The organism is Cedecea davisae (assembly GCF_044095835.1).
GTDB classification, from domain to species: domain Bacteria; phylum Pseudomonadota; class Gammaproteobacteria; order Enterobacterales; family Enterobacteriaceae; genus Cedecea; species Cedecea davisae.
Window position 1 is genome coordinate 793,740 of the sequence record NZ_CP172054.1, and the last position, 57,671, is coordinate 851,410.

Annotated in this window: 49 protein-coding genes and 1 other RNA gene (2 of these 50 cut by a window edge); 33 read left to right on the forward strand and 17 right to left on the reverse strand. The window is 51.3% G+C overall.

Annotated elements, in window-relative coordinates:
• Positions 1-923, reverse strand: partial view of a LysR substrate-binding domain-containing protein gene (locus ACG1VR_RS04270; RefSeq protein ID WP_395490278.1) — the 5' portion only. It extends 10 nt beyond the left edge of the window; 923 of the gene's 933 nt are visible here — the first part of the coding sequence; it begins with the start codon at positions 921-923; its stop codon lies off the left edge, out of view.
• 122 nt (positions 924-1,045) lie between these two features.
• On the opposite strand from ACG1VR_RS04270, the gene ACG1VR_RS04275 reads away from it, so the two are divergent.
• A complete protein-coding gene (locus ACG1VR_RS04275) occupies positions 1,046-1,726 on the forward strand; it encodes a nitroreductase (RefSeq protein WP_395490279.1) in 681 nt (226 codons plus the stop codon).
• Between the two features lie 68 nt (positions 1,727-1,794).
• Here the strand turns inward: ACG1VR_RS04275 and ACG1VR_RS04280 are convergent, their stop codons facing one another.
• From ACG1VR_RS04280 to cbpA, 3 genes are all read right to left on the reverse strand, one after another.
• Positions 1,795-2,154: a hypothetical protein gene (locus tag ACG1VR_RS04280; protein WP_016537936.1), complete on the reverse strand. Its 360-nt coding sequence runs from the start codon at positions 2,152-2,154 to the stop codon at positions 1,795-1,797.
• Between the two features lie 149 nt (positions 2,155-2,303).
• Positions 2,304-2,609 (reverse strand): chaperone modulator CbpM, encoded by a 306-nt coding sequence (gene cbpM / locus ACG1VR_RS04285; RefSeq protein ID WP_016537935.1) that lies wholly within the window; start codon positions 2,607-2,609, stop codon positions 2,304-2,306.
• Positions 2,609-3,529, reverse strand: a complete 921-nt coding sequence (cbpA, locus tag ACG1VR_RS04290) for a curved DNA-binding protein (RefSeq protein ID WP_172569124.1) — start codon at positions 3,527-3,529, stop codon at positions 2,609-2,611. Before cbpA ends, cbpM begins: the two co-directional genes overlap by 1 nt.
• 314 nt (positions 3,530-3,843) lie before the next feature.
• Here cbpA and ACG1VR_RS04295 point away from each other — a divergent pair, with 314 nt between their 5' ends.
• The 29 genes from ACG1VR_RS04295 (at position 3,844) to ACG1VR_RS04435 (ending at position 32,447) form a co-directional block, all read left to right on the forward strand.
• Complete coding sequence (locus tag ACG1VR_RS04295; RefSeq protein ID WP_395490280.1) at positions 3,844-4,332, forward strand: transglycosylase SLT domain-containing protein; 489 nt, start codon at positions 3,844-3,846, stop codon at positions 4,330-4,332.
• A gap of 127 nt (positions 4,333-4,459) precedes the next feature.
• Positions 4,460-5,218, forward strand: coding sequence for a helix-turn-helix domain-containing protein (locus tag ACG1VR_RS04300; protein WP_395490281.1), 759 nt, complete (start codon positions 4,460-4,462; stop codon positions 5,216-5,218).
• A 6-nt stretch (positions 5,219-5,224) separates the two neighbouring features.
• Positions 5,225-6,898: a type III secretion system outer membrane ring subunit SctC gene (gene sctC, locus ACG1VR_RS04305; protein ID WP_395490282.1), complete on the forward strand. Its 1,674-nt coding sequence runs from the start codon at positions 5,225-5,227 to the stop codon at positions 6,896-6,898.
• Positions 6,889-8,028 carry a type III secretion system gatekeeper subunit SctW gene (gene sctW / locus ACG1VR_RS04310; protein WP_395490283.1) on the forward strand — a complete coding sequence of 380 codons (1,140 nt, stop codon included), beginning with the start codon at positions 6,889-6,891 and terminating at the stop codon, positions 8,026-8,028. The genes sctC and sctW overlap by 10 nt, the downstream gene beginning before the upstream one ends.
• A gap of 26 nt (positions 8,029-8,054) precedes the next feature.
• Positions 8,055-10,103: an EscV/YscV/HrcV family type III secretion system export apparatus protein gene (locus ACG1VR_RS04315; RefSeq protein ID WP_395490284.1), complete on the forward strand. Its 2,049-nt coding sequence runs from the start codon at positions 8,055-8,057 to the stop codon at positions 10,101-10,103.
• Positions 10,104-10,120: 17 nt separating this feature from the next.
• Entirely contained in the window at positions 10,121-10,522 is a 402-nt protein-coding gene (spaK, locus tag ACG1VR_RS04320) for a putative type III secretion chaperone InvB (protein ID WP_016537928.1), read from the forward strand.
• A gap of 5 nt (positions 10,523-10,527) precedes the next feature.
• On the forward strand, positions 10,528-11,814 hold the full coding sequence (gene sctN / locus ACG1VR_RS04325; protein ID WP_016537927.1) for a type III secretion system ATPase SctN: 1,287 nt from the start codon (positions 10,528-10,530) through the stop codon (positions 11,812-11,814).
• Positions 11,804-12,250 (forward strand): surface presentation of antigen type M protein, encoded by a 447-nt coding sequence (locus ACG1VR_RS04330; protein ID WP_016537926.1) that lies wholly within the window; start codon positions 11,804-11,806, stop codon positions 12,248-12,250. The genes sctN and ACG1VR_RS04330 overlap by 11 nt, the downstream gene beginning before the upstream one ends.
• Entirely contained in the window at positions 12,238-13,185 is a 948-nt protein-coding gene (locus ACG1VR_RS04335) for a type III secretion system needle length determinant, SpaN/EivJ family (RefSeq protein ID WP_395490285.1), read from the forward strand. Before ACG1VR_RS04330 ends, ACG1VR_RS04335 begins: the two co-directional genes overlap by 13 nt.
• Positions 13,182-14,117, forward strand: a complete 936-nt coding sequence (locus ACG1VR_RS04340; protein WP_395490286.1) for a FliM/FliN family flagellar motor switch protein — start codon at positions 13,182-13,184, stop codon at positions 14,115-14,117. Before ACG1VR_RS04335 ends, ACG1VR_RS04340 begins: the two co-directional genes overlap by 4 nt.
• Positions 14,104-14,769, forward strand: a complete 666-nt coding sequence (locus ACG1VR_RS04345; protein WP_016537923.1) for an EscR/YscR/HrcR family type III secretion system export apparatus protein — start codon at positions 14,104-14,106, stop codon at positions 14,767-14,769. Before ACG1VR_RS04340 ends, ACG1VR_RS04345 begins: the two co-directional genes overlap by 14 nt.
• 15 nt (positions 14,770-14,784) lie before the next feature.
• Entirely contained in the window at positions 14,785-15,042 is a 258-nt protein-coding gene (locus tag ACG1VR_RS04350) for an EscS/YscS/HrcS family type III secretion system export apparatus protein (RefSeq protein ID WP_016537922.1), read from the forward strand.
• A gap of 1 nt (position 15,043) precedes the next feature.
• Positions 15,044-15,817: a type III secretion system export apparatus subunit SctT gene (gene sctT / locus ACG1VR_RS04355; RefSeq protein ID WP_016537921.1), complete on the forward strand. Its 774-nt coding sequence runs from the start codon at positions 15,044-15,046 to the stop codon at positions 15,815-15,817.
• Between the two features lie 20 nt (positions 15,818-15,837).
• The gene (locus tag ACG1VR_RS04360) at positions 15,838-16,902 is read left to right on the forward strand and encodes an EscU/YscU/HrcU family type III secretion system export apparatus switch protein (RefSeq protein ID WP_395490287.1); all 1,065 of its coding nucleotides are present in this window, start codon (positions 15,838-15,840) and stop codon (positions 16,900-16,902) included.
• An 88-nt stretch (positions 16,903-16,990) separates the two neighbouring features.
• Complete coding sequence (sicA, locus tag ACG1VR_RS04365) at positions 16,991-17,509, forward strand: type III secretion system translocator chaperone SicA (RefSeq protein WP_395490288.1); 519 nt, start codon at positions 16,991-16,993, stop codon at positions 17,507-17,509.
• A gap of 45 nt (positions 17,510-17,554) precedes the next feature.
• Positions 17,555-19,438 (forward strand): type III secretion system translocon subunit SctE, encoded by a 1,884-nt coding sequence (sctE, locus tag ACG1VR_RS04370; protein WP_395490289.1) that lies wholly within the window; start codon positions 17,555-17,557, stop codon positions 19,436-19,438.
• A gap of 26 nt (positions 19,439-19,464) precedes the next feature.
• Positions 19,465-20,571, forward strand: a complete 1,107-nt coding sequence (locus tag ACG1VR_RS04375) for a hypothetical protein (protein WP_395490290.1) — start codon at positions 19,465-19,467, stop codon at positions 20,569-20,571.
• Positions 20,572-20,627: 56 nt separating this feature from the next.
• Positions 20,628-21,815 (forward strand): IpaD/SipD/SspD family type III secretion system needle tip protein, encoded by a 1,188-nt coding sequence (locus ACG1VR_RS04380; protein ID WP_395490291.1) that lies wholly within the window; start codon positions 20,628-20,630, stop codon positions 21,813-21,815.
• A 12-nt stretch (positions 21,816-21,827) separates the two neighbouring features.
• Positions 21,828-25,253 carry a hypothetical protein gene (locus ACG1VR_RS04385; RefSeq protein WP_395490292.1) on the forward strand — a complete coding sequence of 1,142 codons (3,426 nt, stop codon included), beginning with the start codon at positions 21,828-21,830 and terminating at the stop codon, positions 25,251-25,253.
• Positions 25,254-25,292: 39 nt separating this feature from the next.
• Positions 25,293-25,556 (forward strand): phosphopantetheine-binding protein, encoded by a 264-nt coding sequence (locus tag ACG1VR_RS04390; RefSeq protein ID WP_016537914.1) that lies wholly within the window; start codon positions 25,293-25,295, stop codon positions 25,554-25,556.
• Positions 25,557-26,149: 593 nt separating this feature from the next.
• A complete protein-coding gene (locus tag ACG1VR_RS04395; RefSeq protein WP_395490293.1) occupies positions 26,150-27,364 on the forward strand; it encodes a PrgH/EprH family type III secretion apparatus protein in 1,215 nt (404 codons plus the stop codon).
• 1 nt (position 27,365) lies between these two features.
• Positions 27,366-27,638: a type III secretion system needle complex protein gene (locus tag ACG1VR_RS04400; protein ID WP_395490294.1), complete on the forward strand. Its 273-nt coding sequence runs from the start codon at positions 27,366-27,368 to the stop codon at positions 27,636-27,638.
• 21 nt (positions 27,639-27,659) lie between these two features.
• Positions 27,660-27,962, forward strand: a complete 303-nt coding sequence (gene sctI, locus ACG1VR_RS04405; protein ID WP_016537909.1) for a type III secretion system inner rod subunit SctI — start codon at positions 27,660-27,662, stop codon at positions 27,960-27,962.
• Positions 27,962-28,840, forward strand: coding sequence for an EscJ/YscJ/HrcJ family type III secretion inner membrane ring protein (locus tag ACG1VR_RS04410; protein ID WP_395490295.1), 879 nt, complete (start codon positions 27,962-27,964; stop codon positions 28,838-28,840). Before sctI ends, ACG1VR_RS04410 begins: the two co-directional genes overlap by 1 nt.
• On the forward strand, positions 28,827-29,378 hold the full coding sequence (locus ACG1VR_RS04415) for a hypothetical protein (RefSeq protein WP_395490296.1): 552 nt from the start codon (positions 28,827-28,829) through the stop codon (positions 29,376-29,378). The genes ACG1VR_RS04410 and ACG1VR_RS04415 overlap by 14 nt, the downstream gene beginning before the upstream one ends.
• Entirely contained in the window at positions 29,359-30,069 is a 711-nt protein-coding gene (locus tag ACG1VR_RS04420; protein WP_395490297.1) for a hypothetical protein, read from the forward strand. The genes ACG1VR_RS04415 and ACG1VR_RS04420 overlap by 20 nt, the downstream gene beginning before the upstream one ends.
• Positions 30,070-30,073: 4 nt before the next feature.
• Positions 30,074-30,271 carry a hypothetical protein gene (locus ACG1VR_RS04425; protein ID WP_039898704.1) on the forward strand — a complete coding sequence of 66 codons (198 nt, stop codon included), beginning with the start codon at positions 30,074-30,076 and terminating at the stop codon, positions 30,269-30,271.
• Positions 30,249-30,800, forward strand: a complete 552-nt coding sequence (locus ACG1VR_RS04430; protein WP_395490298.1) for a hypothetical protein — start codon at positions 30,249-30,251, stop codon at positions 30,798-30,800. Before ACG1VR_RS04425 ends, ACG1VR_RS04430 begins: the two co-directional genes overlap by 23 nt.
• A 681-nt stretch (positions 30,801-31,481) precedes the next feature.
• On the forward strand, positions 31,482-32,447 hold the full coding sequence (locus ACG1VR_RS04435) for a winged helix-turn-helix domain-containing protein (protein WP_395490299.1): 966 nt from the start codon (positions 31,482-31,484) through the stop codon (positions 32,445-32,447).
• A 650-nt stretch (positions 32,448-33,097) separates the two neighbouring features.
• Here the strand turns inward: ACG1VR_RS04435 and ACG1VR_RS04440 are convergent.
• From ACG1VR_RS04440 to ACG1VR_RS04460, 5 genes are read right to left on the reverse strand one after another with little or no spacing between them, the layout of a single operon-like run.
• Positions 33,098-35,431, reverse strand: a complete 2,334-nt coding sequence (locus tag ACG1VR_RS04440; protein ID WP_395490300.1) for a primase-helicase zinc-binding domain-containing protein — start codon at positions 35,429-35,431, stop codon at positions 33,098-33,100.
• A gap of 14 nt (positions 35,432-35,445) precedes the next feature.
• The gene (locus tag ACG1VR_RS04445) at positions 35,446-35,766 is read right to left on the reverse strand and encodes a DUF5375 domain-containing protein (protein WP_085540300.1); all 321 of its coding nucleotides are present in this window, start codon (positions 35,764-35,766) and stop codon (positions 35,446-35,448) included.
• Positions 35,763-35,990 (reverse strand): hypothetical protein, encoded by a 228-nt coding sequence (locus ACG1VR_RS04450; protein WP_395490301.1) that lies wholly within the window; start codon positions 35,988-35,990, stop codon positions 35,763-35,765. The genes ACG1VR_RS04445 and ACG1VR_RS04450 overlap by 4 nt, the downstream gene beginning before the upstream one ends.
• Positions 35,987-36,544, reverse strand: coding sequence for a host cell division inhibitor Icd-like protein (locus ACG1VR_RS04455; RefSeq protein WP_395490302.1), 558 nt, complete (start codon positions 36,542-36,544; stop codon positions 35,987-35,989). Before ACG1VR_RS04455 ends, ACG1VR_RS04450 begins: the two co-directional genes overlap by 4 nt.
• On the reverse strand, positions 36,541-36,807 hold the full coding sequence (locus ACG1VR_RS04460; protein WP_395490303.1) for a helix-turn-helix transcriptional regulator: 267 nt from the start codon (positions 36,805-36,807) through the stop codon (positions 36,541-36,543). Before ACG1VR_RS04460 ends, ACG1VR_RS04455 begins: the two co-directional genes overlap by 4 nt.
• Before the next feature lie 539 nt (positions 36,808-37,346).
• Here ACG1VR_RS04460 and ACG1VR_RS04465 point away from each other — a divergent pair.
• From ACG1VR_RS04465 to ACG1VR_RS04475, 3 genes are read left to right on the forward strand one after another with little or no spacing between them, the layout of a single operon-like run.
• Entirely contained in the window at positions 37,347-38,189 is an 843-nt protein-coding gene (locus tag ACG1VR_RS04465) for a capsid protein (protein ID WP_395490304.1), read from the forward strand.
• Entirely contained in the window at positions 38,186-38,431 is a 246-nt protein-coding gene (locus ACG1VR_RS04470) for an ogr/Delta-like zinc finger family protein (RefSeq protein ID WP_395490305.1), read from the forward strand. Before ACG1VR_RS04465 ends, ACG1VR_RS04470 begins: the two co-directional genes overlap by 4 nt.
• Before the next feature lie 15 nt (positions 38,432-38,446).
• Complete coding sequence (locus ACG1VR_RS04475; RefSeq protein ID WP_395490306.1) at positions 38,447-38,959, forward strand: phage polarity suppression protein; 513 nt, start codon at positions 38,447-38,449, stop codon at positions 38,957-38,959.
• Between the two features lie 255 nt (positions 38,960-39,214).
• Here the strand turns inward: ACG1VR_RS04475 and ACG1VR_RS04480 are convergent, their stop codons facing one another.
• The 8 genes from ACG1VR_RS04480 to ACG1VR_RS04515 form a co-directional block, all read right to left on the reverse strand.
• Positions 39,215-40,315 (reverse strand): protein kinase, encoded by a 1,101-nt coding sequence (locus ACG1VR_RS04480; protein WP_395490307.1) that lies wholly within the window; start codon positions 40,313-40,315, stop codon positions 39,215-39,217.
• Between the two features lie 11 nt (positions 40,316-40,326).
• A complete protein-coding gene (locus tag ACG1VR_RS04485) occupies positions 40,327-41,574 on the reverse strand; it encodes a DUF3644 domain-containing protein (protein WP_395490308.1) in 1,248 nt (415 codons plus the stop codon).
• Positions 41,571-42,785: an integrase domain-containing protein gene (locus tag ACG1VR_RS04490; protein ID WP_395490309.1), complete on the reverse strand. Its 1,215-nt coding sequence runs from the start codon at positions 42,783-42,785 to the stop codon at positions 41,571-41,573. The genes ACG1VR_RS04485 and ACG1VR_RS04490 overlap by 4 nt, the downstream gene beginning before the upstream one ends.
• A gap of 184 nt (positions 42,786-42,969) precedes the next feature.
• Positions 42,970-43,333, reverse strand: a transfer-messenger RNA (tmRNA) gene (gene ssrA / locus ACG1VR_RS04495).
• Positions 43,334-43,451: 118 nt separating this feature from the next.
• Positions 43,452-44,615: an HlyD family efflux transporter periplasmic adaptor subunit gene (locus tag ACG1VR_RS04500; protein WP_115586380.1), complete on the reverse strand. Its 1,164-nt coding sequence runs from the start codon at positions 44,613-44,615 to the stop codon at positions 43,452-43,454.
• A 7-nt stretch (positions 44,616-44,622) separates the two neighbouring features.
• Positions 44,623-46,830 carry a type I secretion system permease/ATPase gene (locus tag ACG1VR_RS04505; RefSeq protein WP_395490310.1) on the reverse strand — a complete coding sequence of 736 codons (2,208 nt, stop codon included), beginning with the start codon at positions 46,828-46,830 and terminating at the stop codon, positions 44,623-44,625.
• Positions 46,827-48,233, reverse strand: a complete 1,407-nt coding sequence (locus ACG1VR_RS04510) for a TolC family outer membrane protein (RefSeq protein ID WP_395490311.1) — start codon at positions 48,231-48,233, stop codon at positions 46,827-46,829. The genes ACG1VR_RS04505 and ACG1VR_RS04510 overlap by 4 nt, the downstream gene beginning before the upstream one ends.
• 81 nt (positions 48,234-48,314) lie before the next feature.
• Positions 48,315-57,671: the 3' portion of a BapA/Bap/LapF family large adhesin gene (locus ACG1VR_RS04515; protein WP_395490312.1), read on the reverse strand. Its footprint extends 3,213 nt past the window's final position; the window shows 9,357 of its 12,570 coding nt (coding positions 3,214-12,570); its start codon lies off the right edge, out of view; its stop codon occupies positions 48,315-48,317.

Consider the following 57,671-nt stretch of genomic DNA (forward strand, 5'->3'; position numbering starts at 1 on the left):
TGCCAGTAAGGCGGCGTGCCGAACTTTTCCATAAAGAAATCAATCACGCTGCGGGTATTAAGCGACGGAAAGTGGCCGCCGGGGTAAAGCATGTAGATTGAATGGGCGGTCACGCTGTAAGAAGCAGTGTAGTCGGTCATCAGCGGAATCAGGCGCTTTGCCTTCAGCGAGTCGCTTATCTGCCAGTCGGGAAAGAGCACGATACCTGCCCCGTCCTGCGCCGCTTTAACCAACATCTCTGCATTGTCGGAGACAATTCTCGGCTCCGGCATCAACTGGAGCTTTTCTTCTCCTTTCGTAAAGTACCAGCGCTGAAGGCCCATTAACCCTCGATAGGCAAGAAGCCGGTGATTATGTAAATCATCCGGGGTTTGCGGGTGACCGTGGCGTTCAATATAGGTCGGGCTGGCAACCAGATAAGAGCTTTGGCGGGTAATAAAGCGGCCATGCAGCGAGCTGTCCTGCATCGGCGAAATGCGCAGCAGCAGATCCGTACCGTCCGCCAGCGGTTCAATATAGTTGTCGGTAAGATTGAGCTCCAGCTTGAGCGCCGGGTAGCGTTCACTTAGCTCGGCAACCCACGGGGCGATGTGTCGCAGGCCAAATGATACCGGAGCATTAAAGCGCAGCAGCCCGCCCGGCTCCTGACGGCGCTCGCTAATCAGGTTCAGCGCATTATCCAGCTGGTTCAACATTCCTCTGAAAGCTTCGGCGTAAATATTCCCGGCATCCGTTGCGACTACGGCGCGGGTATTGCGGTAAAGCAACTGGGTTTCGAGTGACTGTTCTAGCTGGAAAACAGTCCGCGAAACTGAAGACGGGGCGATGTTCTCCTGGCGGGCAACTTCCGAAAAGCTGCCTTCACCGATTACGGCGAGGAAGATTCGCATCGAGCGGGCGTTTATTTGGCTCAGATCTTTCATTTGTGCGATATCCGCAAAGGTCTTTGCCAGATTATACGGTTTTTCGGTATGACAGGCAGCGCTAACATCCGGCTCAGTAAATTTTTCCCGCATTCTGGCGGGCAATAAACAGAGAGGATGGTATGAGCAATAAGGTTCTGGCTTTTGATGAGGCGGTTCGCCAGCGTTTTTCATCGCGTTCGTTTCTGCCGACGCCGCTGACCGATGAGCAAATTCGCGCCGTTTTGCAGGATGCGCAATATTCGCCCTCTAACTGCAACACACAGCCATGGCATGTTCACATTGCCTCCGGCGAGACTAAAGATGCGTTGCAAAAAATGATGATAGAGAACGATAGCGCGGGTAAAGCGACACCGGACTTTTCATTCAGCTACGATGATTTTCACGGCGACTATTATGAGCGTAGCCAGCGGCAGGCAAAGATTTATTATGACGCGCTGGGCATTGCTCGCGAGGATAAAGAGAAGCGCCGGGAGGCCTTCCTGCGTAATTACAAATTCTTCGGCGCGCCGCACGTTGCCTTCCTGTTTATGCCTTCATTTGGTGACAACGTTCGAGTCGCTTCTGATATCGGCATGTACGGCCAAAGCTTCTTGTTATCCCTGGCTGCCCGTGGTTTTGCCGGTATTCCACAAACGCTTCTTGGTTTCCATGCCGACGAGACGCGCAGGCTACTTGGGGTGTCAGACGATTATCGACTGCTGTTTGGTATCTCGTTTGGCTACGCTGACCCTGATGCACCTTCGGGAAAGGTGCGCATGTGGCGCCAGAGCGTTGATGAGAGCGTGACCCTGCACAACTAGCTGCCCTGGCTATATATTATGGGTATGAAAAAAGCCGCTAATGCGGCTTTTTGCTGGCAGCAAGAGTATTACTCGCTGACTTTTTTCTTCAGGTCGGAAGCGCCTTCTTTGGTCTTGTTCCAGCCTTTTTCAGCCCCTTCTTTGGTTGCGTTCCAACCTTTCTCGGTGCCTTCTTTGGTTTTATGCCAGGCCTTCTGGGAACCTTCGCTCACCTTGCTGCCCGTGCTATCGGTTTTGCCTTCAGCGGCGTGTTTAGACTTGAGCTTCAGCTCTTCGCCTTTGTTCTGCGCCTCGTGCAGTTTTTCTTTCGCTGTGTTCGCGCCTTCATGCGCGGCTGCGACGGTTTCGTCGGTTGCGTGTGTGGTGGTCGCGGCAAAAACAGGAGCAGCCAGCAGAATTGCAGATAAAGCGATGATCGTTTTTTTCATAATATCCTCTACAAACGTTATCAGTCCTTATGACCGTAGATTAGCCTGGCACAGCGAAGCGGAAGTTGCCTTAGGTAATAATCCTAAATGAATCAGAGCGTTCACGGCGCATGGATATATCATGCTGGATTTTTCGCCACTTTATGAGCCTAAGGGTGGCGAATAAAACGCCCAATTCGCTGTTTCAGCAGGCGATTCTCCTGGCGTAGCCGTTCGTTCTCCTCCAGCAGGCTCAGCGCTACGGCAATGCCCGGCCAGTCCAGCTCCAGCTCGCGCCTTAGCCGTAAAGCACGCTGTGCCACGTTTAGCGCGTGGTCATCGAACTGCCAGGGCCTGGCTTCAAAATCATAGGGTTCGATTACGCCCAGGCCGACTATTTCGTTGATCTCGTCTTCCCCAATGCCGGTATGCAGGCAGAACTCGGTGACGGTAAAAGTGACGGTGACGGTAGACATTATTTTTTCCCCCAATCTTTACGCGGATTGAACGACGACTGGGCGTCTGCCAGCTGCTGCCATAGCGCGGCGGTTGTTTCATCTGGCTTAGGCGGCATGACGATTTTTATTACCGCGAACAGGTCGCCCGTATGCTGTTTGCTGACCAGGCCTTTACCCTTGATGCGTAGCTTCTGCCCGGCCTGACTGCCCGGCGGAATGGTCATCAAAATGCTGTCTTTGAGCGTTGGTACCTCGACTTTTGCTCCCAGTGCGGCTTCCCACGGTGAGAGTGGCACCACGACTTCCAGATTGTGACCAACGATGTCGAATAGCGGGTGGGGCGCAATGTGAATCACCAGCCACAGGTCGCCGTTTGGTCCGCCGTTTTCCCCCGGTGTACCCTGGCCTTTCAGGCGGATGCGTTGCCCGTCACCAACGCCTGCCGGAATTTTTACATTCAGGGTTTTGGGGATTTCCTGCTCGACGATGCCAAAAACGTTATAAATCGGGAGTTTGTAGCTGATGGTGCGGCTGTGTTCGGCCAGGGTTTCTTCGAGGAAAACGGCGACTTCGATTTCTATATCGTGGCCGCGTGCTGCATTGGGCTGGCGCGATTGCCTGGACTGTTGGCCAAATATCGAGGAGAAGATGTCATCGAAGTCGTGAGCGTTATAGCTCTGGCCGTCGGCCTGGTGGGACTGTTGGTTGAATTGCGGATCGTTCCGGTGCTGCCACATCTGGTCGTACTCAGCACGGCGCTGCTCGTCGCTTAACACCTCCCATGCCTCCGCGACCTCTTTAAAACGCGCTTCGGCGTCCGGCTCTTTGCTGACATCAGGGTGATATTTGCGGGCCAGTCGGCGGTAGGCTGTTTTGATAGTCTTCAGTTCATCCGTCGGTTTGACGCCCATGATGGCGTAATAATCCTTTAATTCCATATCGTTATCTCGCATAAATCAGTGCATGCAGAACAGAACGTGCGGAAATGTGTCGTCGGTAAGTATAGGAGTGTTGAAGGCGTTCGTGGGAAATTTAATCCATCAACAAGGTCGATTATATCAATGCAGCCGGCGGTATAGGCATGACGAATATTAGCCTATGAGCGTAATCTGGTAGTTATGCCTGAGGGGGGCAATTAGTATGCGCCCCACTATTAATAAAAAGAAAATAATTCTTTTAAATACTCCATCACTATTAATTTATTAAGTAACTGAATGCGTTAATAAGCTGTCGCTATATGGCTCCGTGTATTATGAAATGTATTGTTTTTTTAGTGTTATTATTTCTCACAACAAGTATAGCTAACGCTGATTGCTGGAAGTTTGCAGCTCAAAAATCGGGTGTGGAAGTCAGGCTGTTAAAATCTATTGCTCAGGTTGAATCCGGCATGGATCCTTCTGTAGTGGGTAAAAACAACAACGGCTCTCGTGACTTTGGCCTGATGCAGATTAATAGCACTCATTTGGGCTGGCTTGGTAAGCATGGAATTAACGAGTCCATGCTGGTCAAAGACCCCTGTGTTTCAGTATTAGTTGGCGCGGCAATCCTGAAAAATATGGTCAATATTTACGGCTATGGTTGGGAGGCGGTAGGCGCTTACAACGCGGGGGCAGGAAAGAATAAACACCGCTTAAGGATGAAATATGCCCGAAAAGTCTGGGGGATTTACCGTCAATCTTCCAGGGAAAATATCCTGATTCCGCTTAAGGATTCACACCGTAATATTGCTTTGCTGCGCTAGTGCTGCCCGCTGCCGAAGAATCTGATGAAAATCTTCCCTGAGGCGTTAGCCGTCATTGTTATCCCGTCATGTTTGTTCAGTTTCTGCACGTTAAACTCGTCAACCTAATATTCTCTATGAAGCGTCGATGATGAACACTACAGCCCAAAATGACTATTTAGCTGCCGGAGGTGTGCTCGAGATCCCACGGCATTCATTATTTTATACCGCAACAGAGCAGGAGCCTTGCCGCATTGCCATGGCGATGAAAGATCGGGTGGAATCCACATCAGTTAATGCGAATGAACGTGGCATGTTGGTATTGTCTCCCTGCACATTAACGGTTGAGTCCGGCTCATTCCATTATTGCGATATTGATTTTCCATTTTTAGTCAAATTGCAGGTTTTTGTCGATAAATCACAGCATAAGAAAAAAAATTTTAACCCCGAGCGATTTTGGGGATACCTGCCGGCGGCCTTAGGTCCTGAAGCTTCGACGCGAAGTATTGAATATTGGTTTTTAAATCAGACTTTATTGCATGCCGATGATATTGCCGCTTTCTCAGACGTTCTGAAAAATAACGAATGGTATGACCTTGTTGATTTTCTACTGGATGAGTCCTGCGACAATTCAAACCAGCGTCTGCAGGTGCTTTGCTCGCGCTATGGCCTATCCGTTTCGCACTTCAGGCGGCTAACTCGCTATGCGCTGGGCAAAACGGCCAAAGTAGAGCTCAGAGACTGGCGCCTGGTCCGGGCATTATTTGAGTTAATTGACGGTGATAATAATCTGACAACTATTGCGATGAACCATGGTTATGCCTCGTTATCGCATTTTTCTAATGAAGTGAAAGATGCATTTGGCGTTTCGCCTCGAAATTTGAAAAAAATATTACACGTGAGTTGATTAATAATGACAGTTCAATGGCACAACAAGGTTGGGGTTTTACTTGCTGCCTTACTCGTTTTTTCTTCGCCGCAGGTTGCACTGGCCGACCAGCAAAACGATCAGGGTTATATTGCCCGAGACGAAGGTGTGAAAGGTTTTTTCGATGCTATTTCATCGGTAATGAAAAAACCTGTTGTGATCAGCAAAATTGCAGCCCGGAAAAAAATTAGCGGAGAGTTCGATCTCTCCCGCCCACCGAAAGTTTTGGGTGCGGTTGCTGAACAATTAAGTCTGATCTGGTATGACGACGGGCAGGCCATTTACATTTACGACGCATCGGAAATTCGTAACACGGTTATCGTTCTGCGTAATACGTCGTTTAATGTTATTAAAAGTTTTTTGAAAGATTCAGGCCTCTATGACGAGCGTTATCCGCTGCGCTCAGATAATAGAAACTCAACGTTCTATGTCTCAGGGCCTCCGATTTATATCGACCTTATTTCAAATGCGGCAAAATTTCTCGACCAAAAAAGTGACGGTTATGACGGGCGTGAAAACCTGGCCGTTATCCCGCTCTTTAACACCTTCGTTGAAGACCGGGAATATCGCTATCGTGACCAGAAAATCATTATTCCAGGTATCTCCAGCGTGGTGAATCGGATCATGTCTAACGGCGCGAGCCCTGGCGGTAGCGTTCAGGTTACGCCGAGGAAGGTGGTTCCGACAGCGAGCGCAGAAGACGAAATGCTGCTGGGGTCTTTTCCTGAAGGGGGAGCAAATGAGCAGGCCATTCAGCAGCTCGATAGTCAGGTCAGGACGCCGCCAACCGGGAACGGCATGAGCATTATCTCCGACCCCGGCTCAAATAGCTTGTTGGTCAGGGGCAGCGCCGAGCAGGTTGCCTATATTCGTAATTTGGTCCACTCCCTGGACATTGCCAAGCGCCATATTGAGCTTTCCGTCTGGATCGTCGATTTGCAAAAAGACGCCTTTGAAAACTTAGGCGTCCAGTGGACCGGCAATCTGAACGTCGGTTCTAACCTGGGGATTTCGCTAAATGGCGGAACCAGCACCATCGATGGTGCCAGCTTTATGGTCACTGCTCTGGCGCTGAGCGAGAAGAAAAAAGCCAATATTGTTTCGCGCCCTATGCTGCTGACTCAGGAAAATATCCCGGCCATTTTCGACAATAGCCGCACTTTTTATTCCAAGCTGGTGGGCGAAAGGACCGCGCAGCTTGAAAGCGTTACTTACGGCACCCTGGTTAGCGTTCTTCCGCGTTTTACAGAAAGCGGCGAGATTGAAATGATGCTGAATGTTGAAGACGGCAATCAATATGATGACACCCGAATGACGGCAGATGATCTCCCGGAAGTCGGCAGAACAAATATCAGTACCGTTGCCCGCGTTCCGCGAGGGAAAAGCCTGCTGATCGGCGGTTATACCCGAGATGAGGAAACAAAAGTTGAGGGGAAAATTCCCTTTCTTGGCGACCTGCCGTGGGTTGGCAGCCTGTTTCGCTATAAGCGAGACAGAACCTCAAACATGGTGCGAGTATTCCTGATCCAGCCGCGTGAGATTGAAGCGCCGTTAAGCCCGGATGCACATACGCTGATTGGCGAAATGAAAGATGACTTTTCCAGCAATCGCTTGCAGAACTGGATGGTTAACTATCTGGATAGCCAAAAATGGCGCTAGGCATTGGCAACGGCGATGCCAGCATGCATCTCTATATGCAGCGGCGGGAAGCCCTGTCTAACAATAAAGAATTGAGTGCCAGCCAGACGGATCGCCAGGATGTGCTCGCCGAGGGTGAGGCTCAGGTGGTGGAGGATGAATCACCTGCCGCGTTACTTCAGCGGTTCTCGGACGCAACGGATGAGATGTCTGCCGCGATGGCGCAGTTTCGTAGCCGCAGAGACTATGAAAAAAAGAGTGGAGTCGCCGGTGAAACCAGTTTTGACCAGGTGTTAGATGAGGAGGTTCAGCCTAAGTTCGACAAGCTGGTCAAAATATTGAAGGGGAGCGAGGGTTCAAATATTGAGAATCTGCTGCGTCATGCACGCTCTCTTTTTCCGGATGAAAGCGACCTGGTTCTGGTTCTGCGCGAGACTCTGCGTCAGCGAGATCTTGATGAGGTCGTTCGCAAGCGCCTCAAAAAGCTACTTTCACAGGTTGAAAAAGAAGCCGATCCTAAGCGGCTAAAAGCCGGTATTAACGTTGCGCTAAAAGCGCGTTTGTTCGGGAAGACGTTAATGATGAGCCCGGCGCTGATGCGTGAAAGTTACCGGGGATTTCTGGCAAGCGACGAGCATGAGATTGAGCTGTATCAGGATTGGATATCCACATACGGGGTTGAGAAGCGCGGCATTGTTATTAACTTTATGGAAGATGCGGTGCTCGCCGATATCGACTCTGCCGACCCCAGCTGCAGCCACGTTGAATTTGGGTATTTATTGGGGCGGATTGGTCAAATTAAGCTTATTCGCTCCTGCGACATTTTATTTATGCAGGGGATACTTAACGATAATTTTGTTCGTGAAATAAATCACGATGAAGGTGCATGGCTATTATTTATGTTTAGCGCTTTGCAAAGTCCTTATGCGTTGAGCGATCACTTGACTCAGGTGGTGGGAGATTATTTGCGTTTCGTTAAACAGACCGAACGCGCGAAGCTGTTACAAATAATCTATTTTAACTGTAAAAAAATGCCCCACGAAGCATTTACCTCGCTTGATGAGCGCGAAGCCCTGTTAGCTCAGTTTGAATCGCTAGCGGATAAAGCTCTGCTTAATGAAAATAGAGAACGTCGTCAGGAAGGCGGTTAACAAATCGCATATGGATATTTGAGAATATGAACGATTTTTTAAACAGGATAAGAAACCATCCGGAATTATTTATCCTGATATTGATTGTTGTCATCATTTCGATGTTGGTGATTCCGCTGCCAACCTATCTGGTCGATTTTTTAATTGGCCTGAATATGGTTTTATCTATTCTGGTCTTTCTGTCGTCGTTCTATATTGACAGAATTTTAAACTTTTCTACATTTCCGTCGGTGCTGTTGATAACGACTCTGTTTCGTTTAGCACTGTCGGTAAGTACCAGCCGTTTGATTCTGAACGATGCTGATGCCGGCGAAATTATTGCCACCTTTGGAGAGTTTGTTATCGGCGATAACCTCGTCGTGGGCTTCGTTATCTTTGCCATCGTGACTATTGTGCAGTTTATGGTTATCACCAAAGGGGCGGAGCGCGTGGCCGAAGTTGCCGCACGATTCTCGCTTGATGGGATGCCGGGCAAGCAGATGAGTATCGATGCCGACCTGCGTGCGGGGTCGATTGATGCCGACGGAGCCAGAGAACGTCGCAGCATAGTGGAGCGTGAAAGCCAGCTTTATGGCTCTTTTGATGGGGCAATGAAGTTCATCAAGGGTGATGCGATTGCCGGCATTATCGTGATTTTTATTAACTTTATTGGCGGCATCAGCGTTGGTGTGGCACAGCACGGAATGGATATGTCTTCCGCGCTGTCAATCTACACGCTGCTGACCATTGGCGATGGCCTGGTTGCACAGATCCCGGCGCTATTGATTGCGATAGGTGCTGGTTTTATCGTCACTCGTGTTAACGGCGACGGCGATAATATGGGGAAAACCATTGTCGGCCAGCTGTTTGATAACCCGATGGTGCTGGTGATTGGCGCCATTATTGCGCTGGGTATCGGCAGCCTTCCGGGTTTTCCTTTGGCCGTGTTTGTCATACTCGCGTTAGCGCTGGGTGGCCTGTTTTACTACCAGCATCGCAAGTTAAGAAAATCTGCAACAGCCGCAGATGCTGAACCCGCCAGCAGTTTTGACCCTGACAGTTCGAGCGATGAAACGGAAAGCAAGCTTGGCCTGCTAACGAATATTGATGGCGTAACGTCGGAGACGGTGCCGCTGATCATTTTGGTCAGCGACGAAGATGCCAAATTATTCGAGAAAGAGAAGCTGGCCCAGCGCTACCGCAGTCAGTTCTTTGTTGATTATGGTATTAGCCTGCCGGACATCACGCTAAAGCCTTCGGCTAACCTGGAATCCGACACCGTCACCATTTTAATCAATGAGATCAAAGCCGAGCAGTTCCGCACTAAGTTCAACTTTTTCCGCGTGATAAATAGCTCGCCGGAGCTGGAGCAGATGGGGATCCCCTGCACCTATGTAGATGACATGGTTTGGGTCGATGATAGCCAGCGTAAAGCACTAACCGGTTTAGGCTACCAGCTGAGAAACAGTATTGATGAGGTTTATCACACCTTTGCCGCAATTATGATTCGCCATATTAATGAATACTTCGGCGTTCAGGAAACCAAAAATATGCTGGACAAGCTGGAGGCGAAATATCCTGACTTAATGAAGGAGGTGATGCGCCATGCTACGGTTCAGCGAATTTCAGAAGTATTACAGCGTCTTTTAAGCGAACGTATCTCTGTGCGTAATATGAAAATGATTATGGAAGCCATAGCGCTCTGGGCACCACGCGAAAAGGATGTCATTACTTTGGTTGAACATATTCGTGGCGCTATGGCGAGATATATTTGCCATAAGTTTTCAACGGCTAATTCATTACGGGTCATTATGCTGTCTGGCGAATTTGAGGAAAAAATCAGGCAGGGCATAAGAAGCACTTCCTCAGGTACATTCCTGAATCTTGATCCTGCTATTGCCGATGAGCTAATGGACCGGTTTGTATTGGCAATGGACGGCGTCACCATATCATGTCGTGATTTGGTGGTGCTGACTTCTGTTGATATTCGAAGGTTCTTAAAACGATTTATCGAAACAAGGTTTAAAGACCTCGAAGTTATGTCGTTTGGTGAGATAACAGACAGCGTTTCTATTAACGTGATTAAAACAATCTGATAGGGGACATCATAATAATGTATATCGATATTGTTTCTTTGGTTCGTAATGCACTTCTGGAAAGTGGCTGTGATGAGTCTCTTTTAGGAGATTTTGACGCTCATTCAACGATATCTCTGGATTTTGATAATTATCCGAGCATGTTGATCAGTATTACCGATGACAATGTCTGGATCTGGTCAAAGCTGTGTGAAGCAAATGACGCCGTTTTGCAGCATAAAGCCTCGGTGCTGCTGGAAAAAATGATGAGCGGCTGCCTGTTTTGTATGACGGGGCAGCTGCAAATGCAGGTTAACGAAGGTTACATCGAACTGCGTGGCCTGGTTCATCCTGATTATCTGGAAAGCAGCAAAGGGCTTGCGGATGCGATGGATGAATTTTTTGCACAGCAGGAAGAATTCCTGAGCCTGATTCGGTAACAAGTATGAAGCAGCTACTACGCCAGCAGGCACACCCACAGCGTCTTTCTGGTCCCCTTATTGAAGCGATTCTGCCCGGCGTGAAGGTTGGCGAGTTGTGCGAAATCCGCGCCAGCTGGGACAAGCCGGCCGTTGTCGCGCGTGCTCAGGTGTTGGGATTTAACGGTGATAACACGGTTTTGAGCCTGATTGGCACCGCAAAAGGATTATCCCGGGAGGCTGTAATCAGCCCCACAGGGGCAAGTTTATCCGTGGTTGTCAGTCATGACCTGCTGGGATGTGTGCTCGATCCTGCCGGTAATGTTGTTGAGCGGTTCGTAGAAAATCATGATGGTTACGCCAGGGAAGTTCGTCAGGTTGATAGTCCGCCCCCTTCCTATCAGGAGCGAGTCGGTATCCGCCAGCCGTTTTTCACCGGCGTACGCGCAATTGACGGCGTGATGACCTGCGGTATTGGTCAACGACTGGGCATATTTGCTTCGGCGGGCTGCGGTAAGACCACGCTAATGCACATGCTGATTGAGCAGGCTGACGCCGACGTTTTTGTTATTGCGCTGATTGGAGAGCGCGGGCGTGAAGTCACGGAATTTACTGAAGCCCTGCGGCAGTCAGAGCGCCAGCAAAAATGCATCCTGGTGTATGCCACGTCTGATTATTCCTCCCTCGATCGCTGTAATGCAGCGCTGGTTGCGACAACGGTTGCGGAATATTTCCGCGATGCGGGGATGAATGTGGTGTTGTTTCTTGACTCCATCACTCGTTATGCCAGAGCGCTGCGTGACGTCGCGCTGGCCGCAGGTGAATCACCGGCTCGCCGGGGCTACCCGGCCTCGGTATTTGACTCATTACCGAAGCTGCTTGAAAGACCTGGTTCTACCCATTCAGGAAGTATTACGGCGTGGTACACCATTTTGCTGGAGAGTGACGATGAGCCGGATCCTATAGCCGATGAAATTCGGTCGATCCTCGATGGGCACCTTTATTTAAGCCGGAAACTTGCCGCCAAAAATCATTATCCGGCAATCGACGTTTTAAACAGCGTTAGCCGCGTCTCGAGCCAGGTTTGTGAACCTGAACATCTTCAACTGGCTGGAGAGATCCGGCGTATTTTAGCGAAGATCGAAGAGCTACAAATTTTTGTTGATTTGGGGGAATACCAGCCTGGCGAAAATGCAGAGAACGATTATGCGATGAATAAGCGGGATGATCTACTTGCATGGCTGCGGCAGGGCGTAGATGAGCATGCCAGCTTCCGTGAAGTGTTTCAGGAGATGAGAGAACTTGCGTCATAAAATAAAGGCTCTGATCGTGCGCTCTGAATTCAATATTCAACGTAATGATTTACTGATCGCTAAAAATGAAAGTGTTCATCGCTCTCTTTCTGCGCAAATAAATAAAGCCTACGAGGAGATGTCGGCAATAGTGGCGTTGATGAAGAATCTTTATCCCAACGGCATACTTAATAAAGAAAAATTATTGGCGATTCAGCGTCGCCAGGGGGCGCTGAAAAGAAAGTTGGCAGAGATGAAAATGCAGTCATCCCAGCTTGAGCACCAGCAAGAAGATTGCGAGAGGCAAAAGAGTTCTCTTGTCGAAAAGAGAAAAATTCTGCTCAGAAAAATGGATAAATATCAGTATCTGTGTACGGCCGAGCGTAAACAAAAAAGGCTCAGAGAGGCACGTATTGAGGAATCAGAAACGGAAGAGAGGATCTCATGGCAGCGGTAAATAATATCAATGCAGGCAACGATGCCGCATTCGTAACGGCGGGAGAATCGGTCACCAGCCGCCTCGATGATATAGCAAAGAAAGTGCTCAAAGGTCGTTCTAAAACCCAGGATACGGCAGCGGCTTTGCCCCCGGGCTATTTGCCGGCTGAACGCTCAATGCAGCGGCTGGCTATGAGCCTTCAGGGGGGAAGCGCAAAGCATAGCCAGAATCAGGTGAGGTCAGTATTACCAGCTCTCACGGCTGAGGGCGTCGGTCCTGCAGGTGTTTTAGAAGGCGGGGAAAACCGTAAACCAGCCGGGACGGCAGCAGTTGGTCCATCGGCAATGACTCTAGCTCGTTACGAGCATAACCCGGTATTACCGACGGTATTGGCGTCTAAAGATAGCTCGGGAGTTATTATTTCATCGCCAGAGCGGCATGTTAAAAGTAACAAAGAGGCGGGGACCCAGCAGCCCGCAAAGGATAATGAGATGAAGCCTCACGGCATCCCCTCATCTGAATCAGACCGGCCGCATGAGCAATTATCCGCCAGGGAAAATATTCGTCCACATCTGGTAAATACTCATCTGCCTAACGCTGAACATACAGCTAAAGACATCAATCCAGGCAAAACGCTTAGCCATGCGCGAATGTCCAGCGATGTACTTGCAAGCGCAGCTTCTGAGAACCCTGCCAATAAAACTCAGGCCAGTGGTCGGCTGACTTACACTTTTTCAGACTGGGGAAGAGGCCATCAGGTTAATGTGCAAATGGCGGCCCACAATGGCACACCAGTGGTGCTGCACCCTTCCGATTCATTAGTTCAACAGCGCCTCGCCGACCATAGTGAGCATCACCATCAGGGGAATCCTGAATGGGTTTTCCAGGATGAGCAAGAGAAGCAGCATCCAGGGCAGCACCGGCAGTCTGACGCCGATGAGGAGCAAGCGTGATACGCGGAAATTTGCGCCATTACTCGTCCCAGGAGCTGGCGTGGCGGCAGCATATTTTACGCTGGAAAAGCCAGGGATTTGTGTTTCAGCAGGGTATTAAACCGGGTGAGACGTTGCTCAATTTTACCAGTGACACGGGCTGGGAAGGGGTCATCGATCTACAAGCCTGGTTTGCAGGCATCATGCCGGAAAGCGCAAAGATGTCCGGCTCTTGCTGGTCGGCACAGCAGCTGGAAGAGTTGTTTATTAACAGTTCTAATCCGCTGGAAGGGCTACCTGAAGAGCTTGAATATCATCAGCTGGCAAGCAAGGGTCTGACGAGTCGATCCAATATTACTGACTCAATGTACTCCTGCCAGTTTCAGCATGCTCGGGTATGGTTTTACGGCATACCAGAAAACCTCGCTGCGCCGGGATACTCCACCGGTGGGATGGCTGTCGGACATTTGCCGGTGGAGATTCAGTTTGAGGTAGGGCACAGCATTATTAGCATCAGCCTGCTAAAACGCGTTTCGGTTGGAGATGTATTGCTGGTTAATAAGACTCAAAACTTTATTTTTTCTGGCGGCAATATTATTGGAAAGTTTTCCCGTAATGAGGATGGTTTTATGTTTGACACTGAAGATGATTATACGGAAATAGATTTTGATGATTATGAAAATGATGCGGAAGCTGAGCCACAAAAATTAATGCCGCGAGATAAAATTTCCGTCAAGCTCGGTTTTGTATTGCAGCAAAATCGTATTGCTATCGATGAGCTGGAATCTTTGTATCAAGGAATGGTTTTACCATGCGATCCCGATGCCGAGAAAAATATTACAATTACCGCCAACGGTGTTGCTATTGCCCGCGGAGAAGTTGTGTGGATTGAAGACCGCCTGGGCGTAGAGGTAAAAGAGCTTTATCAGGAGCCGGGCGATGATTCAAGGTAATGATATTTCGCTTATTGCAATACTGGCTTTTTCGACTTTACTCCCGTTTCTTATCGCCTGTGGAACCTGCTATATAAAATTCTCTATTGTCTTTGTCATGGTACGCAACGCCTTAGGCTTACAGCAGATACCGTCAAATATGACGTTAAACGGCATTGCCCTCGTGCTCTCCTTTTTTGTGATGATGCCGGTGGTGAAAAACGGCTATGAGGAATACCAACGTTCGGATATGGATTCCAGCAATCCACAATCAGTTGTTTATTTCGTTGAGCATGGGTTAGACAGCTATCGAAGCTATCTGGAGAAGTATTCAGACCCCGAGTTAACTCGCTTTTTTGAGCGGGTGCAGATAGAGCGGGATAAAGAAGACGACAGCCTTGCTCAGGAAGATGAAAGACCATCGATTCTCTCCCTGCTTCCTGCATATGCATTAAGCGAAATAAAGAGCGCGTTTAAAATCGGTTTTTATCTCTACCTGCCTTTTGTGGTCATTGACCTGCTGGTTTCCAGTATTTTACTGGCGCTGGGGATGATGATGATGAGCCCGGTTACGATATCCGTGCCGATAAAACTGGTGCTATTTGTGGTGCTCGATGGCTGGACGTTATTGTCAAAAGGCCTCGTGCTGCAATACATCGATCTCGCTTCTTAACAGGCCGGGTGGACTATGAATGAAATCACCTTCGCGGGTAATAAGGCGCTCTACCTTATTTTGATGCTCTCAGCTTTACCTATTGCCGTAGCAACGATAGTCGGGCTGCTGGTGGGGCTATTTCAAACGGTTACGCAGCTTCAGGAACAGACCTTACCCTTTGGCCTGAAGCTGTTGAGTGTCGCACTGTGTCTGTTCCTGGTAGCGGGTTGGTATGGCGATGTGCTAATCAATTTCGCACGGGAGGTCATCCGGATGGCGATGGCCCGATAACATGCAGACGATGCTTTTCTTTGATCTGCACCGTTGGCTTTATGAAATGGCGATGGCGTCAGCCCGCTTAATGCCTGCTTTTATCCTGCTGCCATTTTTTAATTCCAGCACCCTGACCGGCGCTATTCGTCTGCCGGTGGCAATGCTTGTAGGCGTGGCTCTGTGGCCATACTCCGGCGCACCCATAGCAGGCTTTGATTCGGTCTGGTTTATGATTTTGATAGCTAAAGAGCTGGCCATCGGTCTGATTCTGGCTTTTTTCCTGTGCCTGCCCTGCTGGGTGCTGCACGCGGTGGGTAGCGTTATCGATAACCAGCGCGGGGCAACGCTTAGTAGCAGCATCGACCCGCTTTCCGGTGTGGACACTTCGGAGCTGGCTAATCTGTTTAACTTGTTTGCCGCAGTGGTCGTGTTGCAACACGGCGGATTGCTGACTCTTCTGGAGGTTTTTGAGAAAAGCTATCAGCTTTGGGGGCCTTACCAGATGACGCTTCCTGGCATCGCGCCCGTGTTGGGTTTTTTGGGGCTGCTGGTGAGCAATGCGCTGATTCTTGCCAGCCCGCTGATTGTTATTTTCCTCTTAACCGAGCTGTGCCTGGGGCTATTGGCCAGATTTGCTCCTCAACTTAATGCTTTTGCTCTCGCGCTAACGGTTAAGAGTTTTATCGCTTTCTTTTTATTGCTTATTTACTTCACCCCGGTGCTGCCAGGGAAAGTCATGCTGCTGGAACTATTACCTGAAGGCATGCCAGCCTGGCTAAGCAGCCATATTTAGTTTTTATTCTGGAGGGCATAATGTCGGGGAGCAAGACGGAGAAACCCACCCCCAAAAAGAAAAGAGAGGCCGCCGAGAAAGGTCAATCTTTTAAGAGCAAAGATCTTATTATCTCCTGCCTGATTCTTTTTGGCGTGCAATATCTGGTGAGCTTTACTGGAGCTGTAGACCTTATGGTGCTATGGCGCCGGGTTATTGAAAATGGATTTACCAGTGACACCGAGGGTTACGCCAGAGCCGTTTTATGGTCAGGTGTAAAAATATTCCTGCCTTTCTTTATACTCTGCGTAGCGGCCTCGGCTTTACCTGCGTTGCTGCAAACGGGATTCAAACTTGCAAGTAAGGCGTTAAAAATAAATTTTTCGGCACTCAACCCGGTTAATGGTTTTAAGAAGCTATTTAGCCTGCGCACGTTGAAAGATGTTGTCAAAACGCTGCTTTTTCTGGCGAGTTTTATTACTGCGGCAATTATGTTCTGGGATGGCAATAAGCTGTTGGTATTTTCTCAGGTAAATGCTGGAGTAGAGAATATTTTCCCGATATGGGGGCAGCTCTTTAGTTCTCTGGTTTATTTATGCCTGTGTTGCGCGCTGTTGGTTTTGGTTCTTGATGCGCTAGCCGAATACTTTTTGCATATTAAAGATCTGAAGATGGATAAGCAGGAAGTCAAACGTGAGCATAAAGAGCAGGATGGCGACCCGGAAATAAAATCAAAACGCAAAGAGCTTCATATGGAGCTGCTTTCCGAGCAGGTGAAATCGGATATCGAGAACTCCAAAGTTATCGTCGCTAACCCTACGCATATTGCCGTAGGGATCTACATCAACATGGACGTTGTAGGCATCCCTTTTATCTCCGTTCTGGAAACCAACCAGCGGGCGCTGGCGGTGCGTGCCTATGCTGAAAAAGTTGGCGTTCCGGTAGTCGAGAACGTCAGGCTTGCCCGCAAAATATTCAAAACACATCGCCGCTATTCCTTTGTAAGTATTGATGATCTTGATGATGTTATCGAGATTCTCATATGGCTTGAACAGGTCGAAAATGCCTGGATGAATGAGCATCAACGGCCGCCCGAAGAGAAGTAAGAATGAGCGTTCTTTATGTGAACGTTTGGAATCCACATGTTTAAATATTGTCATCTGAATGAACGGTGACGCTGCCAAAGAGTGAGATATGGATATAATGAAAGGTAATATCACTGAACAAGAAGCCGAATTGATTATGAGCGCCACCATGGAACATGGTGCGACATTACGTGAAATTCATGGCATCCCTGATGATACCATGGAAAACATTTATGCTCATGCATATCAGTATTATAAGGAGGGCCGACTCGATGAAGCAGAAAGCTTCTTTAACTTCCTGTGCATGTATGATTTAAAAAACCCAGATTATTTCATCGGTTTGGGGGCGGTTAACCAATTAAAGAAGAATTACCACAAAGCCTGTGATTTTTATGCGCTGGCCTACGTTATGGCCGAGGATAATTTTAATCCAGTGTTTTATTCCGGGCAATGTCAGCTATTAATGGGCAATGTGGTAAAAGCCTTACAGTGCTTTGATATTATTTGCCAGAGATGTACAGACCAGTCTCTGGTTAATAAAGCTAAAATTTATATGGATACTATTCGCCAAAATCGCAGTGAAACCGTTGCGGATGAAAATACTGAAACGCCGGATGAGGCCGTCTAGTTTAAAGTGATTATAATAAATCGATAATATAATAAGGACTATAATATGGATTTGAGTTCTGCAAAATCAGCTCAAACTGCCGTGTTGAACGCTACGATAAAGTCTAATGTTTCATTGACCAATGCAGCTTCCAGCAAAACGCATATTTCTGTGGCCAAAGGTTCACAGCTAAATGCGCTGGCACAGCAAAGGAGCCAGGATGAAATAGCGAATGGCGTTTCTGAAGAGTTTAGCCGCAGTCTTGAGATGGATAGCGACAGGCCATCACTTCGTGAGCCAACCAACGGCCTGACTAATAAATCACAGGTTTTATTGGCGATGCTCCGCTATCAGTCGCTCAGCAACACCATGGACTCGCATCAGTTGGCGAATGCTGCTGCAACTTTTGCTAGCCAGTCAGAGGCGGCCATACAGGCGGCGAACGAGATGTCCGCCGAGCTGGATGAGCTGCAAGGTGAGTTTGATGCTCAGGGCAAGGTCATAGACTCGGCAAAAGGCGACGAAGAGGCCGCCAATTCTGAGTGGAAGAACGCCGGAGACAAGTTAGAGAGCGCTAAAAATGCGCTGGATAACCTGCTCAAGGATCCTAATGCCAGTGAAGAGGATATCGCTAAAGCTAAAGCCGACGTTGCCACAGCGACTACGGCTTATGACAAGGCTCAGGAGAACCTGACCGCGGCGAAGAACAAGACCAAAGATGCTATCGATGAAGGGCAGAAAATCCTCGATAAGCTAAACGCTAAAACCGCAGAGCTGAATAAAAAATATGCCAACGTAGTTCTGCCCGGCAGCGCTTCAGTCAGCACTGCGGCCGAACAGTCGGAGAAGGCGCTATCGCGCACGGCCGTGATGATTATGCTGATTACCGAGTTCATCAAAAACATGGATGAGGTAGCCAGCGAGAAGCTGAAAAGCGATTTAGAAATGAACCGCATTCAGACCAAAGCACGCCAGGCAGAAATGAAGCGCAAGTCTGATGAGTATGTAGAGCAGACACGCAAAGCCGAAGATACGCAGAAAATGGCCGACTGTATCGGCAAAATCCTCGGTGGGTTAGCGATTGCGCTGGGGGCTATTACCACTATCTTCGGCGGGGCCGGTACTACGCTGATGGCGATTGGTATTGCCCTGATGGTACTGGACCCCATTCTTGAGGCTACCACGGGTAAATCGCTCACCGGCATGATTATGGATCCATTAATGGAACATGTGCTGATGCCATTAATGAATTTCCTCGGGGATATTGTTACCAAAATATTTGACTATACGCCGCTGGGTCTGCTGCTGAAGGAGATCGATAAAGCTACCGGTGCAAACATGATGGATACCATTCATATGGCCGTCACCGCTGCGGTCGCCATCGCTGCCATTGTCGTTGTGGCCCTGGTTGCCAAAAGTGCCGCAAAATTCTTAATCAAGAAAATGGCTAAGGCCGTTGTTCAGACGATTAAAAAAGCGATTAAGCAGGTGATTGACAAAATCATCCCGCAAATTATTAAGGGAATCGCGAAGCAGGCTTCGGCAATGATGAAGCAGATGGTCCGGCAAATTGAGAAGGTCTCTGCGAAGATGACTAAAAATATTACCGGGCTGGTTAAAGAGAGCGACTCTGCGGTTATGAATAACCTCAGAAAAATTAACCTTAATCATTTGAATATGGCACGGGTAGGGATTTCTACCTCAAATTCATTTGTTCAGTCAGGCATGAGTATGAATGTTGCGAATATTCAGCTGGAGGCCACGAAGACTTTAGCCGAATTCCAGATGGCAAATACAGATATAAAAATCCTGCGTGACCTGCTGGATACCATTATTAGCCGTTTTAAATCGGATCAGGGGCAGGTTCAGTCTATTGGCCAGATGCTCTCCGATACGCTGCAAAGCCAAAATGCCGCGGGCCATTTTGTTACACGAAACATGAAGGCTTGATTAGCCTCTATTATAAAGGAAAAAATATGTCCTCTATTCCAGCAAATGGCGTAACTGCCTATCAGGCGCCGTTAAAATCGTTAAGCAATGAAGATTATGTCGATCAGGCTAGCGTTAATTCAGCCAAAAACCGCGCCGTAAGTGACGGCAATAGTATTCCGGTATTTGCCGACTCGGCGGTAAAAAGCGTAATTACCGCTGCCGTATTAAAGGAGATCGCGCCGGATATCCCTAAGGGTAAAATTGAGGCTGACCCGGTAAACTTTTCAAAACAGGTTGAGCAGCTGCATTCATCGTTTGCTAATTTGTCGACCGACCAGGTGACCAAAGCGTATACCGAAGCAGGGAAAGAGCTCGCCGTGCTGGCGCAGAAAAGTGGTTTTGATATTACCACTATCGCCAATGGCTTTAGCGGCCGTGCGGCGGCTATTTTGCAAACCATAAGTGTTGCCGCTCAGGAAGCACAGAATATTATGCGCGAGCAGGCCAGCGCAAATAGCATTATTGCGCGCCAGCTTGGTGAGTCCAGTGCTAAAAAAACCGTGGAAGCGGGCGTGGCAAATAAAAACATGGTGGATAAGCAGGCGGGGATCAGCATGGCCGCCAGCGGCCTCTCCGCGGGGGTGCAGGCTAAAGGCTTAAACAACGCCAATAAGGCGATTAAGGTTCACGGCACTAAAGAAGTTAATTTAAACCGCAGCGCGGATAATTTGGCCGCTAAAGCCGCACCGGGTAAACGCGTTGGCCTGGGTAAAGAAAGCACCTCGGATGTCGATCTCCTGAAAAAGCAGCCTAATAACCTGCGCCATGATGCCAAAATCGAAACCATGCAGCAGCAAATGCGCGCTAATGATGCCATGAGAATGCAGATGCACGGCCAGATGCTGGGCCAGGGAGGGCAAAGTATTGCCGCGCTGTCATCTTCCAGCGGCCACGTTGAGAAAGCGAATGCCGATGCTAAAGCCCAGATGGATAAAACGGATGAGAATATTTTTGCCGCGCGTAAAGATTCTGATGAGCGCGAGCAGCAGTCTATCGCCCGCTTTAAAACCGAGCTGTTGCAGCTGCTGGCTCAGCTACTGACCAACCGCTCAAACGCCGTCAGCTCAATGACCAATAATATTAAAGGCTAACAACCAGCTTAGCGATGAGAGATGCCTCCTGCTTCAGGAGGCTTAGCGGGGGAAAAATGAATATTTCTAATAATTATTTAAAAAGTATTACCAGCAGCCATCAGTTTTATTCAGTAAACGATACAAAAAATACGTCATCTGGCTCCATTGAATATGCAGATACCGGTATGAAAACTATTAAAAGTGGTGCGGCAGGGGCTTCTGCTACGGCACGTTTTCTTAACAAACCCATCCTGAGCGTAATGGCGGAGAAGAATAAATTAACGCATTTGCTTAAAACCGGGCAGGTTGCGGCATTCAGCGCAGAGCTGGGCGCGATTAAGGCGCGTGCGGCGCTGGTTGGCCGTGAAGTTGCTGCGCGCATGGACGTGCTGCGCAGCAGCAGCGAGCCTGAAATGGCCGCCTCCCTTCCGCTGCCGGCGGACCAGCGTACTCCTGCAGGTCCGGCTATTGATATGAGCGTGTTTTTACAAAACCTCGGCTTGTTAAGTCCGGACGTTCAATTAGATGGAGCGGAGCAGAATAATTCCCTGTTAGAGGGGTTAAAAAATGCGGCCGGCGGCGGCTCCGGGCCAACTTCCAGCTGGGATATTTGTGAGTCCGTTGCGGATGCCATTGGCGATATGGGCAGCGGCTATCTCGACGTTTTCCAGCAGGCGGTTGAGAAATATGCTGATTTTTATAGCGATTTCTCAGACTTTATGGCCAAGCTAAAAGATTATATGAAGGGTGATAAGGATGGTATCACAATACTTAATGCGACTAAATTTCTTGCTGCGCTCCAGGAGCTAATGGATAAATACCGCCCTTCTGCATATAATGATAACTCTGTGTTATATCCATCGAGTCATACCTATACTGCGACTAAAGAAGAGTGCGAGGCGTGGTGCAAGGAAATGGGTCTTGATCCGGATAAATGCATCTCTGCTGGATCGGGTGGGGGGTATTATGTCCATATTGATACCAGCCCACTACAAGAAATTTATGATTCAGTGACCGTGAATACAATATGGGGGGGAAGTGATCCGGGAAGCATCGGGGACTTTGCTATGTTATGCAATTCTGCTCAATGGGCAGCATGGCAGGCGGGTATGGATATGCAGAAGGACAAAATTCAAACCGGGATGCAAACCTTAACCCAGAAGTATTCCAATGCAAACTCTACCTTCGATAATTTAGTTAAGGTATTGAGCAGCACTATCTCATCCTTACAGGACTGCGATAAAGGTTTCTTAACTATTTAACAGGAGGTTAAAATGGGCGGCGGAATTTCTGGGGTTGGCAGCGTTAATTATACCTTTGCAAGGAAAAGCGAACCTGCTAATAAAACGGCTATCGGAGATAATCTTAGCGGGGTTAAAAATATCGATGATCTTCCTGGCCGCCTGAGTATTAAGCAGGCATCGGTCACTGATATCCTTTCATTTATCAGTTCTGACAAGATGCAGTGGCGCGAAAATTGCACCGTTAAGGTTGTCAATAATGATGAAACATCGGTTATAAATGCTGCCCCGCAGCGTGCGGAAGAAACAAATGCAGGCGAAGCCGCGAGCGTTTCGGCCGATGCTTCATTTAAACAAGGAATAAGCAAAGCGCTGCATGAGCTTCCATCCGACGAGGAGTTTATCTCTCAAAAGCAGCATGATGCTAAAGAAGACCTGATTTCCAGCCATAAAGAAGCAAATAATAAAACTGAAGAAAAGAAGTTTCAAAAATTCATCAGTATGATCACCCACTTCTCGGGGCAGGAGGAGCATCGGGCCGTCAGGTGCGTTAACGACTTTTTGATGATTCGCAAAGAGGTGAAGGACAGCCTGCAGCCGGAAGACAGCGCAAAGAGAAGTGAGCTTGATAAGCTGACCAGTAAATTTATATCTATCGTTTCTAAAAATGGCCTGGGAATTGATTCCCTTGCCGCCGGGTCGATGAAATCCAGCGAATCTAAGCTGAACGAATTTCGCAGCGTTTGCAATCGACTGGTTGGGTTGAGCCGAGCCGAAAACGGAAAATCTGATTTAACTTTTAATCACCAAATTTCCGATAAAATTGCTACTGCTATATTTAATTCCGGTTTATCCGCAGAGCAGCAAAAGCAGGTTCTGGATAAGAGCAGCGATCTGTTTCGCGCCTCTCAGGCTGAGCATAAGGATATGCATAGCAGCATTTCCGGCGCGCCGCTGTCACCTTTTGAACAGGTTCAGAACAGGCTTCATCATGAGTCGATTATTTTCGATCTGCTGAATCATCGCCTTGCGGAAATGGCTGATAATGCGCCAGCCGCAGATGGCAAAAAGCAGGATGGCCCGGTAGCCGGGCCCGGGGCATCTGCTCAGCCGGGCCAGACAATTTATAATGTCACTATCGATAATTCTATCCATGCCAATATCAATGGCGGTATGAACGCCAGCGAACCAGCTAAAGCCGATAATGACGTCAATTTTGATAAAACACCGGTAAATGACCATTTAACTCAAACTGATGGCGCTTCACCTCATCATAGCCAGCATGTTCAGACAGAGACTGAGCATAACGCTGCGACAGGCACTCAGGCGGGTGAGGGACTCAAACCACCGGTTACCGAAGAACCTTTCACCAGACAGTTTGCAAAGGTAAATACCGCCACAATTCCTTCAGTTCCGGCGCAAGAGCCAGGGGCGGAAGTTACACCTGACGATGAGACACAGCAGCCGCAGCCGGTTGTACAGCCAGCCGTGGAGCCCAGGGTAAATTCGGCGGTGAAAGACTCCTGGACGGAGCCTCAGGCAGCATCGCCAGCCCCTGCCCCATATTCTCAGCCATCAACAGCCGGGTCCGACGTTCAGGCGCAGCCGGTAAAAGCGGACAAGGCAACCTCCGCAGGAAGTGAACAGGCTATGGGCGTTAAGCCTGAGATGCACGCTGCTGGTCAGCAAACGGCGAAGGCGATAAAACACCCTACGGTTGATGCCAGCACCAGCTACTTCGGTAGCCCGGGTTCGTCCGGGGCGCGCTCAACGCCGTCGGATGCGGGGCGTAATAAAGCCAGCGGTAATTCCGGCGGGGGCGTCGGGCGCGGGGCGCAGACGGTTGGCTTATCCTCTCAGCCATCAACGGCCCGGCCCGACGTTCAGGCGCAGCCGGTAAAAGCGGACAAAGCAACCTTCGCAGGGAGTGAACAGGCTATGGGCGTTAAGCCTGAGATGCGCACTGCGGGTCAGCAAACGGCGAAGGCGGTAAAACACCCTACGGTTGATGCCAGCACCAGCTACTTCGGTAGCCCGGGTTCGTCCGGGGCGCGTTCAACGCCTTCGGATGCGGGGCGTAATAAAGCCAGCGATAATTCCGGAGTGGGCGTCGGGCGTGGGGCGCAGACGCCGGGAGTATCAGCTCAAGCGGCAACCAACGCAGGGCCGGCTGTTGCAGGTAATCGAGCCTTTGCTCAGGCAAATTCAACGTCCCAGAAAAATATATCCAAAGAGACAGTGCGTACTAGCATACGCACGGAAGCTGTCTCACGGTCTTCCACACTCTCGGCTACGGTAACGCAGCAGGCAACACGCGATGCCGGAGCATCGAATAAGCAGTCAGCTAAATATCCTCCGGTGGAGACGACAAATAGCTATTTTGGTAGCCCTGGCTCATCCGGTGCTCGTTCCGTACCGTCAGATTCTGCTCGCGAAAAAGGGAAAGCCGGTATTGGGCGAGAAACGCAAACAGTAGGTGTGGAGTCAGCGAAGGTTGCTGTTCAAACTCAGGGGGATATTCAGGGGCGGAAATCCGCTGTGGAACAACGGGCCGCCGATGATCGAGGGATGAAAGCGGGAGCCCAGACCCATATCGGGCAACATGCAATGATGCAGGCTTCACCTCTGATTAATTCCGCTCAGGTGCATGCAACGGTACAAAAGGCTACGGCGGAAACGGTGGTGGGCAACGTCCAGCGTAACGCTGTAAAGCCTGAGGCAGGTGCGCAAAGTGTGGCAGGGGCGAAGAATCAGCCGGCGAAAAAACATCCTCCGGTAAACATGAGCAGAAGTTATTTAGGTAGCCCTGGCTCGTCCGGTGCGCGTGCCGTTCCCTCCGATTTTGCTGGCGTGAATAATCCCGTGCGGGGCGGAGCAGCCGGTCGGGCAGCGCCAGATAAAAATGCCGCAATCCCAAAGCAGTCGGTTTATTTACAAAACACGGCTAAGGCAGCAAGCCAGCACGGTGCTGAGGCGAGAGCACATACAGCCCCTCAAAACCTCAATCATCAGCCAGCGAAAAAACATCCGCCGGTGGGAGCGACCAATGGTTATTTAGGCGGCCCGGGCTCTTCCGCCGCGCGTAGCGTGCCTTCCAGTTTTGCGCGTGATCGTAAGGTGTCGGAGCCAAAAGTGGCGGGTTCAGGAGCTAACAGTGAGAGTGCTGATGCTTCTTTTGCACGAGAGTCCCGCCAGTCGGTTAATTCGCAAAATGTCAGTAACACCGTAAGCCAGCTGCCTGCCACGGGTCATAAAATGGTTGGTGCTACGCAAGGACAAAGGGTTGTTGCACAGAATAATAGCGATCTAAAATTCCAAAAAGATGGCGTACAGGGCGGCCAGGCTAATAAAGGCCCACGTGCGCAGACTTACATGGATCGCCAAAATAAGGGCTATATTGGCAGTCGTGGTTCGGCTCAGGCTACGCCATTCTTTAACGGCCCGGCAAATAAAAAATAACTAAGGTAATTCCCCCTTCGGGGGGAATGAATAACGAGAATGATGACTCAGTATAATATTGTTAGCGCGGTTAACGAAATAGTCGCATCAACGCTGAACTGCTCTATTCACGGTGTACAACCAGAAAAACATCTCTGTTACGACTTACTGGCTGATTCATTGGCATTGCTCGATATATCTCTGGCGCTGGAAGATAAATTCAAAATTGAATATAAGGAGGAGTTTCTTGCTGAAACGGAATATGTTAAAGACCTGTATTCTATAGTCGGCAAAGCGCTGTCCACCAGCCAGCAGTTATCATGAGTAATGAATACTTATGGTTCTGGTAACGTAAGTTTTTATAAAAAGCAACGACACGTATTCCACGCGTAGAGTGGCTATTTCTGAAACGATAAAAATTAAAAAGTGTCAGTCTGAAAAATAAATTTCGGAGAGCTATTTATGATTTTTGCAATCTGATAGAGTACGACATCCTTAGCAGCGTTATACTCGATGAGGGTGAGCTTAAACACTTGCAATCTCTAAGATGTTATCCTGTTAAGAAAGTTTTTAACGCGGGTATTTGTTTTTCTCCCGTTCTTTATCTCTCATTTATCCGGTAATGTTATTTCTGCTGCAAATAATGATGGGAAAGTGATGCCAAAAAGAAGGTATTTTAGCCAGAATGTGGCCTCTTGTCGTTGTTTGTGATTGATAAGATATATCTTTTAAAGATACCTAACTGATTTTAATTTAATCTCAAATCTGCAATTGCTTTCCTTCTGTTATCTGCACAGGTTGCCTATCATTTTTTCATTGTAATTGAATCAGGATGTTCCGTACCGCTCAATGTATCCTGTCTCCAGGGTTGATGGATTATTGTATTCATCCTTGATTACAAGGGCATGTGCTTCGTTATGTTAGAAGAAAGAGAAAACGGTGGACCCGGGAAACACCTGGTCGTTCGCCTGTTAAATGGAATGTTACGCGGATGTGAGTTTACCCTTGTATCGGGAAAAACACTCTTCATCATTAGTGATGAACAGGCTATTCGTCAGCAGCATCATGGAACGCTTTTACCGGAAAATACTATTTATATTCCGGCAAAAGAGAATGGTTCAAATTTTGAAGTTCTGGTGCCAGAGGATGACGGCGAGCCGGTTATCTTGAGAGAGATTCAGGATGATGCTACGCCGGAAAGCGTTTTTCCGGCTAACCAGATTGTGGCCGTCGGAGGGCAAAAGCTAGCCTGGCGAGAGGCGGACGGCAGTTTTTCAGATGAAATTCTATTCTATTCGAACGATAAACTTAACGAAGCCAAAAAAAACACCGTCGAACCTCTGAGTAGAGCCCCCAAAAAGCAGTGGTGGAAAGCTCTGGTTGCTCTGGGAATTGTGGGGTGCATCTCTTTCGCCGGGTACACATGGCTGACTGAAACACAGCGGCAGATAACCTCCGTGGCTGATTTTTTGAATAAGTCGTCAGATAGCTATCAGATTGTGTACGGCAATGACAAAATTATTTACGTGCTTGCAGACGATGATAAATCGGCTCAATGGGCGATTCAATCCATGGTCCGTATTCCACAGCCTTATCGCACAAAGGTGCTGACCTTAGGGGCCGAAGAGCAACGGCTCGGCAAGTGGATTGAGAGTAACTGGCCTCAGGTGAAATTTCATCGAATAAGACTTGCAGATGTTAAACATCCGGTGCTTGAAATAAGCGCTGAGCGCACCAGATTAAGCGATGTGGAAAGAGATAGATTTATTGCCGCATTGATCAAAAATGTTGCTTATGCCAACAGCATCGCCATTTCTGAGATTTCTGATAAAAAAATAAAATCACTCGCTGCTGACGGCCTGAAAAAAATGGCTCTGTCGTTTACCGAAATCAATAACGGAAATAGCGTAACTTTTGTTATTCGGGGAGCCATTGAAGATGGCGAACTGGAAAGATTGAAAGAGTTTATTACTCGCTACTATCAGGCTTGGGGGGGAGAGTACGTGCAATTCGCCCTCGAGCTGAAAAATGACTGGCTGAAAGGCAAGTCGTATAAGTATGGAACACAGGGATATGTGAAACTATCACCTGGCCATTGGTATTTCCCGAGAAGCTTACATAAGGAGTTATAACATGAGTTCGCCAGTAGATAGCCCAAGGGCAACGGCCTACGTCTGGGACGGTTTTTTGTCCCATACATCCCACACGTTTGACGAGGGTGTAACCGAATTAAATACTGAGTTAGGAGATACTTTAAAAAAGTTAACTGAGGATCCATCCAACCCACAGCTGTTGGCTGAATATCAGTCTCGCCTTTCGGAATATACGCTTTACCGAAATGCACAATCTAACGTTGTGAAGGTTTATAAGGACGTTGCTTCCGCAATTATTACTAACTTCCGCTAATGGATTATTAAGAGAAAGACTATGAGTATAGCTTTGAATTCTATTCAGGCATTCACCGGTCAGGCATCGGATATTACAATGTCTGATCCTACGTCACTGTCGCTGGAGGAGCGTATGATTCAGGCATACGCAAAAACATCTACGACGGTTCAGGCTGAACAAGCTGACGTTATTAATAAGCTTCAGCAGGCAAGAGTCACCTCCGATCCGGCTGAGTTATTCCGGCTACAGCAAAGAACCTCTGATTATAATTTGCACGTTTCAATGATCAGTACCCTGACCCGTAAAGGCGTCAGTGCTGTAGAGACTTTACTGCGTTCCTGATGATGAAAAAATTATATCTTGTTCTGCCGTTAATGATTCTGCTGCTTACGGGTTGTAAGCAGGAACAGCTGCTGAAAGGCCTTGATCAAAGCCAGGCGAACGAGGTTATTGCGCTGTTGCAGCGCAATAACATTTCGGCTGACAAAAAAGATTCTGCAAAAGAAGGGTTTAGCGTTTCTGTTGATCCGAAGGACTTTGCCGCAGCCGTTGATCTCATGTCGACATATGGCTTGCCTCGGGCGCCAAAGATGGAGATCGCGCAGATGTTCCCAGCCGACTCTCTGGTCTCTTCCCCGCGTGCCGAAAAAGCGCGTTTATATTCTGGAATAGAGCAACGTCTTGCTCAGTCATTGCTTTCAATTCGTGGCGTTGTCTCCGCTCGGGTGCATGTCAGCTACGATTTTGATGCCGGTGAGGGGGAGCGAAACAAAAAGCCAGTTCATTTGTCATCGTTGCTTAACTATGACGAGCGCATTGTGGATCCGTCGCTTCTGATTGGTGATGTGAAAAGGTTTTTAAAGAACAGCTTTGATAATATTGATTACGATAATATCTCCGTTGTGCTTTCTAAAACTGATGACGTACAGCGAGTTCCACCCGTTGTAGCACCTGATAAATCATTCTCGGTAACGTCGTTGTTGCTGATCGTAGGTCTGTTATTTGCCAGCGCTCTTCTTTTCATCTTGTTCTTCAAAAAAAATGGCCATTCTCTGAAAGAGACAATGCGGCGGCGCCCGATTTTTCATAAAAATGAACGAAGCGGCGGAGGTGCCATAACAGGTGACGATGTGCCGGATAAATCGGATTTAGAGCCTGAAAAGGGTCATTCAGATGCGGAACCGGGTGCTGATTTCAAAGGCTCTAATGATGCACGCTGATGTAAAATATATTATCTACGATCCTATTTCATGGATCCATCCAAAGCGTTTTTTACTCCCCAAAAAGCTGGCTACAGCAAGATGTCGCAGCATTATCAACGATATTATTTTGCATCAGTATGGGCTTTCAACGGGAGATATCGATTTATCGAATAGCAAAGAAAATTATCTCGCCCACCACTGGGCGGTACTGGCTAAAGCTGCTTTTATGGCAGCCTGCCACAGGTATCGTTCCGCTCTTGCTTATAATGGCTTAATGTTCAAACTTGATCCCCTGACTTTTCAATTCACGCAGTGCGAATTAACAGGCTCAAGGGATGATTTTAGAGGAGATATTACCTGGGAGTGTTTGAGTTTCCTTGCATATCGGGAATTAATGACCTTTAGTTCTGATGTTTCATTACTAATGAAAGAACGCATTCCTCTTTTATTTCAAAAACAGGCTGAGGTGAATATGTCGGATGGTTTTATTTTGCAGCGGAATGACAATGAAATATTGGTAAGGATGGCCATTCAATATGCCAAAAGAAATCACTAACATAGCACCTCATAAAGCACTCGAAAACGTGCTCATCCCTTCCAAAACGTTGAAGAAAATCAGGGAGGGCGATGGGCTGCTCTGGCAGGCGAAAACCAGGGCTAAACAGCTTATTAAGCAGGCCGCGCAGGAAAGCGATAATATTCAAAAAGAAGCTTATCGTGTCGGTTATGAACGTGGATTGTTGATGTCTATCGATTCTGTTTGCCAATTTATTGATAATAATTCGAGTTACGCCCATGAGCTTTATCTTAAGGTTCAGAAGGATATTAAAATTTTATTGTCAGACATCCTTGATGAGGAAGCCGTTATTCTCAACGTGCTGGAGCAATGGGTTGATGAACTTGATAAAGATGATAAAAATTCTCCAGTCTGTATTCTAATGCCCTATGCGAATCGCCGATTCCGAACGGGCCTGTCTCGTGTGGTGGAAGGTAAGCATGCCGGTTCGGTGGTTTTTGAATATCACCACGAGCCGCGTTTTGTTTTTAAATATAAAGAACGGCTTGCCGAATTTTTCCCAGAGGAATTTATCTATTCTAGCGTCGAGACATTAACCGGAGGAATAGATTTTTATCCAGACCATCAAAAAATATCTGAGCAGGCCATACAGCATCTCCATGAACAACTTTCCCTTCGTTATCCGCAATGTGATGAAGCAATGCGTGATACTCAACATCATGAGGAGTAATACCATGAATATAGATAGCTCTGCATTCACCGCCCGTCAATCGAATGAGCTGAATGCGCATGAAAAGATAAAGACGCTTGATGAAATGGCCTCTAAAGAAGCGAGTCCGCCTAATTTCGGCTTTACTATTATGTATGAAGAATGGAAGCAAAATATCCTGTTATCAAATGGAATCAAAGATGATGAAAATGCCGACTGGTAAGCTTTTGGCTTTACTATTGTTGCCTGTCCCGGTGCTTATCTCCGGGTGTCAGTCTCCGGGTAAATCTCTTTCAGGAAAGGGAGCGGCAGACCTCCAGCAGGTGCAATGTGAAAGTGATATGAGGTTTATTGCGGCTGACTTGCCCGCTCAACTCTACCAAAGAATGAATAATTGTATTAAATCGCGGGAGTGGGGCGATGCAACCTTTCTCTATGCCCTGGCAGGAAGTAAAACCTGGTATGATGCGAGGCGGGTGGACAGTCAATATGCGCATGCGCGGCACAGCAGGTTACTCAAAGAAAGTATCGATTCACTTAGCGGCCAACAAAAAAAGGCATTTTGGGATAATGTGCAGCTAAAAATGAACGATGGCCAAAAAAGAGATGAACTATGTCAAAGGGTAAAGGAGGCCGGAACGCCTGAATACCGGCCTGACTACATGTTTATTGATCCTTTCAATGCCGCCGATTTTAATTTTTCCAATAGGGTCAGCTGGGAGCAGGCGGTCAATCGCTATCTGGAGTGTTAACTTACTGTTTTAAATCAAACTGCCTGATTTCAGGCAAAATGCCATAATGCCTGGCGCCATTACAGCAGTGATGTTGCGCCATCGCGGTATTCCAACCCAATCCATCACCTTCCTCCCTCCGCTATTCTACCAGCAGTATTGCCTGTTAATTATTTCTACAGCAATCACTCTGACAATTATTGTCCCGTTGCCATAATTAGTTATTCTCAACGTCTCTTTATGAGCGTATTATTTAATACTGTAAGATTAACATTTAATTCAAAGGTATTATAAATAAATTGCATTACCTCGCCTCAGCATTTTATGCTGATAAAAGCGGATAGCTAATCGCTTCTTACAATATTATGCTCTAAACTGATTGCCGTTAATGCGCAAAATTTAGCCTGAAAAATATTATTAATTCATTAATCCCCTTTGTTTTCAAATGCTTGTTGTTTGTTTTGAACGTTGCTCCGGCTAACTTGACGGACATTTTTTTTGATGAAAAACTAGGCCTCGTTTAACAGCATCCCTGGTAGTTTTTTGGAAAATGATTATGCCCGGCGTTATTGGCATCTTTGCCATGTTTGTCTCCCGGATTTATATATTTAATCGATTGAGCTTTCTCAATGTTTTAAAATGATGTTTGTAACTTATTAAGTGATCTAACCTCATTTGTTTTTGTAAAGGGAATTACATATTATGAATGTCATCTACTACAAATTTGAGAGTTTTTGTTTCAGGCAGGGGCGATTGATCTGCGATCACAAGGGTGAAGTCGAGCTGGCCCCTAAAGAAAGCGCGGTTCTTCATCTGCTGCTGGAGCGAGCCAATAGCATGATCTCCAAAGAGGAGATTATTAGTAAAGTCTGGAAGGGCGGAATTGTTTCTGATGAGTCTCTTACCCGCTGCATTTATGTTCTTCGCAGAGTACTCGGGCAAACGGATAAAAAGCGTTTTATTAAGACCATTTACGGAAAAGGCTATCGACTGCTTTCATCCGTTAAGATGTTCACCGATTCAGAAAGTCAAAAGACCGGATCGTTAGAACCCAGCACGACGTTCAGTGGCGCTGAATTAACCGAAAACTGTAGTCTTGCGCTATTCCCATTTGATATGAAAAACAAAATAGCTTCGGCATTTTTGCAAGATCAATTAGTTGAGTGGCTTCAGCGTATAAAGATAAATAATGATATTCCAATCGAGATTGTTTCATCCTCAATCACTCGGGCATTCCAGGATTATAGTGATTTCTTGCTGGCAATCGAAAAGTCAAAAGCTGATTATTACATTACCGGATCCGAAATTAGCCATAACGGGCAGTCCATTATTCGGGTTGAACTAGTACGTTCGAAGGATCACTCCGTGCTTTATCGCGAAGGCATGCGGCTCCACAATGACAATCACTATAACTATCGTGCTCTGTGCCGTGTCATTTCTTCCTTACTCTCTAATATTTCAAAGGATATTGCCGAGTATATACGCGCTGAAATTGCCGACTCGTCGATCGCTCCGGTGTTCTGTCACAATCAATGCAACTCCACGTCGGAACTTCGGTGCGAGTTTGTATCTTATTGCCATAAACACGGGAAAACTGCTGCGGAAGTTGAATCGGAAAAGCATTTAGGGGAGTTCTCTGCTTTGCCGATCTGCGATCTTCTTCACTAGGCTGCGCTTAGCTCTTTCCCTGCGCAGTTAACGGCACCTGCAAGAATCCTTACTCGAGAACCAGTCAAAATGTGGACACAAAAAAGCCCGCACAACTTGCGTCATGCGGGCTTTCAGGACTTCATATCAGGCTCTGGTGACCATCAACAAAGAATTTTGGTGGGCTGGGGGAGTCTGAATATTCTACTCAATGATATGTTTTTATTGAATTTTTACTAATTCAACTTTCGGTTGTATACCTAAGCGTATACCAATGCTTTCAGCCTACTGATTTTTACACCTCCGTTCCATATCTGATTATCCTCAAAAAATTCTTTTTTTCCGTATAACTGTTCACTCTGTTCACCTCATGATTTTTCTGTTTAGTATCATAAATATAAGTGGTGATGAGATGGTGAAGAGTGAACAATCGATTCTTCACCCAGGCAAGGGGCTGGCCGTTCTGTTTGCCGCAGGCTGTGGGAGGGGGTGATGCCGGGAGGGGGTAAAAAAGTTTTTTCTGGTTTTATTGTTCACTCTGTTCACCCTGCGTTTTTTCACTTTATTTTCATTGTGTTAGCGGGTGAATATACGGTGAAGGGTGAACAGTGGAATGTTCACCTTCGGTGTCGCCAGATACAAAAAGACCGGCGAATGCCGGTCTGTGTAGGTTATGTCGCTTCGGGCTCGTCGCACTTCGGCAGCCACTCGCCGTTGCTTTCCTCTTTCAGTGTCAGGTTGGTTTGTGTGCCCTGCTTCGTGTGCCGCTTCTCGTAGTTCAGCCCGTATTCCTTCAGCATCACCGGCAGCCCGAGTCCGAACATTTTCAGGCTCAGCACGTTCCGGTAGCCGTTGGCCTCCATATACACCAGATAGGCATGATAGAGGTAATTCCGGGGCTGGCGCGGGACGATATTCGCATTGCCCATAAACATCCCGTTGGTCTGCGGCAGGGCTTCAAGGTAGCCGCAAAAATCAAAGGTCGGGTCAGCGTCGCGTTTAATGCTGAGCGCCTCGTCGGAGTTCTGCTGTGACTGGAGCAGCGCGCGGGCACTCATCGGGTCGCTGAACCGCTGCATTAACTGGCGCACAATCACGGCCAGCTCACAGGCAATTTTGTCGCGGAGCTGCGGGTCGCGCTCCTCCGGGGCAATCTGCTCCGGGAAGTGGATAATCACCCGGCGACGCGACACGCCGCCGCTGCGGTCGTTGAAGCGCATCGGGTTGTTGTTCACGGCCAGAATCACCGCCGGAATATGCGTTGAGTAGGGATTCTGGTATTTCGGATCAACCGAGACTGCATCCCCGCCGGTGATGGCTTTGAGCCCGGCACCGTCCCCACTCCATTTCTCCTGGTCAGGCAGACGGATAAGCGAGAAGCCAATGAGGGAAGCACGTTTGCGGGGGTCTTCCAGCGTATCGATATCAGCGGAGGTGGCGTTATCTTCCCCGGCGAGCAGGGTCGCGATTTCGGCCAGAATACTTTTCCCGCTGCCGCCCGGCCCGGTCACCTCGAGAAAGAGCTGCCAGTCGTAGCGGTTCGCCAGCACCATAAACAGCGCCGCCAGAATCACATCGCGTTTGGCCGGATTATTGCTGGCCGCCCGGTCGAGCCAGCGCCAGAAATTCGGGGCGTGGGTCTCCAGCGTCTCTCCTTCCACCGGCGGGGTAAAGTCCACCTCACACAGGGTACGCAGCCAGTGCGCTTTATTGTGCGGGCTGAACGTCCCGGTACCGGTATCCAGCACACCATTGCGGAAACCAATCAGACGCCGTGCCGGGGCGTCCTGCCGGGGGATAATCAGTTTCAGGGTCTCCACCACCGAGGCTATTTTCCCCGACGAGAACGGGGCGCGCAGACGCTGAAAGAGCGCGGCCACGTCGCGGGAGAAGTCTGCCGGGGAGATAACCTTCCAGGCTCCGGCCTCATAACGGGACAGGAGCTGGCCGTTCGGGTCAACCGCCAGCGCTTCGCCGTAATGCTCATGCACCCGCATCGCCTTTTCACTGGTACTCATGGCGGTATATTCAGCCTCGCTCATGGTATCGAACGGGCTGGCGACCGGCGGTTTCAGGGCATCCCTCAGCGCCTGACGGGTTACCACTTCCCCCTGCTGTACATGCGCGTCATTCCAGTCACCAAAGACCGGTGGCAGGGCGACCAGTCCCTCGCAGGCTGTCGCGGCGGCGCTGGCTTTCGTCTGGCCGTCGCCGTTGAGGTCGCGGTCAGCGGCCAGCACAATCTGGCAGGCCGGGTATTTCTTCCGGGCAAGGCTCGCCAGAGAAAGGAGGTTCACGGAGGACAGCGCCACCCACACCGTTTCCCCGGTGAGGTGATGCACGGTCAGCGCCGTGGCATAGCCCTCGGCAATCCACAGCCGTTTTCCGGCCTGTTTCTGCCCTTCGAGGGTATGACATGCCCCTTTCACCTGGCCGCCTTTCAGGGTTCGTTTGAGCCCCTCCGCGTTAATAAACTGGAGGTTTACCAGCGCCCCGCTGTCATCGTGCAGCGGCACCACCATATCCCCGGCGCGATAGCTCACGCCGCCGGTCTTGTGGCCGGTCGTCAGCGTCAGGCATTCCCGGTCGGGGAAGCCCTTGCGGGTCAGGTAGGCGTTGCCGGTGGCCGGGCGGGTTTTCTCCGTCAGTTTCGCGGCCAGCTCAGCCGCCGCTTTGCGGCTGGCATCGGTTTCGGCCTCCGCTGCGGCAATGACCGCCGGGGCAACCGGCGACAGGCTGCCGGTCACGGCATTGACCTGTTTCGCGGCCTCTCCGGCGCTCAGACCTAAGACCTTCTCAACCAGTTTCAGCCCGTCACCCGCGCCACACTGGTTACAGAACCACGTCCCGCGCCCTTCTTTATCGTCAAAGCGGAAGCGGTCAGCCCCGCCGCAGACCGGGCAGGCCTGATGCCGGTTTTTAATGACCTTCACCCCCAGCGCCGGGAGAATGTGCGGCCAGTGGCCGCAGGCCTGTTTTACGGTTTCCGTTACGTTCATTTTCATTCCTGTTCTCTCCCTCAGTGCAGAACCGGCGGCGTGATATGCCGGGCGCAAAGTTCATCCATCACAGCCAGCCCGAGGAAGGACAGCGCCGGGGCAGCTTTCAGGGCGCCGGCCTCCATCAAATCTTCCAGCAGAGCGCAGGCAATCAGGCGGCCTTTCTCCTCGCCGTGCTGGCGCAGGTAGAATCCCTCCAGCTCGGCGGCGATGGCGCTCTCCAGCGCCTCAAGGGTGAGGTGCGGATACCGCTGCTGGCGCTCGCACACCGTCAGCCAGGCACAGGCCACGGCGCGGCGATACAGGGCGGCACGCAGGACGGGGGTTAAGGTCTTTTTCATACGCTTGCCTCCCCGGTAAGCCAACGCTGATTGCAGCGCTCGACCACGCCGTCGAGCTGGGCGGTCATGAGGTAAATCACGGAGGTGAGCTGTAAGCGCTGTTCCGGGGCATGTTTCAGCGTGGTGCAGTCCTGATCCTGTGCCATCTCTGTGACGAGCTGGCCGACGTTACGCAGGTGCTCCAGGCATTCGAGGTCTTTCAGGGTGAGGGTCGGCTTTTTCATGCGAGCACCTCCGCCACCGGCAGACGACCGGCAAACGAGAGGATGTAGTCGCGAACGAGGGAAAGACGGGCGGCACGCTCATCCCCGGCGACGGTGCGGAGCATACAGACACGGCGTTTACGGTCGGCGCGGCGAACGGCAGCGAAAACAAAGACGAATTGCGGGTGTGACAGGGTGAGGGTTGTAGCCATGATGGCAGCCTCCAATAAGTAGCGGTTATTGCTACCACCGGAAACGCCAATTTCACTGGTGGTAGCCCGAACGGGGTTGGCGTAACCGGCCTTATTGGAAACCGGCCAGCCCGAAGGCTGCCCCGCCCGGACTACCATTATCTTGAAAGAACCACGGTGTAAGAATAAACACCACAGCCCGGAAAATGGGTGTGTCTGAGCCACGACGTAAAAAAAGACGCAAGGCGCGTCTAAGGTCGCCAATAAGTTGCACGGAACGCCAATTCCGGCTGCCGATTTTGCGACAGCGGGAAAACTGTACCAGGAAACACACAACGGAAGCAAGCCAGAAAAAGGGGCTTTTTGCAGAACGGGGAGCTTCATGCGTCGCAGCCCCGGTTACGGGCGGCGATACGGTCGGCCATCCAGGCGGTGATTTCGGAGTGCGCCCAGGCCACATTTTTCCCGCCGAGGGAAATCTGCTGAGGGAAAGCGTTCCGGCTGATGAGGTCATAGACCGTGGAGCGGGACAGGCCGCACAGGTGAAGCACTTCGGGCAGGCGTAAAAAACGCTCCCGGGTGATATCAGAAACCGGCATCAGCGGTGCCGCAGGGGCAGAAGACGGAGAAGAAAAAGCGGTGTGCATCGGGCTACCTCATAAAGTCCATACAGCGCCGGGCGTGTCCGTCCGGCTTCAGGTAGCTCCTTATTATGTATATATTTTTCCTCAGGTCATGTTTGATTTTCGCAAAAACAAACATTGACTTTTCACCGATAGGTCAAATGGCAAACAGTGGCAAATGTTTGCAATTCCCTGCAATTCAATGCAATCAAACCTATTCCTTTTATTTATTAATAATCTGATATTAATAATCAAAAAATCTAATTGTACTGATAACAATAAAATTTGCCGGTGAACAGTGGTGAACAGACGGTGAACAGTCAGACCCTCAACTGTTCACCCTTTAACTTACTGTATTACTTATCTTTTTCTTTATGGTGAACAGTGGTGAAGAGTTATATATAAAAAAACAAACAGAAACAGGGGTTTCCTGAGACCTTTCTCTGGCCAGCCTGATTTTTAAGGTCTGTTTGTGCCACCGGTGCCACAACCGCAATGCATCGAGTTGTTGTCTGGTGAGCGGCAGAATGGCGTCAGGTTGAAAACACAGAGAGAGCCCGACGATGAAAGCAGACATGTTTAGCGCAGTAATGAAAACCCTTGGCAGTACCCAGGATGAGACCACCCGCGCGGTTATCAATGCCGCACTGGAAACCGTGAATGAACCGGCCAGACAGAAAGCTGAGACCGACCTCAATAATGCGATGACAGCCTTCAGCCAGGCAAAAGCCGTGCACGCGGACAATATGCTGAAACTGGAGGAGGCAACACAGGCGATTACCCGCAACGAGCAGGAAATCGAGAGCGCGAAGAAGGAGTGTGAACAGGCTGAAAAAAGCTGGCGCAGCCGCTTCCGGGAGGTGCTGGGGGCGATGACCCCGGAAATGAAAGCCGAGCGCTACCAGCAGGTCGCCGACCGTGAGATAGCAAATGACCTTATTGCGCTGAAAACTGAGATGGTGGCGGGTCTCAGGGAAGAAAAAGCGCAGGCCGAGGCCGCTTCCCGCGAGTCCGGCATGGCATGTATCAATACCCACCGTGACGCCCTGGTCGTGTATGCACAGCATGAGTGGTCAGCCGCCATCCAGAATATCTCTCCGGCTCTGGTGCGGGCATTCAGGCTCCGCCTGCGCGCCATGCAGATTAAAGGGGAAAAACAGCCCCATGCCACCCTGATGGCTGAGCTGGGCGGCACGGTATTCGCTCAGAGTGAGTTCTACGCATGGGATATGAATCAGGAGCCGGTTATCTCGCAGCTTGGCCTCAATCGCCCTGAACTTCCCGGCGTCGATATGAGTAAATACCAGACAGCCGCCCAGCAAAATGCGTCCTGGCACCAGCGCAGACTGGCTGATGAGGTCGCCCTGAAGGAAAAAGCGCAGGCAGCGGCGAGGGCAAGAGCATGATGCGCTGCCCGTTCTGCAAAAAGGCCGCCCATGTGCGCACCAGTCGTTACCTGTCGGATAACGTCAAACAGAGCTATCTCCAGTGCGTCAATGTGTTCTGTTCGGCCACGTTCCGCACCATTGAATCCATTGACGAGGTGATACGCCCCCCGGCAGAGACCGCCCCGCCAGAGCCTGCTCCGGCGGCCACTGTGCCACCCCGTCGCGTGCTGGACTGCGCCCGCTCGTCACTGCGCCACTGATTCAGGAGAACAGCTATGAACCGTACACCACTGGAGCAGGCTTTTGAGGTCTGCCAGAAAAGCAAAACCGCCTGGCTAAATGCCAAATCCGGGCTGGCACAGGCAGAGATGATACTCCGGGAACGGGAGCTCACCGGACGCCCCCCGGAGCCGGAAGAAATACAGGCGCTGCGCGATGCCGCCGACCTGAAAAAGCGGGAGGTCAGCCAGTCTGCCGGGTGTTACATCCGCGACCATGAGGCGGTACAGCGAATCAGCATCCGTCGCCAGCTCCATGCCTTTATGCAGGAGAACGGCACGGCGCTGGCCGTTGCCCTGGCACCTGAGCTGATGCATCTCAGCGAACTGCCGGAAAGAGTCAGGGAATGTGCCCTCGACCGCGCAGCCGCCAGTATCCGCGAAGCCTTATCCGTTCATCTGGCAAGCGGGGTTAAGGTGGATTATGCGGAGGACGACCGGGATATCCTGACGGCCATCGGCTTCCGGCCTGACAGAGCATCCCGGACAGATAATCAGGCCAGACACTGAGCCCGATTTTCATGCAGTAACAGGCCACGCAGAACTGCAAAAAATCCGCATCCCCCGCCCAAAAAAATCCGCTTTTATTTAAAAAAATAACCATGCATGCATACGCTGCATGGTTTTGCATTTATTCCCCGTATTTTTTCATCCCCCGCCGCACCAGCGCTGGCGCGGCCTGAGCCTCCTCATGCACCTGCATTAAAACCGCCCCCTGAAGCGGGCAGGCGTGGCGGGGAGAGCATTGCGCGCTGAGCTGATGTATTATTTATTTTCTATGACCTTTTCAATTACAGCTCTTAACTCTGATATTGAAGGTCTGTTTTTCGGTGTATAGCTTGTACAAGCTGATATGACTTCATCCAGTAACTCTATTTTATCCAACATGCAGTAAGTAGATAACTTTGCCTCAGGACGGTCTAATCTAAGCTCCCCAGCAATGGGATACTTATTTCCGCTTAATAAGGCCCATAATGACTTTGCATAGCTGTATATGTCAGCATACATACCAGAATTTTCTTGAGAACTGCTTAACATTTCTGGTGCGTAGTAATGCAGGGAACCCATTTTGGCACCTTCTTTAGTGATTTTTTCTTTATTGGGGAAAGTGGCAATGCCAAAATCACCAAGAGACCACTTATGTTGATAGATAAGTATGTTATCTGGTTTTATATCTCGATGGTAAATGTCTTGGGTGTGAAGTATTTCAATTGTTTTACAGACATCCAGCATGCCTTTTAATATGGTTAGAGGTGTGGATGCGTGTTTTTCAAAATGTTTTTCCAAAGGGATGGCTTCTGGCATTGTAAACCAGGCAAAACCATCATCGTCCAAGTTGCTATAACTATTAATGATAGGGATTGTGTGAAGGTTCTTGTTCCTTATAGCTTTGATTCTATTTAATGTGGATATTTCATCATCAAAGCGTGATAATGCTATGCCTTTACTACGTTTAGCAATCTTCATTATATGCAGGTTGTTATTTGTTGTTCTTGTTTTCCATACTACTGCATTCCCACCTTTCCCAATCTGGCGAAGCAATAAATGTCCGGATATGGACGTTCCCTGTTGGATTCCCTGCTTATTAATATCATTAGGTAGACTCTCGAAAAAATCAATCATCATATTAAGGGATGGGGCTGAGATTTGTATTATCTTACATAGCTTAGATTTTGAACCCGCAAGGGATATCGCTAATTCAACTTCAGCAAGTGCACGAGTTCTTCCAACAAGAACTCCCCAATTTTGTATCTGAACATTCCTTGCCATTCCGGAGACCATTCCTCCGGGCTTGTAATGAGAGTTTATCTCATCTAAAGCTTGCAAGAATCCCCAATCTCTGTCTAAACGAAAAAAACTTGCCATATATATTTCCTTCAGGAGGCGCGGATGCGTTGTAGGGTGTCATTGTTACTAAGTTGTTCATTTAAAAATAACACCCAATCGTTAGAGTAAAGATAATTGTTGAAGCCTAAGACAAAGCCAGAATATATTCCCTTGTAGTCATTATTCATTTCCACTGGCCTAGCATCGAAGAACTTCCAGCACTTTGTATGCAAAGCCATATTGAAGAAAACATGAGTTTCTTTTACTTTTGAAACAATGTCTGATGGTTTATGAATATAAGGGCTTCTTACTTCTTTTATAAATGTTATGCCCTGTTCATACTGTGCTTTTTCTTCATCACTAAGCTTTCTAAAATTAACAAATTCAATAGATAGATCTGATGATGAGGCATGATTCCCTATCTTTGGAATTAAAAAAGCTTTGATGCGGTACTCTTGGCTCTCTAATGCTTCTGCACTCAACTCATGTTGTTGTGCTTCCATGAACTCCCTAACTACGGCGTAATTCTGTGATTGGAATTGTTTTAATGCTTCTACTTTGGCCTCTGAAGATACTCGACTAAGTTGCATGGATACAGCAAGGTTTACTAATAATGCATGCTCATCACCAAACTCTTTAGTTATAATATTTTCAAAGTTGGTTAATGCTGCTTGACATTCTCCGCTACACATTAAGTCTATGACAGGGAGGAAGCGATGCTCTATTTTGTTTCTAAGACCTATAAGGAAGTGAAGGTTAGATTTAATTGGTGAGTTGACCCCGGGCCAATATTTTTCTGTGCATTCTTTTAATTCCCATGCTTTTTCTTCTCCATCGATGAGAATTGTATTTCCTGCACCATTTTTGTGATAGTAGTCGACCTCGTTTTTTTCAAATATAGCATGAAAAAGTGATGTGAATGCTATATTCATGTTGATTATAAATCCATATGTTTTGAATTTTATAGTCGGGTTGTTGTAAGTGGAAACCGCGAGTATTGCAAACTCTTTAGATTTATTTAAAAGAATCCCTTTTCTTGAGTAATTATTGGTTAGAGATGATATCTGGCTTAGAGCTGCTCTGAAATCGTTTTTACTTAAGAATAAAAGACCATTAGTTATATAGTCGTCGCCCTCCCTCTGAAAATAGGAATTAAGCTTCTTTGAAATATGTGTTGAGCATGTTTTTAAAGACCATGTGCTGGCTTCTGATAGCTCCGATAATTTAAAGGTTGCGCCTTGTTTTTCTTTTTCAATTAAGAAGTCATATGCTAAGTCTATTTTTTGGAATTTACTCATGATATATCCTTTTTTATAAGTGATAATGAGTATATGGAATCTCCCCACCAACTCATTATTTCCTTTCTTTGATTCAAATATGTTGTACGGTTGTAGGCTCTCCTAACTTCATTTTTGTCACTATGAGCTAGTGCTGCTTCAATCACATCTGAATTCAAGCCAGCTTCATTCATTGCAGTACTCGCTATTGAGCGCAAACCATGTGCTACTAATTTACCCCCATATCCAATCCGTTTTAAAGCAGCATTAGCTGTTTGGCTATTCATTGGCTGCTTTGGATCATTTCTACTTGGAAAAACATACTCCCGGTTAGCACTTATAGGCTTCATTATGTCCAGAATATCTAACGCCTGAGAAGATAAAGGAACAACATGCTCACGCTTGGCCTTCATCCGTTCTGCCGGAATCGTCCATAGCTTTGCATCGAGATCGATTTCTTCCCATCGGGTGCCAGAAGCCTCAGAAGGGCGCACCAGTGTCAGGAGTTGCCATTCAATTAGACAGCGAGTCGGAACAGACAGATTTGACATGACTAGAGAACGCATCAGCTTCGGCAATTCTTCTGGCCGCAACGTCGGCATGTTTTGTTTTTTGGGCTTCTCAAAGGCCATTCCGATACCTGATGCTGGATTGGCATCAATCAGACCTGTGTTTACGGCATAAATCATTATCTCGTTAATGCGCTGCACAAGCCGACGCACTGTCTCGAGTGCTCCACGAGCTTTGATTGGTTCAAGGGCTTCAACCAGTGTTCGGGCTTTGATTTGCTGAACGGGGATCTCACCAATGGCAGGGAATACATCTTTCTCCAGTGAGCGCCAAATGTCTTTCGCGTAATCAGGGGTAACGCTTTTGCTTTTGAGCTGAAACCAGTTAGCGGCGACCGTTGAAAAAATACTGTCCAGTGCGATTTGCTGCTGTTCCTCTGCAACTTCAGCTTGAATTTGCGGGTCGATTCCGTTGGCTAATAAGGCAAGGTAATCAGTTCTTAACCCTCGGGCGTCAGCAAGAGAAAGGGCAGGGAAAGCACCAAGCCCCATCATTGTTCGCTGCTTTGTTGCCGGACGTTGATAACGGAAACGCCAGAGCTTTTTCCCGCTGGTTTTCACTATCATGAAAAGTCCATCGCCATCATGCAGCGTTAGATCCTTCTCTAACGCTTTGGCGCGCAGAACTTCGGTGTTGGTCAGGGGGCGTGTTGTCCGTGCCACTGTGGCCGCTCCTTCATGAATTGGTATACGCTTTTAGGTATACATCCTACCGTATACCTAAACGTATACCAATAATCACCGGATTTAGCTGGATGTTCTCGGACAACGACAGACACAAAAAAGCCCGCAGGGCTTGTGCCGTGCGGGCTTTCTGTACTTCACCGGACGTATCCGGATCATCATTTGGTGGAGCTGGGGGGATTTGAACCCCCGTCCGAAATTTCTACATCCTCGGTACTACATGCTTAGTCAGTCTTTACATTCGCCGGGCAACTGCGGACAGACACGCCATTACCAGACTATCCTGATTAGTTTTAATGCTTCAACCCCAGGCAAGGCATCCACACGATCTCTTTTGGGTTTGACCTCTCTTTGATCCCCGTCTTAAGAGCGGAAGCTAGGGAGAGAGGGCTCTTAGCAGGTTATTAAGCTGCTAAAGCGTAGTTTTCGTCGTTTGCGACTATTTTTTTGCGGCTTTTTACGAGGCCAACCGCCCCTCGGCATGCACCTTGGGTTTCGCAAATCCCGTCGAATCCAGAATCAGCCCCAATGTGTTGAAACGGAGTATAACAGATTTATCACCGCGCTGACCAGCCGTACACAGAGAATTCCCGCTGTACGCAAGTTGTACAAAATGCCTTAAGCGACAGCGGGATAGGCGGTTAATTAACGCTCGCGCAGCGCCTCCCGGGCACGATTGAACGGCTTAATCAGGTACTCAATGATAGTTTTCTGCCCGGTTTTAATATCCACGGTCGCCACCATGCCCGGAGAAATGGAGAAGTGGCGGCCAATTTTGTTCACCAGATAATCCTGGTTGGTGCGGATAAACACCCGGTAGTAAACAATTTCTGGCTTCACTTTGTCCTGAATCGTGTCCGGGGAGATGGTCTCCACCACGCCTTCAAGACCGCCGTAAATGGCGTAATCGTAGGCTGTGATTTTCACCAGCGCGCGCTGGCCTGGGTGAATAAAGGCGATGTCGCGAGGTGAAAGCCGTGCCTCGATCAAAAGATGGTCGTCCACCGGCACAATTTCCATCATCTCACCGTTCGGTGGAATAACGCCGCCGATGGTGGTGACCTGGATATTTTTCACGATGCCGCGTACCGGTGAGCGCACCGTCATGCGGGTTACCGAGTCTTCGCGGCCCTTAATGATAGAGGCCAGCATATCTACTTCGGCATTGGCTTTAGACAGCGCCTCGCGCGCCTGAACGTAATACTGTGAGCGCAGGTCGGTGATCCTTAAGCCCAGGTCGCTTTTCTGCCGCTGTAGGCGCAGCACTTCTACGTGGCTCGCTGCGCCGCTTTTTACCAGCCGTTGGGTGATATCCAGCTCTTTGTTGACCGATACCAACGCATCCCTCAGTTCGGCCTCTGAGTCGTTTAGCTGCGCCCGCCGGGTTTTAAACAAACGGGTTTCGGAAGCGATGAGATCCGGCCATGCTTTTAGCGAGTCGGGAAACTTTAGTGTCGCATCGTTAACCTCTGCATAGAGCCTGGCGCTTGAGGCCAGAGAGGCACGGTAGCGGGCCGCACTCTCGCCCACGTTGGACTCTGATCTTGTAGGATCAAGACGAGCGACTATCTGTCCGGCCTGCACTTTGTCTCCTTCATGCACCAACAGTTCGGTGACGATCCCGCCGTCCAGTGACTGGAGGATCTGCTCGCGGGAGCTGGGTACGACTTTCCCGGTGCCTGTCGAGACTTCATCCAGGGTGCCGAACCACGCCCAGACGCCAAACAGAATAAACAGCAGCGTGATGAGCAGGATGATGCGGCTTGCTCCGGAGAATTCGCTTTCGCGCTGGATGTCCGGGTCATCCATGGTGACGTCATGCTGACTGGTTTTCATTGTTCCACTCCCGCGGTGGTGTCTGGGCGGCGGCCGGTGCCGTAGTCGGAACCGGTCTTGCTGTACCGAGTGCCTGAGCCTTCGGCGCATCCATCACGAGCTGGCCATCTTTTAGCACCAGCACTCGCTCCACCAGTTCAAGCACCGGCACGCGGTGGGTGGCAACAACCAGCGTGCGGTGGCCGAGCCACTGGTTCAGGCGCTGAATAAACTCTCTTTCAGTATGATCGTCCAGCGAGGCGGTAGGCTCGTCGAGCAGCACGATGTTGGGCGATCTCAGCAGCATGCGAGCCAGCAGGACTGACTGCCGTTGCCCTCCGGAAAGTCCGCTGCCGCCTTCCATTATTGGATGATCCAATCCCTTCGGCAGATGCTTCACGAAGTTGCTTGCGCCGCTGACTTCCAGCACTTCGAAGATAGCGTCGTCGCTGGCGTGTGGTGCGCCGAGGGTGAGGTTTTCCCGCAGCGTGCCGTAGAACAATCTGGCATTCTGGCTCAGGAACCCAATATTGCGGCGCAGATCCGCCATGTCGATTTGCGACATAGCGAGATCGTCGAGCCGGGCTTCGCCGCTTGCCAGATCGACGCCTCCGGCTAGCGCCTGGAGCAGAGTAGATTTGCCCGCGCCGTTGCGCCCGAGCACGGCAATGCGCTCGCCGCGCTGGATCTCCAGGCGGGCAATGCGTAGCGGAATGCGCGGATCTTCGCTGTGGTATTTGAATTGGGCACTTTCAAACAGATAGTGACCGTGGAAAATATCCTTGTGGATGAGGTTTTCATCACGCTGGGTTTCCACCGGCAGTTGCATAATGCTGTCCAGCCCCTGTTTGGCGGCTTTGACCTGCTGCCAGCGTGCGAGCACACCGCAGAGGTTTGCCATCGGGGCAATCATCCTTGAGGCCAGCATCGAAGCGGCGACCATAGCACCTGTGGTCATTTCGCCCTCAATAACCAGCGGAGCGCCGAACAAAATCACCACCACAAACACCAGACTTTGGATAGTCATGCCCCAGCTGATTAAGCCCTGGGTCAGTTCGCGGGTTTTCAGGCCAGACTCGGCAGTAATGCGGATATAGCTGTTCCATTGTTGCAGGAAGCGATTTTCCGCCTGCATCAGCTTGATGTCCTCCAGCCCTTGCACGCTTTCCACCAGTACAGCATTACGCAGGGTGGATTCATGAGCTGCCTGATTAGCGAGCGTTGCCAGCTTTTTCTGTAGCAGCAGACCGGGGAGCACCATCAGGACCGCCGCTACCGGGGCTATCCACGCCAGCTGCGGGGCGATGATCGCCAGCACGACCACAAACAGCAGAAAGAAAGGCAGATCGACAATGGTGGAGATGGTCGAGGAGGTGATCATCTCGCGGATCTGCTCCAGCTCGCGCAGCTGTGAAATAAAGCTGCCGGTGGAGCGGGGAACCGCGCTGTTGCGTAACCGCAGGGCGTGGCTGAATACGCGATCGGAAATGCGCATATCGGCTCGCTTGCCCAACACGTCCATAATATTGCTGCGAGTGACTTTGAGGATAAAGCCGAACACTACGGCGATCAGCACGCCGGTTGCCAGCACATAAAGCGTCGGGAACGACTGGGCGGGAATGACCCGATCGTAAACCTGCATCGAGAACAAAATGCCCGCCAGTGAAAGTACGTTCACCCAGAAGGCTGCGAGCATCACCGGGCCGTAGGGGCGAACGTCGAGCATAATAAGCTCTTTCATCCAGTCGGGGCTGAAGCGTGAGATGTAGGCGTCAACCCGGCTGTCTTTCAAGGCCGAGAGCGGGCGTAGGGCGGCAACAAAACGGATTTCAGGCAGCAGTTTGCTAAGCGACTGTCGGTTGGTGTGGCGTTCGTCGTCGAAGTAGCAGATATCCACCGTATCTACACCGTCAAACTGTTCGATTACCGCGATCTGGCCGCTGGCTAAGTTCACTACTACCGGCAGCCGCCACTGGGCAATCGCCTTTTCGGTGTTGCCGAGCAGGTGGAAGGATAGCCCTGCCTGGCGTGAAAGCTGCGTCAGGGCTGGAACCATTGTCTTATCTTTAAACCACGGGGCGTTGGCCTGAATGGTGCCGGGCGAGCAAACCACCCGGTAATGCCCGGCAACGTGGCTGATGGCATGAGCCCATTGGGTCAGTGCCTGTTCGCTTAAAAACTCCCCGGCGGGAGGGGCTGTCTGGCTCATGGCTGGATCTCCAGTGACTGGATGTTGCGGTGTTCCAGACCAAATGCGTTACGCATTCTGCCGGTGTTGTACAGGCAGTTAAGCTGCAATTGATGGAGCTGGCTCAGCGTTTGTTGCTGCGCGAAGCGCGCCTGGTAGACTTCCTGCTCGGCGTTGAGCACGTCCAGCAGCGGACGCGAGCCCAGGTCGAGATACTGCTGCTGATATAGCTCGCGGGTACGGGCGCTTAGCTGCTCCTGGCGCTGCAAGACCTGGAGCGCGGTGACCAGGCTAAGTGCCTGGCTGCGGGACTCCATCAGTTTTTGACGCACGTCGAGGCGAACTCTGTCTACGCCGGATTGCGCCGCCTCAAGCGCGTGGCTTGCGGCGTTGCGTCTTGCGGTCAGGCCGCCGCCCTGGTAAATCGGCATTTCAACGCGGATATACGCCGAGTATTGCGTGCGATCCAGCACTTCACTGCCGGAGTAGTTCTTGTTCAGATAGTGCTGAACGGAGGGTTCCAGCGAGATAGTTGGCGTCATCTGCGAATTGGCGTAGTCGAGGTTTGCCTGGGCGACGTTTGACTGGGCCCAGGCCGCGAGAACGGCAGGCACCAGGCGGTCATCAGGCTTCGCTACATCGCAGCTGTTGTTCAGCTTTTTCGGGAAGTCGGGGCTGATCTTGTTGAGGCTGGTCCAGCCGAGTTGGCTCATCAGCGTTGCTTGAGTGCTGTCGAGGTTGGACTGGTACTGAATCAGCTGCGAACGGGCGGACTCGATACGCGCATCGGTCTGCACCACGTCGGACATCGAGGTTGCTCCTTCATCGTTGCGCTGCTGGGTCAGGCGGCCAATCGCCGAGAGCGCATCCAGCTGCTCTTTGGCTATGTCGACCATCTGCTGCCAGAGTTGCACCTGCACCATCGCCACGGCGGTGTCGTGCCCGACGCTATCGATACTCACCAGCACGTTGGCCTGAGCTTGAGCTTCCCCGGCGGTTTCGGCGCGTACCTGGCTTGCCACTTTGCCAAAGTCATACAGCATCTGGGACAGTGAAAGCACCAGCGATGGGCTGTATCCGCTGTTGCTGTAGGTGTTGGTGTAGCCGTTATTCATTCCGGCGCTTATCTGCGGGTAGTATTTGGATTTCGCGACGTTAATTTGTTCGGACTGGCCGTAAAGTTTGCCTATTGCTTCACGAATGCTGGGGTGCCAGGTGACGGAGCGGTTGACCGCATCGTTAAGCGTTAAAGTTCCGGGCGCAGGGGCATTCAGCGGGAGGGCGGTTGAGCCATCGAGTGAGGGCAGCTCTTGTTGCTGAGCGAGGCCCTGAGTCGTAATAGAAGCAGGTGTATCGTCGGCCCAGGCCTGGAGTGAAAACAGACCACAAGCCAGCCATAACGCAACAGGCTGTATTTTTCCCATGTTTTTTCCCTAATAAATGGCACTGCGTTTCTGTCTTATTCCCCGGGCGTCTGCGCGCCCGGGGCTGTTCCGCTTGTACTATCAGGCAACTATGTGGTTGTTCTGGATAAGCTCGTCGAGTGTGGTGTGCACGTTCTCCAAAGTGACAAGGGTGGTTGAGTGGAACGTTCCGGCGTTGCCGTCGCGGTCGATAGAGATGACCGTGTTATTGCCGACGGTAGCGACGTTCAGGTAATTGCCCAGCGTTGATGTCTGTCCGTTCCAGCCAACGAGCAGGTCGTGGACGTTGATCTGGTCGCCCTGGGCGAGCGAGAAGTTCTTCCAGACGTCCGCACCATTGCCGCCCGTACCGTCGTTCGCGCCGCCTGCAAGGACGTGGTAGACCAGCGTATCGGCGTAGGCCGACGAACCGTTGATGATGTCTCCGTAGGCGGTGCTGACGAACTGCGGGTTCATGTTGATGGTCAGCGTAGCGCTGTCTGAATGCCCGTTCTGATCGTTCAGGGTGTAGGTGAAAGTCTCCTTATTGACGATCGATCCCGGCGCTACACCCGCCTTCAGGGTGTAGGTATAGTTCCCGCCGATATCGATGGTCAGCGTGCCGTACTGCCCCTGAATTGTCGCTACCGCGTTGCTGTTGGTGAGCGGGTTCAGGGTGGCCGTGCTGCCGTTCACGCCGTTGATCGTCAACAGGGTGTGGACGCTGCCAAGCTGGTCTGACGCACCGGCAGAGTCGCTACCGTCGTACAGATTGCCGTGTACGACGGTGCTCTGCGCCGTGAAGCTGTCCAGCAGGTGCGAAGTCCCGGTGACCGTTGGGGTAATGGTGATGTTCCCTACGCTTAGCGGCCCCATGTTGCCAACATAGCTCAGCGTCCAGGTGCCCGAATGCAGGTCCGTAACCGGAATAATGGCCGTGCCGCCCAACAGCGCGCTGCCGCTAAAGGTACCGGTATAGGTATGGCCCTGACCGTCGCTCAGCGTCCAGGTCACAGACAACCCACCCAACGCCAGACCGGAAGCCACTTTGAACACCAGGGCGGCTCCGCCCAGCGTGGTGTTGTCCGCAATGGTGAACGTACCGCTGCCGTTGCCGTGGCTGGATGCCAACAGCGCAGTGGTCCAGGTCGCTGAACCGACGTTGGCACTCGCGTAAGCCGCAGTGTTCTGCGTTGACGCAATAGCCATAATCGAGCTGATGTCGTTCACGGCATCCACGGTGTGCGGCGTTGCGGTGATGTTCAGCGACGCGGTCCCGGTATCGCCATTTGGCGCGGTAACGGTATAAACGAAGCTGTCTGGCGTATTGATACCGTCTGCACCCACGCCGCTTTTCAGCGTATAGGTGTAGTTGCCGTGCGCATCAATAGTCAGCGTACCGAACTTGCCGTTGATGGTGGTGGTGCCGGTCGCCGAAATTGCCACGCCGTTCACCGCCGTCAGCAGGCTTCCTGCCGGGGCGATATCATCCTGCATCACGTTGCCGGTGGTCGACGCCGCCAGGCTGTCTACCGCGTAGGTGTGATCCTGGAGAATGTTCAGCGTGTAGCTGGTCAGCACCGATACGCCGCTGGCGTTCATCAGCAGGAACAGGTAATCCCCGCCGCCCAGAGTCACGGTCAGCTGGCCTGATGAGCCACCCAACAGCGGAGCCGTCAGCCAGGTTTTCTGCACCTGGAACTGTTCATACTGCTGGGTGGCCACGTTGAACTTGTAGATATACAGGTCAAAGGTGGAAAGCAGCGCAACCCCGCCAACGTTCGCCTGCAGCGTCATGGTACGAGTCGACCCGTCTGCGACATCAAACAGAATCGGGTTGCTCATATTGGCAAGCAGGTTGAGGTTGACCACGTTACCCAGGCCCACGCTCAGCACGGACAGGCCGGTCTGCTGCGATGCGCCGTGGTCAACGGCAGCAACATCGGTGCCGTAAGTCAGAGAAGCGGTGTTATCCGTTGCGGTGACCGTGCTGGCCGGTGCGCCGTTACCCAGGGAAACAATCAGCTGTGCAGAGTCGCTGACGCCGTTATGGGTAATGGTGTAGGTGAAGTTCTCCGTGCGGCCCAGTACCGTGGCCGACGTATTGGTTAAGGTGTAGGTATAGCTGCCGTCCTGGTTGATATGCAGGGTGCCATATTTGCCCTGAATATCCAGCCCGCCTGCGCCAACGGTATGGCTCACGCCGTTAGCATCAGTGATAGCCGTTACCACGGTGCCGGTAGGGGCGTTATCCACCGCACCGCCAGGGCCTGCGTCGGTAATTACGTTACCGTCCGAGGTGGTGGTGCCGCTGACGACGCCAGCGCTGGTTTGCTCGACGGTCACTGCAAGGTTCGTCGTCGCGCCGGTGGCCAGCAGGCTGGTGTTATAACCCAGTACGCGGTATTGCCCTTCGCCCAGCCCGTCGAGGTTCAGGGTCACGCCAGTGGCACCCAGCGTCAGCAGATTAAGGAACTGCGGTAAAGACGAGTCAACAATCGTAGTCCATGAGTTGGTGGCTGCATCATATTTCTGGATAGCAATTTCCAGCGTATTGAGCAGTGAAAGCACTACGCCGGTCGCGGCGGCGTTAATCGTGATATGCCCGGTAGCGCCGTTGCCGATGGTAAAGCCAACCTGCGCGGTATTGCTGCCGAGAACCGAAGCCACGTTGCCCAGCGCACCAATCAGCAGGCTACCGTAGCCACTGTAGTGCGCGGCGGTGATTTCTGCGTTACTGGTCAGCGCCAGATCGACCACGTTGCTGCTTGCTGCCAGAGGCAGGACAGGCGCGGTGATCGACAGCGACGGCGAGACGTTCCCGGCGGCATCGGCGGCAGATATCGACAGAGACTGGCCTTCAATCTGGCGAGTCGGCAGCGTAATGCTGAATGCGCCAGAAGCGTTTGCCGTACCGGTGACGGTTATCCCGCCCGGCAGCGTAATGGTCACGGTGCTGTTCGCTTCCGCTACGCCGGTGATCGTTGAACCATCGGCGCTGATAACCCCGGTTGGGATCAGCGGCGGAATGGTATCGACAATTACCGAGGTTGCCAGAGACGCAGCGCCCGTACCGTTGGCGTTGGTTGCCGTAGCGGTAAAGGCATGGACGCCATCACCCAGTGCACCGGTTGGGGTAAACGTCCAGACGCCGCTCGCATTCGCGGTTACCGTGCCCAGCAACGCACCGTTGTCGTAAATCTTAACGGTGGCGTTGGCTTCGGCGGTGCCGTTAATCGTCGGACGGGTATCGTTGGTGCTCTGGCCGTTACCGACGATGCCGGTTTTCGGCAGAACATCGTCAACGATGCTGGTGATAACCGGCAGCCCCGGTACGCCGGTGAACGGCGCGGTGAAGCCTGCGGAAACCCCTGTATTACCCGCAGCATCCTGAGCAAAGGCAAGCAGAGACTGGCCGCTGGTCTGCGCAGGAGAAAGGGTGATGCTGAAGTTACCGCTACCGTCCGCTTTCGCCGTACCCAGTACCGTTCCCGTTGCGGAGGTAATGGTTACGGTGCTGTTGGCTTCGGCAAGGCCGGTTACTACTGTGCCCGTAGCATTCACCGTCAGGCCGGTTGGGGCCAGCGGCGGCACGGTATCGACGACAATACCGGCAGGCACCGACGTTACGCTGACGTTACCTGCTGCATCCGTAGCCGTTACGGTAAATGAATGGTTGCCCTGGAGCAGCGGCAGCGTTGGCGTAAATGTCCAGACGCCGCTGCCGTTTGCCGTCGTGGTGCCAAGAAGTACGCCGTTATCAAAGATATTGATTGTAGCGTTGGCTTCCGCGGTGCCGTTCAGGGTAGGGCGAGTGTCATCCGTCGGCTGATTGTTGCCAACCGGGCCGGTGATAGGGCCAATGTCATCCACCACGGAGGTGATCGCCGGCTGGTTAGGCGCAACGGTATCCACGACTACGGTGAAGCCAGCTGTCGGACTACTGACCACGCCTGCGCCGTTAGTGGCGGTGATGGTAAAGGTGTGCGAGCCGTTTGCCAGCGCGCTCGGCGGCGTGAACACCCAGACGCCGAGTACGTTAGCGGTCACGGTGCCTATCAGGTTGCCGCCATCGTAAATTTTGATGGTGCTGTTGGCATCCGCCGTCCCGTTCAGGGTCGGACGTGCATCGTTAGTCGCCTGGCCATTAGTTAACGGACCTACCACACCACCGACGACATCATCCACTACCGAGGTCAGCACTGGCGTATTCGATACGCCGCTGACGATGTTCAGGGTGAAGTCGGCTGACACAACGCTGGTGTTACCGGCGGCATCGGATGCCGTGACGGTGAACACATGCTGCCCGGGGGCTAACGCGGTGCCCGGCGTGAAGCTCCAGACGCCCAGCGCGTTGGCGGTAACTGTGCCAATCAGGTTGCCGCCATCGTAAATCTTAATGGTGGCGTTAGCCTCCGCAGTACCGCTGAGCACTGGCTGGGTATCGTCGGTAGTTGAACCACTCACCAGCGGTCCCTGAACCGGGCCAACATCGTCAAAGGCCTGAATGACAATCGGCTGAGTAGGGGCGATGGTATCTACCACCACGTTAAACGGCGCAGATGGCAGGCTGACGTTGCCGGCGGCATCCGTTGCGGTGACCGTCAGCGCATGGCCGCCGTTGGTTAACCCGGTCGACGGCCTGAAGCTCCATGCTCCGGTGCCGTCGGCCTGTACGGTGCCAATCAGGTTCCCGTTATCGTAAATCTTAACGCTGGCGTTAGCTTCGGCAGTGCCGGTCAGCGTTGGGCGAGTATCGTCGGTTACCTGGCCGCTGGTCAGGTTCCCGGTGATTGGCCCCACCGCATCCGCAACGGTGCCGATAGTCGGCGCATTCGGTGCAATGGTGTCCACGGTTAACGCGAAGCCGTTAGACGGATTACTGACGTTGCCAGCTGCGTCGGTAGCGGTGACGGTTAACGTATGTGGGCCGTTGCCGAGTGCGGCCACCGGCGTCAGGCTCCATGCGCCAGAGCCGTTGGCAACGGTGGTGCCTATCAGGTTGCCATCGCTGTAGACCTTGATGATGGCATTAGCTTCCGCCGTCCCGCTAAGGGAAGGGCGTGTTTCGTTGGTGGCCTGGCCGTTGGTGATTGCCCCAAGTACCGGCGCGGTGTTATCCAGAACGGTGACGATAACCGGAGGATTTGGCGCGACGGAGTCAATATTCACGCCAAAGGAGGCCGTGTTACTGACGTTGCCTGCGGCATCGGTTGCCGTCACGTTCAGGGTATGCGTTCCCTGTCCCAGCGGGCCGGTCGGGGTAAATGTCCAGTTACCCAGACCATCGGCCTGAGCCGTGCCGAGCACGTTATTGCCGTCTTTAACGGTGATGATGGCGTTGGCTTCTGCCGTCCCGCTCAGGGTTGGCTGCGTGTCCTTCGTCAACTGGCCGTTAATCAGCGGCAGGTTGGTACCTGGCTGAGTCTGGTCGTCTATTACCGAGAGGATAATCGGCACAATCGGCGGAACGGTATCCACCACCACGTTGAACCCGGCGGTCGGGCCGCTGGCGTTACCTGCCGCATCCGTAGCGGTCACGGTGATGTTATGGCTGCCGTCCAGCAGCGGAACCGTTGGGCTAAAGGTCCAGCTACCGCCCACCGGCACCGTAACGGTACCGATAATGACATTGCCGTCTTTGAAGGTCAGCGTGGTTCCCGCCTCGGCGGTGCCGCTAAAGGTCGGCGTATTGTCGTTGGTCGGCTGGCCGGAAGTGATTGGCTGGGAGGTAATGTCGTTGGTAACCGTCAGCACAACAGGCGTTCCCGGTGCGACGGTATCAACATTTACCACAAAGCCGGTGGAAGGTGGGCTGACGTTACCGGCGGCGTCCGTTGCCGTGACGGTAAGCGTGTGTGCGCCTTCGCCAAGATTGGTTGTCGGCGTATAAGTCCAGATACCCAGGGCGTTAGCGGTGGCAGTACCGATAACGGTGCCGTTATCGAGAATGCTCACCGTAGCCCCGGCCTCAGCGGTACCGCTGAGAGTTGGTTTGGCGTCATTAGTGGCCTGACCGCTGGTCAACGGCCCGAGGGCACCGCCCACTACATCGTCCACCACGGAAAGGATAACCGGCTGGTTTGGCAAAATGGTGTCTACGATGATGCTGTAGGCAGGTGACAGGCCGCTTTCTACGCCAAGCACATTCTGGCTGACCGCGAAGGTATGTAGCCCCTCGCCCAGAGGATCGGTGACGGTCCACGTCCATTTTCCATCGCCGTCTGCCGATACTGTAGTGATCAGCACTCCGTCGACATAGATATGAACCGCAGCTCCGGCAGTGGCACCTGAGCCGTTCAACGTCGGCAGCGTATCGTTGGTCGAGGCACCTTTACCGACATTCCCGGTGACCGGGCTGACATCATCCATCACGGTGTCAATGGTCGGAGGGTGAGGGATAATCGAGGTCGTTGCGTTAAAGTTCACGCCACCACTCTGGTTACCTGCTGGATCCTGTGCCACGGCAGTAAGCTGTGCGCCAGTAGTCTGGGCCGGTGAAAGCGTAACGACCCAGGCACCGGTTATCGGTGCTGCAACTCCCGTACCCAGGACGTTGCCGCTGGAATCTTTGATAATCACCGTCGCCCCGGCTTCTGCGGTACCGGAGACCAGGGTACCGGTCGGATCAATGACCAGAACCGTAGGATTTCCTGGAGCAGTGATATCCACGTCAATCACAATTGGCGCAGATGGTCCAACGCTATGGCCGACATCATCGGTCGCTTTAATGGTAATGCTGTGCGAGCCTTCCGACAGCGTGGAAGTGGTTATGCTCCATTTGCCGTCCGGGCCTACGGTACCGGTACCCAGAATGGTTGTGCCATTAGTGTCGTACAGCGTAATCGTGCTGCCGATTTTACCGGTGCCGGTAAAGGTTGGCGTTGTGTCATCGGTGACGCTGCCGTTGACTAGCGGCGTCTGAATTGGACCGACGTTATCCTGGATTTCAACGACGACCGGCGCGGTAAGCGGTACGGTATCGACGGTCAGTACATAATCGGTTGACGGCCCGCTGACGTTGCCAGCCTTGTCGGTCTGGACAGCGGTTATCGTATTTTCGCCATTAGCCAGCGCGGTATCCGGCGTGATGGTCCAGTTACCCGTGCCGTCTACTACCGCAGAGCCTATCGCCGTGGTGCCGTTGTACAGCGTGACGGTTGCACCAATTTCCCCTGTACCGTGGAACACTGGTTTCGGGTCGTCGGTAATCCCGTTGGTGATAGCGCCGGTAACCGGGCCAACGTTGTCATCCACGGTGCCAATAGCCGGTGCCGCTGGCGGCGTGGTGTCTACGATTATCGCGATCGGCGCAGACGGCAGGCTGATGTTGCCCGCCGGGTCGGTCACCTGCACGGTGATGTTGTAGGTTGTTTCGCCAAACGGCGTTGTCGGCGTAACGCTCCATGTGCCGTCTGAACGCACGATAGTGGTGCCGACCAGCTCGTTCCCGTTGTTGAAGACGTTGATGGTGGAGCCCGCGACGCCGGAGCCGCTAAAGGTTGGCGTCGTGTCGTTGGTGCTGCCGCCAGGGGCGACGGTTCCCACTACAGGCGGCACGTTGTCAGTTACCGTAGGCGCAACAGGCTGAGTCGGAGGTGTCGCGTAAACCGACAGCGTAAATTCGGCCGAAGGTGCTCCGACGTTGCCTGCCGCGTCCGTTGCCGTAGTTGTGAAGATATGAGTCCCGCTACCCAGCGGAGAATTTGGGGTAATACTCCAGTTGCCGTCGGCGTCAACGACCGCGCTGCCGATTGGCGTTGTTCCGCCGTCAGCGTACAGCTTGATGGTGGCGCCCACTTCGCCCTTACCGGAGAGCACCGGCTCGGTACTTTGGGTACTGCCGCCGTTAACCAGGGTGATTGGCGTACCTGCGACGTTGCCCAGCGCGCCGTCTATGGAAGGCGCTCCCGGAGGCGCGGTGTCGATAATCACAATCTGCGTTGTGGCAGAGCTGGTGTTTCCGGCCGCATCCGTCACATAGACATTAAGCGTATGCGAGCCTTCGCTCAGCGGCTGAGTTGGCTGGAATGTCCACGCTCCGCTGCCATCCGCCGTGACGGTACCGATAAGCGTTGTGCCATCGTATATTTTGACGACCGCATCAGCGGCTGCCGTCCCGTTAATAACGGGTTGAGGATCGTTGGTTGCGCCGCCCGGCAGCACTGGGCCAAGATCCGGGTTAACGTTATCCACTATCTCGCCGATCGTCGGCGCGTTTGGCAAGGCAGTGATCAGTTCAACGTTCCACGGCGGGGAATGCGCGGTGACGTTTCCTGCGGCATCTGAAGCCGTGACGGTAAAGGCGTGAGGCCCATCCAGCAACGGCGTGGTTGGCGTAAATGTCCAGGTGCCGCTGCCGTTCACGGTGGTGGTTCCCAGCGGGTTCAGCCCATCGTAAATCGTAATCGTAGAGCCTGGTTCACCGCTGCCGCTAAGCGTTGGAGTAGGATCGTTGGTCGCTCCCCCATTGCTAACCGGGCCAGTAACCGTGCCGACGTCATCGTTCACCAGGGTGATGGTCGGTGCTGTTGGCGCAATCGAATCAACGTTGATGTTAAACGCGGCACTTGGCTGGCTTACATTGTTTGCGGCGTCGGTAGCCGTGACGGTCAGGTTATGAGAACCCTGGCCGAGAGCGGTTGTTGGCGTAAACGTCCATGCCCCCGTCCCGTCGGCATTGACGGTGCCAATCAGATTACCGTTGTCGTAGATCTTCACGGTTGAGTTAGCTTCGGCCGTGCCGGAGAGTGTCGGTTTATCGTCGTTGGTCAGGTCGCCGCTGTTGAGGTTACCGGTATGGTCCGGCACGTTGTCGACTACTGAACCGATGACCGGAATGTTCGGCGGGGTGATATCCGGCGCGGTGACTGGCGCGTTCGGTCCAGCATTCCCGGCGACATCCGTCGCGTTCACTTGCAGATGCTGACCATTGGCCTGAGGCGTGGTCAGCGTGATGGTAAAGCTTCCGTCCGGACCTGCTACGCCCTGGCCCAGTGGGTTGCCCAGCGTATCGGTCACTTTTACCGTGCTGCCTGCCTCCGCTTTACCGGTCAGTACCGTGCCGTCTTCGTTAAACGTTAGATTAGTCGGCAGAGCAGGAGGCGTGTGATCCTGAGCAATAACGGTAGCCGGAGCACTGGTATTGGTGGCGATATCCGTGGCGGTAACCAGCAGCGTCTGGCCGTTAAGCTGCGGCGGCACCAGCAAGATATCGAAATGCCCGGTGATGTCAGTGGTGCCCACGCCGATGATGTTTCCGTTGCCGTCTTTGACGGTGATGGCGCTGTTAGCTTCGGCAGTACCGGTTAACTGCAGGCCATCGGCGGACACCGCGAGGTTCCCCGGTGCATTCGGCGGTGTGTGATCCGGTGCGGGAGTTGTGGCGCCCAGTCCGGTATTGCCCGCCACGTCGGTGGCCTTCGCGGTCAGAACTTCACCGTTCAGTTGAGCCGGGGA

Excerpts from the sequence above, each read along its gene's own strand:
- ACG1VR_RS04445 (WP_085540300.1), bottom strand. The coding sequence starts at position 35,766 with ATGAAAAAGACCTTAACCCCCGTCCTGCGTGCCGCCCTGTATCGCCGC.
- ACG1VR_RS04345 (WP_016537923.1), top strand. The coding sequence starts at position 14,104 with ATGATTCAAGGTAATGATATTTCGCTTATTGCAATACTGGCTTTTTCG.
- ACG1VR_RS04420 (WP_395490297.1), top strand. The coding sequence starts at position 29,359 with ATGCCAAAAGAAATCACTAACATAGCACCTCATAAAGCACTCGAAAAC.
- ACG1VR_RS04480 (WP_395490307.1), bottom strand. The coding sequence starts at position 40,315 with ATGGCAAGTTTTTTTCGTTTAGACAGAGATTGGGGATTCTTGCAAGCT.
- ACG1VR_RS04435 (WP_395490299.1), top strand. The coding sequence starts at position 31,482 with ATGAATGTCATCTACTACAAATTTGAGAGTTTTTGTTTCAGGCAGGGG.
- sctC (WP_395490282.1), top strand. The coding sequence starts at position 5,225 with ATGACAGTTCAATGGCACAACAAGGTTGGGGTTTTACTTGCTGCCTTA.
- ACG1VR_RS04410 (WP_395490295.1), top strand. The coding sequence starts at position 27,962 with ATGATGAAAAAATTATATCTTGTTCTGCCGTTAATGATTCTGCTGCTT.
- sctE (WP_395490289.1), top strand. The coding sequence starts at position 17,555 with ATGGATTTGAGTTCTGCAAAATCAGCTCAAACTGCCGTGTTGAACGCT.
- sctT (WP_016537921.1), top strand. The coding sequence starts at position 15,044 with ATGCAGACGATGCTTTTCTTTGATCTGCACCGTTGGCTTTATGAAATG.
- sctN (WP_016537927.1), top strand. The coding sequence starts at position 10,528 with ATGAAGCAGCTACTACGCCAGCAGGCACACCCACAGCGTCTTTCTGGT.
- ACG1VR_RS04455 (WP_395490302.1), bottom strand. The coding sequence starts at position 36,544 with ATGAAGCTCCCCGTTCTGCAAAAAGCCCCTTTTTCTGGCTTGCTTCCG.
- ACG1VR_RS04415 (WP_395490296.1), top strand. The coding sequence starts at position 28,827 with ATGATGCACGCTGATGTAAAATATATTATCTACGATCCTATTTCATGG.
- ACG1VR_RS04425 (WP_039898704.1), top strand. The coding sequence starts at position 30,074 with ATGAATATAGATAGCTCTGCATTCACCGCCCGTCAATCGAATGAGCTG.
- ACG1VR_RS04400 (WP_395490294.1), top strand. The coding sequence starts at position 27,366 with ATGAGTTCGCCAGTAGATAGCCCAAGGGCAACGGCCTACGTCTGGGAC.
- ACG1VR_RS04430 (WP_395490298.1), top strand. The coding sequence starts at position 30,249 with ATGATGAAAATGCCGACTGGTAAGCTTTTGGCTTTACTATTGTTGCCT.
- ACG1VR_RS04375 (WP_395490290.1), top strand. The coding sequence starts at position 19,465 with ATGTCCTCTATTCCAGCAAATGGCGTAACTGCCTATCAGGCGCCGTTA.
- sctW (WP_395490283.1), top strand. The coding sequence starts at position 6,889 with ATGGCGCTAGGCATTGGCAACGGCGATGCCAGCATGCATCTCTATATG.
- ACG1VR_RS04280 (WP_016537936.1), bottom strand. The coding sequence starts at position 2,154 with ATGAAAAAAACGATCATCGCTTTATCTGCAATTCTGCTGGCTGCTCCT.
- spaK (WP_016537928.1), top strand. The coding sequence starts at position 10,121 with ATGTATATCGATATTGTTTCTTTGGTTCGTAATGCACTTCTGGAAAGT.
- sicA (WP_395490288.1), top strand. The coding sequence starts at position 16,991 with ATGGATATAATGAAAGGTAATATCACTGAACAAGAAGCCGAATTGATT.
- ACG1VR_RS04300 (WP_395490281.1), top strand. The coding sequence starts at position 4,460 with ATGATGAACACTACAGCCCAAAATGACTATTTAGCTGCCGGAGGTGTG.
- ACG1VR_RS04450 (WP_395490301.1), bottom strand. The coding sequence starts at position 35,990 with ATGAAAAAGCCGACCCTCACCCTGAAAGACCTCGAATGCCTGGAGCAC.
- ACG1VR_RS04465 (WP_395490304.1), top strand. The coding sequence starts at position 37,347 with ATGAAAGCAGACATGTTTAGCGCAGTAATGAAAACCCTTGGCAGTACC.
- ACG1VR_RS04275 (WP_395490279.1), top strand. The coding sequence starts at position 1,046 with ATGAGCAATAAGGTTCTGGCTTTTGATGAGGCGGTTCGCCAGCGTTTT.
- ACG1VR_RS04385 (WP_395490292.1), top strand. The coding sequence starts at position 21,828 with ATGGGCGGCGGAATTTCTGGGGTTGGCAGCGTTAATTATACCTTTGCA.
- ACG1VR_RS04440 (WP_395490300.1), bottom strand. The coding sequence starts at position 35,431 with ATGAAAATGAACGTAACGGAAACCGTAAAACAGGCCTGCGGCCACTGG.
- ACG1VR_RS04350 (WP_016537922.1), top strand. The coding sequence starts at position 14,785 with ATGAATGAAATCACCTTCGCGGGTAATAAGGCGCTCTACCTTATTTTG.
- sctI (WP_016537909.1), top strand. The coding sequence starts at position 27,660 with ATGAGTATAGCTTTGAATTCTATTCAGGCATTCACCGGTCAGGCATCG.
- ACG1VR_RS04500 (WP_115586380.1), bottom strand. The coding sequence starts at position 44,615 with ATGGATGACCCGGACATCCAGCGCGAAAGCGAATTCTCCGGAGCAAGC.
- ACG1VR_RS04335 (WP_395490285.1), top strand. The coding sequence starts at position 12,238 with ATGGCAGCGGTAAATAATATCAATGCAGGCAACGATGCCGCATTCGTA.
- cbpM (WP_016537935.1), bottom strand. The coding sequence starts at position 2,609 with ATGTCTACCGTCACCGTCACTTTTACCGTCACCGAGTTCTGCCTGCAT.
- ACG1VR_RS04295 (WP_395490280.1), top strand. The coding sequence starts at position 3,844 with ATGAAATGTATTGTTTTTTTAGTGTTATTATTTCTCACAACAAGTATA.
- ACG1VR_RS04390 (WP_016537914.1), top strand. The coding sequence starts at position 25,293 with ATGATGACTCAGTATAATATTGTTAGCGCGGTTAACGAAATAGTCGCA.
- ACG1VR_RS04380 (WP_395490291.1), top strand. The coding sequence starts at position 20,628 with ATGAATATTTCTAATAATTATTTAAAAAGTATTACCAGCAGCCATCAG.
- ACG1VR_RS04315 (WP_395490284.1), top strand. The coding sequence starts at position 8,055 with ATGAACGATTTTTTAAACAGGATAAGAAACCATCCGGAATTATTTATC.
- ACG1VR_RS04510 (WP_395490311.1), bottom strand. The coding sequence starts at position 48,233 with ATGGGAAAAATACAGCCTGTTGCGTTATGGCTGGCTTGTGGTCTGTTT.
- ACG1VR_RS04395 (WP_395490293.1), top strand. The coding sequence starts at position 26,150 with ATGTTAGAAGAAAGAGAAAACGGTGGACCCGGGAAACACCTGGTCGTT.
- ACG1VR_RS04360 (WP_395490287.1), top strand. The coding sequence starts at position 15,838 with ATGTCGGGGAGCAAGACGGAGAAACCCACCCCCAAAAAGAAAAGAGAG.
- ACG1VR_RS04470 (WP_395490305.1), top strand. The coding sequence starts at position 38,186 with ATGATGCGCTGCCCGTTCTGCAAAAAGGCCGCCCATGTGCGCACCAGT.
- ACG1VR_RS04485 (WP_395490308.1), bottom strand. The coding sequence starts at position 41,574 with ATGAGTAAATTCCAAAAAATAGACTTAGCATATGACTTCTTAATTGAA.
- ACG1VR_RS04460 (WP_395490303.1), bottom strand. The coding sequence starts at position 36,807 with ATGCACACCGCTTTTTCTTCTCCGTCTTCTGCCCCTGCGGCACCGCTG.
- ACG1VR_RS04475 (WP_395490306.1), top strand. The coding sequence starts at position 38,447 with ATGAACCGTACACCACTGGAGCAGGCTTTTGAGGTCTGCCAGAAAAGC.
- ACG1VR_RS04505 (WP_395490310.1), bottom strand. The coding sequence starts at position 46,830 with ATGAGCCAGACAGCCCCTCCCGCCGGGGAGTTTTTAAGCGAACAGGCA.
- cbpA (WP_172569124.1), bottom strand. The coding sequence starts at position 3,529 with ATGGAATTAAAGGATTATTACGCCATCATGGGCGTCAAACCGACGGAT.